Source organism: Hyphomonas sp. UBA4505 (assembly GCF_002388685.1).
GTDB lineage: Bacteria > Pseudomonadota > Alphaproteobacteria > Caulobacterales > Hyphomonadaceae > Hyphomonas.
The window spans coordinates 109,084-166,227 of the sequence record NZ_DGMZ01000011.1; the positions used below are offsets into that span (position 1 = coordinate 109,084).

The 57,144-nt window shown below is 59.4% G+C and carries 51 protein-coding genes and 2 riboswitches (2 of these 53 cut by a window edge); of the genes, 34 read left to right on the plus strand and 17 right to left on the minus strand.

Going from position 1 to position 57,144, the window contains the following annotated elements:
• A protein-coding gene (locus B3527_RS07780) for a DUF2165 family protein (protein WP_290479042.1) crosses the window boundary here: on the plus strand, window positions 1–129 show its final stretch. 354 nt of this gene lie to the left of the window's left edge; 129 of the gene's 483 nt are visible here — the last part of the coding sequence; its start codon lies off the left edge, out of view; its stop codon occupies window positions 127–129.
• Between the two features lie 6 nt (window positions 130–135).
• On the opposite strand, the gene ttcA is transcribed toward B3527_RS07780, so the two are convergent.
• The 6 genes from ttcA to rnhB all read right to left on the minus strand — a co-directional run bounded on the left by ttcA (window position 136) and on the right by rnhB (window position 4,603).
• Window positions 136–1,029 (minus strand): tRNA 2-thiocytidine(32) synthetase TtcA, encoded by an 894-nt coding sequence (gene ttcA / locus B3527_RS07785; protein WP_290479041.1) that lies wholly within the window; start codon window positions 1,027–1,029, stop codon window positions 136–138.
• A gap of 7 nt (window positions 1,030–1,036) precedes the next feature.
• A complete protein-coding gene (locus B3527_RS07790) occupies window positions 1,037–2,179 on the minus strand; it encodes an energy transducer TonB family protein (protein WP_290479040.1) in 1,143 nt (380 codons plus the stop codon).
• A gap of 72 nt (window positions 2,180–2,251) precedes the next feature.
• Window positions 2,252–2,713, minus strand: coding sequence for a helix-turn-helix domain-containing protein (locus tag B3527_RS07795; protein ID WP_206992577.1), 462 nt, complete (start codon window positions 2,711–2,713; stop codon window positions 2,252–2,254).
• Between the two features lie 143 nt (window positions 2,714–2,856).
• Window positions 2,857–3,345 (minus strand): YybH family protein, encoded by a 489-nt coding sequence (locus B3527_RS07800; RefSeq protein WP_290479039.1) that lies wholly within the window; start codon window positions 3,343–3,345, stop codon window positions 2,857–2,859.
• 73 nt (window positions 3,346–3,418) lie between these two features.
• Window positions 3,419–3,844 carry a GIY-YIG nuclease family protein gene (locus tag B3527_RS07805; protein WP_206992579.1) on the minus strand — a complete coding sequence of 142 codons (426 nt, stop codon included), beginning with the start codon at window positions 3,842–3,844 and terminating at the stop codon, window positions 3,419–3,421.
• Between the two features lie 171 nt (window positions 3,845–4,015).
• Window positions 4,016–4,603: a ribonuclease HII gene (gene rnhB / locus B3527_RS07810; protein ID WP_290479038.1), complete on the minus strand. Its 588-nt coding sequence runs from the start codon at window positions 4,601–4,603 to the stop codon at window positions 4,016–4,018.
• 61 nt (window positions 4,604–4,664) lie between these two features.
• Between rnhB and B3527_RS07815 the strand changes: the two genes are divergently transcribed.
• Complete coding sequence (locus B3527_RS07815) at window positions 4,665–5,636, plus strand: quinone oxidoreductase family protein (protein ID WP_290479037.1); 972 nt, start codon at window positions 4,665–4,667, stop codon at window positions 5,634–5,636.
• 8 nt (window positions 5,637–5,644) lie between these two features.
• Here B3527_RS07815 and B3527_RS16865 read toward each other — a convergent pair whose 3' ends face one another.
• A complete protein-coding gene (locus B3527_RS16865) occupies window positions 5,645–6,508 on the minus strand; it encodes a DNA adenine methylase (RefSeq protein ID WP_290940057.1) in 864 nt (287 codons plus the stop codon).
• Between the two features lie 20 nt (window positions 6,509–6,528).
• Window positions 6,529–7,827, minus strand: a complete 1,299-nt coding sequence (locus B3527_RS07820; protein WP_290479036.1) for a hypothetical protein — start codon at window positions 7,825–7,827, stop codon at window positions 6,529–6,531.
• Between the two features lie 136 nt (window positions 7,828–7,963).
• On the opposite strand from B3527_RS07820, the gene B3527_RS07825 reads away from it, so the two are divergent.
• Window positions 7,964–8,725 (plus strand): hypothetical protein, encoded by a 762-nt coding sequence (locus B3527_RS07825; protein ID WP_290481896.1) that lies wholly within the window; start codon window positions 7,964–7,966, stop codon window positions 8,723–8,725.
• A 317-nt stretch (window positions 8,726–9,042) separates the two neighbouring features.
• Here the strand turns inward: B3527_RS07825 and B3527_RS07830 are convergent, their stop codons facing one another.
• Together B3527_RS07830 and B3527_RS07835 are read right to left on the minus strand one after the other, a co-directional pair.
• Complete coding sequence (locus B3527_RS07830) at window positions 9,043–10,008, minus strand: M23 family metallopeptidase (RefSeq protein WP_290479034.1); 966 nt, start codon at window positions 10,006–10,008, stop codon at window positions 9,043–9,045.
• The gene (locus tag B3527_RS07835; RefSeq protein WP_206992585.1) at window positions 10,008–10,220 is read right to left on the minus strand and encodes a DUF2093 domain-containing protein; all 213 of its coding nucleotides are present in this window, start codon (window positions 10,218–10,220) and stop codon (window positions 10,008–10,010) included. The genes B3527_RS07830 and B3527_RS07835 overlap by 1 nt, the downstream gene beginning before the upstream one ends.
• A 157-nt stretch (window positions 10,221–10,377) precedes the next feature.
• Between B3527_RS07835 and recA the strand changes: the two genes are divergently transcribed.
• The 3 genes from recA (at window position 10,378) to metA (ending at window position 15,420) form a co-directional block, all read left to right on the plus strand.
• The gene (gene recA, locus B3527_RS07840) at window positions 10,378–11,472 is read left to right on the plus strand and encodes a recombinase RecA (RefSeq protein ID WP_206992586.1); all 1,095 of its coding nucleotides are present in this window, start codon (window positions 10,378–10,380) and stop codon (window positions 11,470–11,472) included.
• A gap of 187 nt (window positions 11,473–11,659) precedes the next feature.
• Complete coding sequence (gene alaS, locus B3527_RS07845; RefSeq protein WP_290479033.1) at window positions 11,660–14,299, plus strand: alanine--tRNA ligase; 2,640 nt, start codon at window positions 11,660–11,662, stop codon at window positions 14,297–14,299.
• 44 nt (window positions 14,300–14,343) lie between these two features.
• A riboswitch (SAM riboswitch) is annotated at window positions 14,344–14,421 on the plus strand.
• 54 nt (window positions 14,422–14,475) lie between these two features.
• Entirely contained in the window at window positions 14,476–15,420 is a 945-nt protein-coding gene (metA, locus tag B3527_RS07850; RefSeq protein WP_206992588.1) for a homoserine O-acetyltransferase MetA, read from the plus strand.
• Window positions 15,421–15,455: 35 nt separating this feature from the next.
• Here the strand turns inward: metA and B3527_RS07855 are convergent, their stop codons facing one another.
• Genes B3527_RS07855 through ispH form a run of 3 tightly spaced genes read right to left on the minus strand, consistent with a single transcriptional unit; the run spans window position 15,456 to window position 18,064 of the window.
• Entirely contained in the window at window positions 15,456–16,115 is a 660-nt protein-coding gene (locus B3527_RS07855; RefSeq protein WP_290479032.1) for a glutathione S-transferase, read from the minus strand.
• Window positions 16,112–17,053, minus strand: a complete 942-nt coding sequence (locus tag B3527_RS07860; protein WP_290479031.1) for a rhodanese-related sulfurtransferase — start codon at window positions 17,051–17,053, stop codon at window positions 16,112–16,114. Before B3527_RS07860 ends, B3527_RS07855 begins: the two co-directional genes overlap by 4 nt.
• A 57-nt stretch (window positions 17,054–17,110) precedes the next feature.
• A complete protein-coding gene (gene ispH, locus B3527_RS07865; RefSeq protein WP_290479030.1) occupies window positions 17,111–18,064 on the minus strand; it encodes a 4-hydroxy-3-methylbut-2-enyl diphosphate reductase in 954 nt (317 codons plus the stop codon).
• A 112-nt stretch (window positions 18,065–18,176) separates the two neighbouring features.
• On the opposite strand from ispH, the gene B3527_RS07870 reads away from it, so the two are divergent.
• The 8 genes from B3527_RS07870 (at window position 18,177) to gcvPB (ending at window position 26,878) form a co-directional block, all read left to right on the plus strand.
• Window positions 18,177–18,734 carry a hypothetical protein gene (locus B3527_RS07870; protein ID WP_242517498.1) on the plus strand — a complete coding sequence of 186 codons (558 nt, stop codon included), beginning with the start codon at window positions 18,177–18,179 and terminating at the stop codon, window positions 18,732–18,734.
• A gap of 3 nt (window positions 18,735–18,737) precedes the next feature.
• A complete protein-coding gene (gene argS / locus B3527_RS07875) occupies window positions 18,738–20,510 on the plus strand; it encodes an arginine--tRNA ligase (RefSeq protein ID WP_290479029.1) in 1,773 nt (590 codons plus the stop codon).
• 70 nt (window positions 20,511–20,580) lie between these two features.
• Window positions 20,581–21,711 (plus strand): DUF697 domain-containing protein, encoded by a 1,131-nt coding sequence (locus tag B3527_RS07880; RefSeq protein ID WP_290479028.1) that lies wholly within the window; start codon window positions 20,581–20,583, stop codon window positions 21,709–21,711.
• A gap of 124 nt (window positions 21,712–21,835) precedes the next feature.
• Window positions 21,836–21,927: riboswitch (glycine riboswitch) on the plus strand.
• Between the two features lie 144 nt (window positions 21,928–22,071).
• Entirely contained in the window at window positions 22,072–23,229 is a 1,158-nt protein-coding gene (gene gcvT, locus B3527_RS07885) for a glycine cleavage system aminomethyltransferase GcvT (RefSeq protein WP_290479027.1), read from the plus strand.
• 13 nt (window positions 23,230–23,242) lie between these two features.
• Window positions 23,243–23,614 (plus strand): glycine cleavage system protein GcvH, encoded by a 372-nt coding sequence (gene gcvH, locus B3527_RS07890; protein WP_290479026.1) that lies wholly within the window; start codon window positions 23,243–23,245, stop codon window positions 23,612–23,614.
• Window positions 23,615–23,634: 20 nt separating this feature from the next.
• Window positions 23,635–24,978: an aminomethyl-transferring glycine dehydrogenase subunit GcvPA gene (gcvPA, locus tag B3527_RS07895; RefSeq protein WP_290479025.1), complete on the plus strand. Its 1,344-nt coding sequence runs from the start codon at window positions 23,635–23,637 to the stop codon at window positions 24,976–24,978.
• Complete coding sequence (locus B3527_RS07900; RefSeq protein ID WP_290479024.1) at window positions 24,978–25,310, plus strand: DUF6968 family protein; 333 nt, start codon at window positions 24,978–24,980, stop codon at window positions 25,308–25,310. The genes gcvPA and B3527_RS07900 overlap by 1 nt, the downstream gene beginning before the upstream one ends.
• Complete coding sequence (gene gcvPB / locus B3527_RS07905; RefSeq protein WP_290479023.1) at window positions 25,307–26,878, plus strand: aminomethyl-transferring glycine dehydrogenase subunit GcvPB; 1,572 nt, start codon at window positions 25,307–25,309, stop codon at window positions 26,876–26,878. The genes B3527_RS07900 and gcvPB overlap by 4 nt, the downstream gene beginning before the upstream one ends.
• A 3-nt stretch (window positions 26,879–26,881) precedes the next feature.
• Here gcvPB and B3527_RS07910 read toward each other — a convergent pair whose 3' ends face one another.
• Window positions 26,882–28,231 (minus strand): acyltransferase family protein, encoded by a 1,350-nt coding sequence (locus B3527_RS07910; RefSeq protein WP_290479022.1) that lies wholly within the window; start codon window positions 28,229–28,231, stop codon window positions 26,882–26,884.
• 166 nt (window positions 28,232–28,397) lie between these two features.
• On the opposite strand from B3527_RS07910, the gene B3527_RS07915 reads away from it, so the two are divergent.
• The 3 genes from B3527_RS07915 (at window position 28,398) to B3527_RS07925 (ending at window position 31,535) form a co-directional block, all read left to right on the plus strand.
• Window positions 28,398–28,727, plus strand: coding sequence for a hypothetical protein (locus B3527_RS07915; protein ID WP_290481242.1), 330 nt, complete (start codon window positions 28,398–28,400; stop codon window positions 28,725–28,727).
• A gap of 127 nt (window positions 28,728–28,854) precedes the next feature.
• Complete coding sequence (locus B3527_RS07920; RefSeq protein WP_206992600.1) at window positions 28,855–30,267, plus strand: amidohydrolase; 1,413 nt, start codon at window positions 28,855–28,857, stop codon at window positions 30,265–30,267.
• Window positions 30,264–31,535 (plus strand): amidohydrolase family protein, encoded by a 1,272-nt coding sequence (locus tag B3527_RS07925; protein ID WP_206992601.1) that lies wholly within the window; start codon window positions 30,264–30,266, stop codon window positions 31,533–31,535. Before B3527_RS07920 ends, B3527_RS07925 begins: the two co-directional genes overlap by 4 nt.
• Before the next feature lie 2 nt (window positions 31,536–31,537).
• On the opposite strand, the gene B3527_RS07930 is transcribed toward B3527_RS07925, so the two are convergent.
• A complete protein-coding gene (locus B3527_RS07930) occupies window positions 31,538–34,915 on the minus strand; it encodes a peptidoglycan-binding protein (RefSeq protein ID WP_290479020.1) in 3,378 nt (1,125 codons plus the stop codon).
• Window positions 34,916–35,135: 220 nt separating this feature from the next.
• Between B3527_RS07930 and B3527_RS07935 the strand changes: the two genes are divergently transcribed.
• The 7 genes from B3527_RS07935 (at window position 35,136) to B3527_RS07965 (ending at window position 43,512) form a co-directional block, all read left to right on the plus strand.
• Complete coding sequence (locus B3527_RS07935) at window positions 35,136–35,618, plus strand: MerR family transcriptional regulator (RefSeq protein ID WP_290479019.1); 483 nt, start codon at window positions 35,136–35,138, stop codon at window positions 35,616–35,618.
• Window positions 35,619–35,733: 115 nt separating this feature from the next.
• A complete protein-coding gene (locus B3527_RS07940; protein WP_206992603.1) occupies window positions 35,734–37,518 on the plus strand; it encodes an acyl-CoA dehydrogenase C-terminal domain-containing protein in 1,785 nt (594 codons plus the stop codon).
• 186 nt (window positions 37,519–37,704) lie between these two features.
• Window positions 37,705–38,871: an acyl-CoA dehydrogenase family protein gene (locus tag B3527_RS07945; RefSeq protein WP_290479018.1), complete on the plus strand. Its 1,167-nt coding sequence runs from the start codon at window positions 37,705–37,707 to the stop codon at window positions 38,869–38,871.
• 6 nt (window positions 38,872–38,877) lie between these two features.
• Entirely contained in the window at window positions 38,878–39,306 is a 429-nt protein-coding gene (locus B3527_RS07950) for a PaaI family thioesterase (RefSeq protein ID WP_290479017.1), read from the plus strand.
• Window positions 39,307–39,332: 26 nt separating this feature from the next.
• Window positions 39,333–40,538, plus strand: coding sequence for an acetyl-CoA C-acetyltransferase (locus B3527_RS07955; RefSeq protein WP_290479016.1), 1,206 nt, complete (start codon window positions 39,333–39,335; stop codon window positions 40,536–40,538).
• A gap of 29 nt (window positions 40,539–40,567) precedes the next feature.
• Window positions 40,568–42,802 (plus strand): 3-hydroxyacyl-CoA dehydrogenase NAD-binding domain-containing protein, encoded by a 2,235-nt coding sequence (locus B3527_RS07960; protein ID WP_290479015.1) that lies wholly within the window; start codon window positions 40,568–40,570, stop codon window positions 42,800–42,802.
• Window positions 42,803–42,960: 158 nt separating this feature from the next.
• Window positions 42,961–43,512 (plus strand): hypothetical protein, encoded by a 552-nt coding sequence (locus B3527_RS07965; protein WP_206992608.1) that lies wholly within the window; start codon window positions 42,961–42,963, stop codon window positions 43,510–43,512.
• 92 nt (window positions 43,513–43,604) lie between these two features.
• On the opposite strand, the gene B3527_RS07970 is transcribed toward B3527_RS07965, so the two are convergent.
• Window positions 43,605–46,166, minus strand: a complete 2,562-nt coding sequence (locus B3527_RS07970; protein ID WP_290479014.1) for an Rne/Rng family ribonuclease — start codon at window positions 46,164–46,166, stop codon at window positions 43,605–43,607.
• 412 nt (window positions 46,167–46,578) lie between these two features.
• Here B3527_RS07970 and B3527_RS07975 point away from each other — a divergent pair, with 412 nt between their 5' ends.
• The 4 genes from B3527_RS07975 (at window position 46,579) to B3527_RS07990 (ending at window position 51,542) form a co-directional block, all read left to right on the plus strand.
• Window positions 46,579–47,784 (plus strand): N-acetylmuramoyl-L-alanine amidase family protein, encoded by a 1,206-nt coding sequence (locus B3527_RS07975; protein ID WP_206992610.1) that lies wholly within the window; start codon window positions 46,579–46,581, stop codon window positions 47,782–47,784.
• Between the two features lie 129 nt (window positions 47,785–47,913).
• Complete coding sequence (locus B3527_RS07980) at window positions 47,914–49,593, plus strand: tetratricopeptide repeat protein (RefSeq protein ID WP_290479013.1); 1,680 nt, start codon at window positions 47,914–47,916, stop codon at window positions 49,591–49,593.
• A gap of 18 nt (window positions 49,594–49,611) precedes the next feature.
• A complete protein-coding gene (locus tag B3527_RS07985) occupies window positions 49,612–50,484 on the plus strand; it encodes a 4-(cytidine 5'-diphospho)-2-C-methyl-D-erythritol kinase (RefSeq protein ID WP_290479012.1) in 873 nt (290 codons plus the stop codon).
• Window positions 50,481–51,542, plus strand: a complete 1,062-nt coding sequence (locus B3527_RS07990; protein ID WP_206992613.1) for a glycosyltransferase family 4 protein — start codon at window positions 50,481–50,483, stop codon at window positions 51,540–51,542. The genes B3527_RS07985 and B3527_RS07990 overlap by 4 nt, the downstream gene beginning before the upstream one ends.
• Here the strand turns inward: B3527_RS07990 and B3527_RS07995 are convergent.
• A complete protein-coding gene (locus tag B3527_RS07995; RefSeq protein WP_034814020.1) occupies window positions 51,536–52,567 on the minus strand; it encodes a polyprenyl synthetase family protein in 1,032 nt (343 codons plus the stop codon). The genes B3527_RS07990 and B3527_RS07995 overlap by 7 nt on opposite strands.
• Before the next feature lie 167 nt (window positions 52,568–52,734).
• On the opposite strand from B3527_RS07995, the gene B3527_RS08000 reads away from it, so the two are divergent.
• From B3527_RS08000 to B3527_RS08025, 6 genes are all read left to right on the plus strand, one after another.
• Window positions 52,735–53,223, plus strand: coding sequence for a CC0125/CC1285 family lipoprotein (locus B3527_RS08000; protein WP_034814019.1), 489 nt, complete (start codon window positions 52,735–52,737; stop codon window positions 53,221–53,223).
• A complete protein-coding gene (locus B3527_RS08005; protein WP_290479011.1) occupies window positions 53,220–53,426 on the plus strand; it encodes a DUF2007 domain-containing protein in 207 nt (68 codons plus the stop codon). Before B3527_RS08000 ends, B3527_RS08005 begins: the two co-directional genes overlap by 4 nt.
• A complete protein-coding gene (locus B3527_RS08010; RefSeq protein WP_290481267.1) occupies window positions 53,426–54,154 on the plus strand; it encodes a tRNA1(Val) (adenine(37)-N6)-methyltransferase in 729 nt (242 codons plus the stop codon). The genes B3527_RS08005 and B3527_RS08010 overlap by 1 nt, the downstream gene beginning before the upstream one ends.
• A gap of 77 nt (window positions 54,155–54,231) precedes the next feature.
• Window positions 54,232–54,369 (plus strand): hypothetical protein, encoded by a 138-nt coding sequence (locus B3527_RS08015; protein WP_156947859.1) that lies wholly within the window; start codon window positions 54,232–54,234, stop codon window positions 54,367–54,369.
• A gap of 72 nt (window positions 54,370–54,441) precedes the next feature.
• Window positions 54,442–55,338, plus strand: coding sequence for a glycine--tRNA ligase subunit alpha (locus B3527_RS08020; RefSeq protein ID WP_206992616.1), 897 nt, complete (start codon window positions 54,442–54,444; stop codon window positions 55,336–55,338).
• A 70-nt stretch (window positions 55,339–55,408) separates the two neighbouring features.
• Window positions 55,409–57,144: the 5' portion of a caspase family protein gene (locus tag B3527_RS08025; protein ID WP_290479010.1), read on the plus strand. Its footprint extends 130 nt past the window's final position; only the first 1,736 of its 1,866 coding nucleotides appear in the window; it begins with the start codon at window positions 55,409–55,411; the stop codon falls past the right edge of the window.

Sequence of the window (57,144 nt, forward strand, 5' to 3'; positions counted from 1 at the left end):
TTCATGGTGATCGGAGGCGCCTACTTCCAGATGTGGCAGACTCCGCTGGGCGCTGCTGCGCAAGGCGGCGCGTTCCAGTACGCAATATCGAGCGGCATTGTCCTGTTGTTCGTGAACGCGCCGGACTGACGTCGCCTAGAACGGAACGTTCGGATCGTCTTCGCCGGCGCCGCCGATCTCCAGCCCGGCAAAGTCGAACACGCGCGGGTCGTGCAAATGGCTCGGCCGCACTGTGGCCAGCGCATGCGCCATCACCTGCCGCACGCCGGGCTTCTTGCGTTCCCATTCGTCCAGCATCTGCTTCATCGCCACGCGCTGCAGCCCGTCTTGGCTGCCACATAGATTGCAAGGAATAATCGGAAATTCCATTGCGGTGGCAAACTTGGCCAGATCATCCTCGGCGGCGGTGATCAGTGGGCGCAGCACGAAGACATCGCCCTCATCATTCAGCAGTTTTGGCGGCATTGCGGCCATGCGTCCGCCATGCACGAAATTCATCATGAAGGTTTCCAGCGCATCATCGCGGTGATGACCCAGCACGATCGCCTCACAGCCTTCTTCCCGGGCAATGCGATAGAGAATGCCCCGGCGCAGGCGCGAGCACATCGAGCAATAGGTCCGCCCCGCCTCGACCTTTTCGGTCACGATGGAATAGGTGTCCTCGGTCTCGATCCTGTATTTGACTCCGACCCGCTCCAGCCAGTCCGGCAAGACGTGCTTCGGAAAGCCCGGCTGGCCCTGGTCAAGGTTGCAGGCCACCAGGTCCACCGGCAGTGCGCCTTGCCATTGCAGGTCCAGCAATACTGCCAGCAAGCCGTAGGAATCCTTGCCACCGGAAAGGCAGACCAGCCATTTCGTGCGCGGGGTCTCGCCCGCATCCACCGCGCGCCGGTCGACCATCTTGTAGTCGTCAATCGCCTTCAGCGCGCCGCGCACCAGCCGCTTGCGCAGCTTCTTGAAGCTGACGCCAGACGGCGCATCCGCAAACAGGGGCGGCGCCGCAGAAAAGGAGGAGGTGTCATCTGCCATACGCGCCCTATCTCACGGGCCGGGTTTCCCGCGCAAGCATTTCACGCCGTTCGGCCGAGTTGCGGCGCGTCACATAGAAAATCATGCCATATTCGAAAGGGGGCACATCCGTCCCTGATACACCCTTCGGCGGAATGAAGCGCCAATGCTTCACGCCGTTTTCAAACGACTCGCCATACTTTTCGTTCGGCTTGCTCGAAAGGATTTCGATATCTTCCACGCGTCCATCTGCTTTTAATGTAATCTTCGCACGGACGCTGGCCCCATCAGCCAAGCGGGTTTCCTTGCCCGCGCGCGGTGAACGAACCTCCCGCTTGCGCTCAATGGTCAGGACGATCTCTTCGCCATCCTTGCCAGTGACGGTGAACGTGTCGTCCTCGCTGTCATCCATCTCGGACTGAGTGATCTGATAGCGATTGCGGGCGTTTTCGTACACGCCCTCAGAAGCATTCGGCAAGTTCGGGTAAAGTTCGAGAAAGGCTTTGTAAGACGCGGCGGCCGCCTCGTAATCTTGCATGTCTTCCTGAGCTTCGCCTCCGAGCATCAAGGCGGAGGCGTAGTGTTCGCTTGTTGCCTGCCCAATCGCCTCAAGTGCGCGCATTGTCTTGTTGGTGTAGGCTATGGTCTTTTCACGCTTGCTGCGCGCGCCTTCCAAACGGTGAAACTTCGGCGGCAGCGTCGCCTGTGCCAATGCCATATAGACCCCGACGGCAAAGCCGGACTGGTCCTGACCTATGTCTTCGAGCTCTCGCGCCACATCCTGCAGCTTGTCGAGGCCATTGCCCGGTTTCCCGGCCGACTGAAGCGAGGTTGCGGCCCGCAGCGCGCATTGCAGCGACTGCGCCGCCGCACTGATCGCGCGATACTGGTCTTCACACTGTTCATACGCTCTGGCCGCGTCTTCATGCGCGTTCTGCGCCGTCAGGATCTCAGCCCGCGAATAGGCCGCTGCGCCCGCGCCTGCCGCATCATTTTCCGCACGTGCCGTGTTATACAGATGGTCGGCAAGGTCCAGCGCCGCGTCGAGATCGTTCCCGGTCAGCGCGGCCTGTAGCTCCGCGCGCAGCGATTCCTGTGACTGGGCGGAGGCGGGCAGCGCAAAAAACGAAACGGCGCCTATCAGCGCCGCCGCCATCAGTGTCTTCTTCATGGGAATCCTCGAAAGCCCTCTGGACCATCAACTTAACGGCGTATGGTGCCGGTTTCAATCCGCGCGATCGGATCAGTCCGCCGCGCCGACCTGTTGCTGGTAGCGGGCCGTAAGTTCGACCAGGGCCAGCGCCAGGGCGTGCCCGGCCAGTCCGACCGTCCACCATATGGTGGGCGTCAGCATGGCATAGCGATCACCTCCAACGGTCAGGCTGATCCCGGCGAACACGATCATGCCGAACAGATAGCTGGCCAGATGGATGAAGAAACCGAGCCGCATGGCGGCGGTCGCCTTGGCGTTCTTCTCCCGGATCATCGTTTCGGCTTCGGTCTTTGCGTCCACCGTCAGCGCCATGACATCGACATTGAATGCCGCCGCCAGCGCCTTCAGGGAGTCGCCAGACGCCTTGTCCCCCGTCTCGATCCGCTGAACGGTGCGCACGCCAATTCCGGCGAGTTCGGCCAGATGTTCCTGCGACCAGTGGCGCTCTTCCCGCCAGCGTTTGATCTTCGCGGCATCTGCATCATACTGCATCTCGTTCCCCTTTCTCCGGGTTGTTTGTAACCTCCATGAAAGTGCGGAAAAACCCCTTGGCCGACCACGTCTTGACGCCGCCACGGCGCCGCCAGAAGCCCGCCAGAGCCCCGTCACAGGGGCGCCAGAGGGCTGTCGAACGCCTATTCTTCCAAGGCAACCGGGTCGCAAGTGGCATCGGAGACGTGTGACGAGACGGGGTGCCAGCCATCATCTGTTCTTCGCAGCGTGTTGGAAGACATGTAACTGTGTCGGCAAGGTGTGCCGTCCTCAGCCATGCGCGTGCTCAGGCCGCGTCCGTAGACCAATGCAGAGTCTGGCGTGAGGAAAATGACGTCATCCACTTCAAACACGAAATCCGCCGGCCCGTCCCAGCTGTTTTCGCGCATCCAGTTCACTTCATCGGTCCGGGTGCGGACACCGCCGCCAATCAAGACGAAGTCATCGGCCAGGAATGCCGCCAGTCCATCGGCATCGTTTGCCGCATAGAGGCCGGGCCAGGTGTCTGATTTAAGGGCCCGCAATACGGCCTCTTCCTGTTCGAGATCGGCCTGCGTTGCGCTCGGCACGCTGGTGCAAGCGCCCAACGCGACAAGCAAGCCCGCGAGCGCAAGTCGGGAAACTTCGAACATGGTTCAGTCCTTTCAGGTCCAGCCCCGGCGTCACCCTAGCAAAAGGGGCGCATGGGCCAAGCTGAAAGTCGGCCTAGCGCGCCAGGAAGGGAATGCGGAAGAAGCGCTTGATGCTCCACCAGAAGCGCAGGCGCTTGTTGTTGGGCGCATCATTGCTGCCGCGAGGCACGAGGATGTTGTTCATGCGCGGCTGGTAGCGGCGGATCAGGTCTTCCTCCACGCGCGCCCGGTCCGATTCCTTCTTCAGGACCAGAACGTGCCGCTCGGTCGCGCCGCGCTTCCACCAGGCTTCCCACCAGCGTTCATGGCCGATCAGGCGGCTTTTGAAGTTTGCGGCCTTGCCGATGTAGAGCGGGAACAGGAAGAAGACGAAGCGGCGCTGCACGAAGACATAGATGCCGCCATCATTCGGCAGGCCCTTCGGCGTCAGCGTGATCTTGAAGCGATAGGGCCGGCCAGACTCGCCCCACCAAGTATGCCACCCGAACAATATCCACATATGCGGAGCCCTCCCATTTCGCGCGAAGCTCTCTTGCTACGGTTAATCAGCCGTTAAAATGTGGCGGTTTCGGGGGCCTGAGGGGGAGAATTCCTTCCCGATTTGCCCAATTGGTTAAGCTCCGGGCCCCAGAGCAAGGGGGGAGCGCCGGGCAGGGCGGTCCGGGGCGAATCAGGCGCTCGCGGCCAGTGCCCGCTTGACCGGGGCGAAGCTCATCCGGTGGTGGGCGCAGGGCCCGTGCGCCATCAGCGCCTCGGCATGGGCGGCGGTGCCATAGCCCTTGTGCCGGGCAAAGCCATAGGCCGGAAACGCCAGATCCATCTCCTTCATCAGCGCGTCGCGCACCGTCTTGGCGAGGATCGAGGCAGCGGAAATGGCGGGCTCGGTCAGGTCGCCCTTCACAATCGCTGTCGCCGCGCACGGAAAGCCGGCGGGCAGGGCGTTGCCATCCACCAATATATGCCCCGGCGCCAGGCCCAGCCCCGTCACGGCCCGCTCCATGGCGAGGAACGTCGCCTGGCGAATGTTCAGCCGGTCAATCTCGTCCGGGGTCGCATGCGCCACGCTCCACGCCGCGGCCCGGTCGCGGATCATCGGCGCCAGCGCATCCCGCTTTGCCTCGGTCAGCTTCTTGGAATCGGTCAGGCCGTCGATGGGCCGCGCCGGGTCGAGGATCACCGCGCCTGCCGTCACCGGCCCCGCCCAGGGCCCGCGCCCGGCCTCGTCCACGCCCGCAATAAGGATCTGTGCTGTCGCCATCGCCCAACCAAAACGCGAGTCGCTCTTGCGCTCCAGCGCGCTCCGGGTTTCTACTGCACACATGACACAGCCATACCGCATCCAGATGCATGAGACCGGCGGGCCAGACGTGCTCAAGGTCGAGGATTTCATCCCCCGCAAGCCCGGCCCCGGCGAAGTGACCGTGCGCCAGAGCGCGGCGGGCCTCAATTTCATCGACACGTATCACCGCACCGGCCTCTATCCCGTGCGCTTTCCCTTCACGCCCGGCCAGGAGGGCGCCGGCGCGGTTCAGGAAGTCGGCGAGGGCGTCACCCATCTGAAGCCCGGCGACAAGGTCGCCTATCTGGGCAGCGGCACCTATGCCAGCCATTTCACCGGCCCGGCCGACCGCATGTTGCTCCTGCCGGATGACATCCGCCCGCAGGATGCCGCCGCCGTCCTGTTGAAAGGCCTCACCGCCTGGGCGCTGTTGTTCGAGGTCCGCCCGCTTCAGGCCGGGGAGACGATTCTCGTCTGGGCGCCCGTCGGCGGTGTCGGCAGCCTGCTCGTGCCATGGGCCGCCAGCCTTGGCGCGCGCGTCATCGCCGTCACCTCCACTGAGGCCAAGGCCGAAAAGGCAAAGGCGCTCGGCGCGTCAGACGTGATCATTGGCTATGAGGGCGTCGCGGACAGGGTGAAGGAATTGACCGGCGGGCGCGGCGTCGATGTTGCCTATGACAGTGTTGGCCGCATCAGCGCCGAGGAAAGCCTGAACAGCCTGCGGCCTGCGGGCTGGTTCGTCACGTATGGCAACGCCTCCGGCCCGGTTGAGCCGATCCCGCCCGGCCGTCTGGCCCAGGGCGGCTCACTGGTCATGACCCGGCCCACCCTGTTCCATTTCATTCCGGATGCGGACAGCCTCGCCCGCGGCGCCAGCCTCCTCTTCAGCGCCCTGAAGTCCGGCACGATCCATGCCGACATCGGCCAGCGCTTCCCGCTCTCAGAGGCGGCCAAAGCGCATGAGGCGATTGAGAGCGGCACGACGACCGGCGCGACGGTCTTGGTGCCTTAAGGAAAAGTTTAGGCGATCTGCTTCTCTCTAACGCCGACGGGGGTTCTTAGTCCTTTAGATACCACCATCAGTTCCGTACCAACTCGTTTTGTCTGAACCGAGTACTTTATATCAAAAAGGTACTTTCGTCGCATTTTGTACAACGTCCTGATTTCGGGACAGTCGTCATAAGTCACAACCCAAGGGTGCTCTAGGCAGGCTATAGCTCGTGCTACTTCCGCATGGTCATCCTCAGTATAGAAGCTAGTGTAAAGGTACTTCCCTTTGGAAAAGTAAGGTGGGTCGATGCAGAAGAAGGTTCGTTCCGGCAAGCTAAGTGAAGTAGTTTTTAGAAAATCGATTGCATCGTGTTTCGTAAGATGAATCCTACTTGCGTAACGACCGATTCTCCTAATGCGAGCGATAAGGTTATCTTTGTTGAACCGGCAATCTATCTTATAGTTTCCTTTTTGATCGAAGCCGCCAATGACTCCGGATCCCTTTATTATTCCTGACCGGCTCGTTCTGTTCAGAAAAAAGGTAGCGAATCCAAGTTCCAACGAATTTTCAGACGCGGTGCTTCTGGCCGCGATATCTCGTTGCCTGTGCCATTCTTCTACCGATACGTTTGAGTTCCTTATTAAGTCTACGAACTCATCAGTATGATGAAGGATTGAATCCCAGAAAGACCAGATGCCGTCATCAATGTCATTGATATGGATTTCTGCGACATATCCACCATATAGTAGGGATAGTGCTAATCCGCACCCGCCCGCGTATGGTTCAGCATAATCATAGTGTTGAAGGCGATTTTCTCGCAAGAATTCCACTATCAACGGAGTAAGGCAACTCTTGCCACCAGGATAGCGCAAGGGAGAGGTCGTGTGTGCCATAAACGGAGCAGTTTTCGAGCTTACGTTTTATTTTGTTCTGCTTCTTCAAGGCATTTGATGACCAAGTCCTTAAGCGTAGCCATATCGTTGTTAATCTGTTCACCGTTGAAGGCAGCCGAAATTGGATGATGTTTCGTATGGTTCCCAAATTCTTGGATTCTCCCTAGAGCACTTCGGATAGGCTTGGCTTGGCCACTTAGACCATAGGACTGAAGCTTGGTTTTGCTGAAAAAGGCTACGAAGTCCGTGGAATTCTTTCGTCCTGCAACGGCCGACATGGTTTCAAAGAATGACCACACTCCGACCGCGATTAACGGGCAATGACCTTTGAGTTCGATGTCTGTGATTGAGTGGTAAAGACTTCTGAGCTTGTAGTTATCCAGTCTCTCTAGACTTTCGCTGATTTCAATTTCATGAGCGATATATTTATTTTCAGGTGGTGGTGGTACTTTCTTTCGCTTTGAGCGCTTGGAGGCATCTGATTTTTTGCCGCCCAAACTGCGTGGAGGATGGCGCTCTCCAGACAGCTCAGTTTCGCTGACTATCTCTCGCGAATACTCAACGATTTGAGGTTTGTTTTTTCTAGAGTTTACTTTTTCCCCGTTAAGTAAGTCACCAAAGAAGATCGAGAGTAATTTATCAACCTCATCCGCTGGACGGGTTATCTTGATGTTGCTTAAGTCGGATGCGTCGATGCCGATCGCTTCTCGTAACAATTGGTTTGACATGAATCGCTGAACTGTCGTGAGTTTGCCTTTACGTTGATCCTTCGTGATTAAACCGCGATCTTCCGCATAGTCTAAGATCGATTGGGCCAGCTGATTACGACCTTCTCCAGCAAACCTTTGTTTCTGTTCAGAGTTCCAACTTTTACGTCCAATTCCACCTAACTCCCCGCCGTGAAGTCGATCCAGCCAGGTTCGGAGTCTTTTTTGATCGTGGAATACTACTCCGGGAACGGAGGAAATAGGCTCCCAGTTTTCGGCCAATTTCTGGAACGGCTTCTTGAATTTCGCGGGGGCGCGATCAGGGTCGTTCAGCAGTTTGATAGCACAAAGTCGCCGATTTCCTTCCGCTACATAGAAGCTGCTTTTGGCTGTAAGCCTCTTGGCCGAATCTACCGGCACCATCGCAAAGTACTCAAGTGGATTAAGGCCTTCTTCGACAATATCAGTGGCCAAAGGGTATACGTTCTCGTCGAGGCAAAGGCGTTCTATCGCCTCATCTTCATTCTCAACCGCTTCGAATCTTGGATTATCAAACTGCAAGAACAATCGAGCTATCGGAATTTCTTGAATGATTTCGTACTTCTTGGTCATGGCTGATGAGTTTTTTCGATTCGTTGATGATCCTAAAAGTTTATTGGGGCACACCCTGTAGGGGAAGGCAAACCTAATCAGACAAACAAAATAAATCTTATCCTACCCCTCTGACCCCTGCCGTATGCTTACAGGCATGTTCGACCGGGACTCTCTCATCAAACGCGCACTGGAAACAGGCTGGCCTTTTGTGGCCGGGCTGATGGCGGAGCTGCGCGGCGCGCTCTCCGCGCCAGGCGAGGGCGCCGTGCCGCGCGCGGTCTATTTTGCATCGCTCCGTACGCTGCGCGCCCTGGAATCTCTGGTCCGTCGCATGCTCTATCTCATGTCGCTGGAGCTGGAGGTCAGCTGGACCCCGCCAGCGCCGCGCGCATCGGCTATGGACTCAACTGGACCAGTTATGGACACTTTACGGACCAGCCAGACCGGCCCCGCACGGCAGGCCCCGGCGCGAAAGCTCGCCATGCTCGACACGCTGAGGCTCTATTTCCCGCCGCTGGAGCCGCTTGAAACGCCCCCGGCAAGATACGGGCCTCGCCCCTCGATCTGGATGCTGGGTATGCCCCGCGCGCCAGAGCCCGAAGGCCCGCCCGAGACGCTGGATCCCGCGCCGCTGCTGGCGCGGCTGGAGCGGCTCACCACAAGTTGCGCAGACCCCGCCGCCGAGGCGCGGCGCATGGCGCTGTGGCAGGCGCGTCGCCGGGCCGAGCTTCAGGCCGGCAAGCGCGGGCGCATGCATCCGCTGCGCATGGGCCGGCCGCCGGGCTATGTGAAAGACCGGCTGAGGCGCGACACGCTGCAGCGAAAACTTTGGGATTTCTGGCAGTTCTGCCATTGGGCCGATACGGCCACGGACCCGCCCGCGCGGCCCGCCGGAGCAGGGCTGGCCCCGGCCTGACCGGGGCGGCCATTCGTTAAAATCTGGACATCGGGGGAGGCTGCAATCTCCGCCCACCCGCGCCTTGGGAGGGGCTAAGGGCGAGCGGAGCCATGGGCGGCTGGGTGCAATTGATGGGTACCGCCCATTCAGGTTCGGTGTGCTGCAGATATTACAGGTTCCGCAGACCCGGGGGGCGCAGCGCGAATCCGGGAGAGGGGTGTGTGTTCGCGCTACGGGTGAATTATGCGCCACAGGTCTGAAGGGCGCGTTTCTGCAAAGGGCGCAATTGCGCAGGCGCGGGCAAGCCTGCGGTAACCTTGATTCATCATTTAGGATTAAGGCGCGGGCTGTAACTCCAGCAACAAGGCCGGGTCGATATAGAAATCGCCGTCCCGGCTGCGCGCTTCGGGATTGCGCCACTTTACCGCCCAATGCAGGTGCGGCCCGGTCGTGCGGCCGGTATTGCCGGTCTTGGCCAACAAGTCGCCCGTGTCGACCTCATCGCCCGCCGCCACATCGACCGCTGACAGATGCATGAACACCGAGACCAAGCCATGGCCATGGTCCAGGAACACGGTGCCGCCTTCATAATAGAGATCCGGATCGGCCAGGATCACGACACCCGGCGCGGGCGCGCGAACCTCGGTGCCCACCGGCGCGGCCATGTCATAGCCGCGATGCACCGATGTGCTCTCGCACGGCTCGCCGGTCACTTTCGAGACGCCGGTATATTTCCGCGTCGGCCCGAAAGGCGACGAGGTTGGCGCATCGGCCGGTTTCACAAAACCTTCCAGCGCGCCGGGGCCGGGATTGAAGCTGGCAAACGAGTCCTGCTTCTTCACCCAGCTGCGCGAGGCATGTGCCTTCTGTTCAGCCGAGCGGGCATCGACCTTGTCGCAGTCAAAGCCCGAAATTTCGCGGTATTCATCCTGGCGCTCGGCAATCTGGAGATCTCCGAATGCGCCGCTGTCATGCGACCAGCCGACAACACTCGGCGCGCGCGTGCTGAGCCCGAACTGCGCCGTGCCCATTTCGCTGACAGTCAGCTTTGTTCCCGCGACCGTGAACGTACTGCCCGGTTCGGCTGAACAAATCACCAGCCCGCCCTGTACCAGAACGCCGTGACATGTCGGCGCGATGACCTGAACAGGTGTCTCTGTCTCAATTTCAGGCTCAGCCACCGGGGCTGGCGCAGCAGGAACAGGTGCCATGTCAGGCGCAGCAGGCGTTGGCGCAGGAGACTCTGCCGCTGCACACGCCACCACAAATGTTGCCAGTCCCGTCAGCAGCGCGCGGCGCATCAGTGACCAGCCTTGACCATGCGCTGGCTCGCCGCCTCGGCATCCCAGTAGGCTTCCTGCAGGTCCACGCTCCAATAGCGCAAGGCCTGGAGCGGAATCTTCCGGCCGGTCACCGCGCAAGTGACATAGTCTCCCGGCGCGATCATTTCGATGTCGGCGTCGAGATAGCGAAGGCGGGCTTCGCCGGCGGGGCGGCTGGATCGGTCAAGCATATGCGCGACCATGCCTGAAACAGCACCAAAAGAAAAGATGTAGCGCGCAGGAAGTTTCCCCTTTGTTCCGCAGAACAAATATGGTACATCCGACTCAGCAACGGCAAACGGGGGCCTTGCCAAATGCGGCCCCATGGTAGACCTAAGGAGACGACTCATGGCCAAAGCGGCGCTACAACTCGTGGACAAGGAATCAGGCGTGGACAAGCAGAAAGCTCTTGAAACAGCTTTGGGCAATATTGAGCGGTCCTTCGGCAAGGGCTCGGTCATGCGCCTTGGCGACAAGAAGGTAATGGATGTCGAAGCGGTGCCCACCGGTTCGCTCGGCCTCGACATTGCGCTCGGCATTGGCGGCCTGCCCAAGGGCCGTATCATCGAAATCTATGGTCCGGAAAGCTCGGGCAAGACGACGCTGGCCCTGCACAGCGTGGCAGAAGCCCAGAAGAATGGCGGCGTCTGTGCCTTCATCGACGCCGAACACGCGCTGGATCCGCTCTATGCGGGCAAGCTCGGTGTGGACCTTGATGACCTTCTGATCTCCCAGCCGGACACGGGTGAACAAGCACTCGAAATCGCTGACACGCTGGTCCGTTCTGGCGCGGTTGATCTACTGGTCATCGACTCGGTGGCGGCCCTCACGCCACGCGCCGAACTCGAAGGCGAGATGGGCGACTCTTTGCCAGGTCTGCAGGCCCGCCTGATGAGTCAGGCGCTGCGCAAGCTGACCGGCTCGATCTCCAAATCCAAATGTATGGTGATCTTCATCAACCAGATCCGCATGAAGATCGGCGTCATGTTCGGCAGCCCGGAGACCACGACCGGCGGGAACGCCCTGAAATTCTACGCCTCGGTCCGGCTCGACATCCGCCGCATTGGCGCGATCAAGGACCGGGACGAAGTGATCGGCAACCAGACACGCGTCAAAGTAGTCAAGAACAAGGTTGCGCCGCCCTTCCGCCAAGTCGAATTTGACATTCTTTATGGCGAAGGCATTTCCAAGACGGGTGAACTCATTGATCTTGGCGTGAAGGCTGAAGTCGTTGAAAAGGCTGGCTCCTGGTACTCCTACAAAGGAGAGCGCATGGGGCAGGGCCGCGAGAAGACCCGTAACTTCCTGAAGGAAAACCCGGCCATCGCCGACGAGATCGAGGATGCGATCCGGCGCAATGCAGGCCTTCTGGCGGATGAATTGCTGAATGCCGGCATGGAATCCGAACAGGATGACGATCTGCCAGACGCCGCAGAAGGCTGATCCACAGGATTTCTGGCCCTGAAATACGCATTTCAGGGCCAGAAATACCCTCTCTCTCTCTCCAGAGAACTGTCCCTTTGTGGCGCACCCCGCTTGGCGTGCCGCAAAGGGACCTTTATATCGCCGGTGTAATAAGCGCGTCGATTGACTCGGCCGCAACACTGATCGCAAGGACACAGAGCTGCCCATGACCGGCGTAAACGAGATTCGCGAGACCTTTCTTTCCTTCTTCGAGAAGCGAGGGCACCTGCGTCAGGCATCTGCGCCGCTCATCCCGCAGAACGATCCCACCCTGCTCTTCGTCAATGCTGGTATGGTGCCGTTCAAGAACATCTTTACCGGTGCCGAGACGCCCCCCGGCCCGCGCGCGACGACATCTCAGAAATGCGTTCGCGCCGGCGGCAAGCACAATGACCTCGACAATGTCGGCTACACGGCCCGCCACCATACCTTTTTCGAAATGCTCGGGAATTTTTCCTTCGGCGACTATTTCAAGGAAGACGCAATCGCATTCGGTTGGGAGCTGTGCACCAAGGAATTCGCGCTCGACCCGAAAAAACTCCTCGTCACGGTCTATGCCGAAGACGATGAAGCCGCAGCGCTCTGGAAAAAGATCGCCGGCCTCGAGGATTCCCGGATCATCCGGATCGGCACATCGGACAATTTCTGGTCCATGGGTGACACCGGTCCGTGCGGCCCGTGTTCCGAAATCTTCTATGATCATGGCGAAAGCGTTCCCGGAGGCCCTCCCGGCAGCCCGGATGAGGATGGCGACCGGTTCATCGAAATCTGGAACCTCGTTTTCATGCAGTTCGACCAGCAGGCCGATGGCTCGCGCAAAAATCTCCCCAAGCCCTCCATTGATACCGGCATGGGTTTGGAGCGGATTTCGGCCGTCCTGCAGGGCGTCCACAACAATTACGACATCGATCTCTTCAAATCGCTGATCGCGGCCGAGGAAGACCTCTATGGTGCGAAGGCCGCAGGCGACCAGCTTGCCTCCTTCCGCGTCATCGCCGACCATTTGCGCACATCGGCCTTCCTGATTGCTGATGGCGTCCTGCCGTCGAATGAGGGCCGGGGATACGTCCTGCGCCGCATCATGCGCCGCGCGATGCGCCACGGACACCTGCTCGGCGCGCGCGAACCGCTGATGTACAAACTTGCCCCGGCGCTGATCTCGGAAATGGGCAAGGCCTATCCGGAGCTTGGCCGCGCCAAGGCCGCCATTGAGTCTGCCCTCGAACAGGAAGAGGCTCGCTTCCAGCGCACTTTGGGCAATGGCTTGTCGCTGCTCGACAAGGAAACGGCGGACATGAAGGCCGGCGATGCGCTGCCGGGCGACGTCGCCTTCAAACTATCCGACACGTATGGTTTCCCACTCGACCTCACGCAGGACATCCTGCGCGGGCGGGAGATGAGCGTCGATGTTGATGGTTTTGAAACCGCGCTCGAGCAACAGCGCCAGGATAGCCGCGCAGCAGGGTTCTCCTCCGGAGATCAGGCAACGGATGATATCTGGTTCCGCGTCCGCGACGATGCTGGCGCCACAAGTTTCACCGGCTATGATGGCACCGAAGGCAAGGGCAAGCTGGTCGCAATCGCTGCTGGCGGCGCACGGGTTGATGCACTGTCTGCCGGCCCGGCTGAACTCGTTTTCGACACAACGCCTTTCTATGCAGAATCCGGCGGTCAGGCCGGCGACCATGGTGAGATAGTGTTCGGTAACGGCGCGCGCTTCATCGTGCGCGATGTCCAGAAGCGAGCAGGTGACCTGCACGTTCACATCGGGGAGCTTGTCTCGGGCGAAGTCAGGCTCGGCGACACGGCCAACCTGCATGTCGATGCCGCGCGTCGCCGCGCCATCATGGCCAACCATTCGGCAACCCACATCATGCATGCTGCCTTGCGCAATGTGCTTGGCGAACATGTCACGCAGAAGGGCTCATTGGTCGAGGCTGATCGCTTTCGTTTTGACTTTTCGCACAATGGTCCGATGACGCCAGCAGAACTCGAAGCGGTCGAGGATGAAGTCAATGCCCAGATTCGCGAAAACCACCCGACGGGCATTCAGGTAACTTCACCTGACAAGGCCATCGAAGCGGGGGCACTTGCATTGTTCGGTGAGAAGTATGGCGACGAAGTCCGTGTGCTGTCCATGGGCACTGGCGATGCACAGCGCTATTCAGTTGAACTGTGCGGCGGTACCCATGTCGAGCGTGCCGGGGATATCGGCGTATTCGTGATCATGTCAGAGAGTGGTGTGTCGGCAGGCGTGCGCCGAATCGAAGCGGCAACAGGCGCCGAGGCGCTGGCCTATCTCAAGGGACGCGCCCAGATTGCGGTAGACCTTGCCGAGAGCTTGAAAGTTCCGCTCAAGGATGTCCCGCGCCGAGTGGCTGCGCTCGGCGAGGAGCGCAGGTCGCTGGAAAAAGAACTGGCCGACGTCAAGCGCAAGCTCGCCATGGGCGGCGGCGGTGGCGCGCCGGCCGGGCCGGAAGAGATCAATGGCGTGAAACTGATGGCGCGCATTGCTGAAGGTGTGGGCGGCAAGGAGTTGCGCACGCTGGTGGATGAGGCCAAGGCCCAGATCGGATCCGGCATCGTGGCCTTTGTCGGCGTCGCCGATGGCAAGGCCGGTGTTGCCGTTGGGGTGACCAAGGACCTGACCGACACCTATTCGGCGGTCGATCTCGTCAAGGCGGCCAGCGAGGCGCTTGGTGGCAAGGGCGGTGGCGGACGGCCTGACATGGCTCAGGCGGGCGGCCCTGATACCGACAAGGCCGACGATGCGCTCGCCGCTGTTCGCGCAGCGATTGCGGGCTGATCCCCTCACGCGAACCGATTGACTCCCGCCACGGGGCGCCTATGTAGAGGCCCCGTGGTGATTTGGTCGGTCGGCTTGCAGCCACGTTAAACAACTTGCTAAAAGGCTGCGCGGGAAATCCGAACACGCTCACAGCAAGATTCCGACTGGCCGAAACTGGTAGCGGAGTAGAGCCTATGCCCATTCGAATTCCTGACGGTTTGCCCGCGCGCGACCTACTCGTGCGTGAAGGCGTGCAGGTGCTCGATGAATCCATCGCAACGCGTCAGGATATTCGCCCGATGCGGATTGCGCTGCTCAATCTGATGCCGAACAAGATCGAGACGGAATCCCAGATCGCCCGCCTTGTCGGCGCGACGCCGCTGCAGGTGGAGTTGACTCTGGTGCGCATCGGCAGCCATGTGGCGCGCAACACGCCGGAGGATCACCTCATCTCCTTCTACCATACCTGGGATGAGGTTAAGGATCGCAAGTTTGACGGCTTCATCATTACCGGTGCGCCGATTGAGACCCTGCCGTTCGAGGACGTCACCTATTGGGACGAACTCACGCAAATTCTCGACTGGACCGAGACTCATGTTCATTCCAGCTTCTTCATCTGTTGGGGGGCCATGGCGGCCGTGCATCATTTCCATGGCGTGCCTAAGCATACTCTCGAAGAGAAGGCGTTTGGTGTCTATCGTCACCATAACCGCAAACCGGAATCTCCGTTCCTCACGGGCTTCTCGGATGATTTCTCGATCTCGGTGTCCCGCTGGACCGAAGTGCGCCGCGAAAATATTCCGTCCGGCAGTGGTCTGAATGTCCTGATGGAGAGTGACGAGACCGGGCTCTGCCTGTTGCATGAGGCGCGCGGCAACCGGCTTTATATCTTCAACCACATCGAATATGACTCAACCTCTCTGGAGAATGAGTATCGCCGAGATGTGGCGTCAGGTAAGCAGATTGCTGTGCCGGCCAATTACTTCCCGGATGACGACCCCAGCCGCAAGCCGAAAAATCGCTGGCGATCCCACGCGTTTCTTCTGTTTGGAAACTGGATCAATCAGATGTACCAGACCACGCCCTATAATCTGGAAGATATCGGGACGGATCGTGCCGGTGATAGCAAGACCAGATAACCGGTTTTTGTGAGTAGGCGGTAAGCTTTGGGTGGTCAGGCGGCAGCGGGCAATAATGGCTCGTCACTGCCCGGTTCCCACTGGGCATATTTCGCCATCACACTCTTGAACAGGGCGCTATGCTTGTGACCGTCCAGCCAGACCTGTAGCGCAGGCAAATCCTGCGCCCGGAACCAGTCCATGTCGGTATGCGCATACTGGCGGACGAAGGGGAATATGGCCATATCGGCCAGGCTGCGCGTTGGCCGCACAAGCTGGCCGCCATGTGCTTCCAGCCTTGAATTAAGGTCCCGAAGTATGTCGAGCCCCGCCTCTCGCGCCGCGCCGGGGACAAGATCTTCGTCGGAGTACCGGTTGGGGTATTTATAGCGATCCAGCGCGTGTTTGAACACGCCATCATTGCGGGAGATCAACATGTCCGTCGTTTCCGGGTCTGCCGCCAGCCAGCCCTCGGGGTCATTCTGCGCCAGCGACCACCGCATGACGTCGAGGCTCTCGTCCACGACCTCACCAGAGGTCGTTACCAGAACCGGCACCGTGCCCTTGGGGCTGGCGGCCAGCATGTCGGCGGGCTTGTCGCGGAGCACCACTTCGCGAACATGGACCGGTAGACCTGCCATAGACAGACCCATTCGTCCACGCATCGCATAGGGACAGCGCCGGAACGTATAGAGGATGTGCCCTGGCGCGCTCACGCGTCTTCGCTCCGCCGCGCCTCCGGGCCCATATGTTCCTGGCCTCGTTTGCGGGCAAGGTCGATTTGCTTCTGCCGTTCGGCGAAACGTGCGCGCTGTTCATCGCTCATTTCGTCAATACAGTGCGGGCAGGAAACGCCAGGCACGTAGGCGGCCTCCGCCTTGTCTTCATCCGTGATCGGCCGTTTGCAGGCATGGCACATATCATAGCTGCCGGGGGTGAGATCATGGCGCACCGACACGCGTTCGTCGAAGACGAAACATTCGCCGCGCCATTTGCTGTCGGTCTCCGGAACGGTCTCGAGATATTTCAGAATGCCGCCTTTCAGGTGGAACACGTCGTCAATGCCTTCGGCCTTTACAAAGCTGGTCGCCTTTTCACAGCGGATGCCGCCGGTGCAGAACATGGCAACTTTGGGCGTGCGTCCTTCGGCTTCCAGCCGCTCACGGAACTTGCGGAACCAGTCCGGAAATTCGCGGAAAGTTTTTGTCTCCGGATCGATCGCGCCTTCGAACGTGCCGATGGAATATTCATAATCATTGCGCGTATCGATCAGCACAGTGTCCGGGTCGCTGATGAGGTCGTTCCACTCGGTTGGCTCGACATAGGTGCCGACCAGCGCATTCGGGTCTGTGCCCTGTATGCCCATGGTCACGATTTCCTTTTTCAGGCGCACTTTGAGGCGCAGGAAAGGCATCTCGTCGGTTTCGGAGAACTTGGCTTCAAGGTCGACCGCGCCCGGCAGGGCACGCAAAGTGGCCAGCGTCGCCTCGACGCCCTCGGCTGTCCCGGCAATCGTGCCATTCACGCCCTCGGAGGCGAGCAGCACCGTGCCTTTTACACCCGCGCCGCACAGCGTCTCCGCCAGCGCAGCCCGGCGGGCTTCAAAGTCCGGAAAGGAAAAGAATTTGTAGAAGGCAGCAACAGTGTAGGTCATGCGCGACCTTATGCCAGAATGTTGCAGCGATTTGAATATCCGGCAGCAGGCAGACGCCTAAGCCGGCTCGGACAATATGCGCGGCAATTTGAAAGTTACCGTTTCACGCGCTGTTTCGACCTTTTCAACCGACACATCGAAGCGCTCGGAACAGGCATTGATCACGCCCTGCACCAGGTCTTCCGGCGCGCTCGCCCCAGCCGTCAGGCCAAGTATGCTCACACCTTCAAACCAGGCCCAGTTTATATTCTCGGCGCTCGCGACCAGTTCTGCCCGTGCGGCGCCCGCACGTTTGGCCACTTCGACCAGGCGAACCGAATTCGAGCTTGTGGTCGCCCCGATCACGAGAACGAGATCTGTGCCGGGCGCGAACGACTTCACCGCTTCCTGACGATTGGTGGTGGCGTAGCAGATATCTTCCTTGTGAGGGCTTGAAATGCCCGGAAAGCGCGTCTGCAGCGCCGTCACGATGTCTGCTGTATCGTCAACAGAGAGGGTTGTCTGGGTCACGAAAGCGACATTGTCCGGATTTTTCGGCGCGAAGCTCGCCACGTCTTCAACGGTCTCGATCAGGGTGATGGTATCACCCGGCAACTGGCCCATCGTGCCAATCACTTCCGGGTGTCCGGCATGGCCGATCAGCACAATTTCACGGCCTTCCCGGTGATGGCGCTCAGCCTCGACATGCACTTTGGAGACGAGTGGGCAGGTAGCGTCGACAAAGATCATGTTGCGGCGCTGGGCTTCGGCCGGCACGGATTTCGGCACGCCATGGGCGGAGAATATCACCGGGCGATCTTCCGGGCATTCGTCCAGTTCTTCGACAAAGATAGCGCCCAGATCCTCGAGTCGGCTCACCACATGGGCATTGTGGACGATTTCGTGGCGCACATAGACCGGCGCGCCCCACTTTTCGAGCGCTTCCTCGACGATCTGGATGGCCCGATCAACGCCAGCGCAGAAGCCGCGCGGCGCCGCAAGTCGGATCACAAGAGGCTGCCTGTCGTTCATTTCATCCTACTTCCTGCCTGCGGGCGTTGCGCCGAGACGTCTGGGCCTTTAACACATCTGCAGCAACAGATGGACAGGCCTTTGCATCAGGCCAAGAAGGACACGCCGACGCATGATCAAATATGCCCCACTTCTCGCCGCGGTCATTCTCACTGGCTGTGGTGCCGGAAAGATCGCGGACAGTTTCGACACGCGCCAGAATGCCGGCCCGTGCCCACCCGTCGGTGCCCTCTATGATTCGTCGCGCTATGTCGAATTTGATGGAGGTGGCGAGCTGTATTCCAATATCGAATTCACGGGTGAAATCATCGATGTACGGCTGTTCTGCCGTTATGTTGAGGACAATCCACTGGAAGCTGAAGTCGAGATCGATTTCGCGTTCGGAAAAGGCCCCGCAGCGGATTCCAGTGCTCACACTTACCCTTACTACGTCGCGGTCACGCGCCGGAACGGCAAGGTGCTGGCAAAGAAATACTTCAACACCGAGGGCAATTTCCGGGGCCAGAACCTGACCGGAAAAACCGAAGTCATAGGCACAATCGAAATTCCGCGTGTGGATGAGTCGATTTCGGGCACGAACTTCGAAGTCGTCGTGGGGTTCGAACTGACCCAGGAGCAATTGGAATTCAACCGCGCGGGCAAGCGTTTCCGCATGGATGCCGGACAGTAACCAATGGCCAGCCTGATCAATGATCTGTCGGTGGCCGCCAGCGCCGCCTTTGAAGCAATGGGGCTGGAGTCGAAATGGGGCGCCGTGCGCCGCTCTGACAAGCCGGAATTCGCGGACTTCCAGTGTAACGGCGCAATGGGGGCGGCCAAGTCGGCCGGCAAGAACCCGCGCGAGATTGCCGGTGAGATCGCGGCGACACTGAAAGATCATCCCATGGTCCTGTCGGCAGAAGTCGCCGGGCCGGGCTTCATCAATATCCGCGTCTCCGACGAGGCGATGTCGGCGCGTGCTGCGGGCATCCTGTCGGACGACATGGCGGGCGGCGAACTGGCGGCTGACCCCAAGGTCACTGTGATCGACTTTGGTGGCCCGAACGTGGCCAAGCCGATGCATGTCGGACATCTGCGCTCCGCCGTGATCGGCGACACATTGGTGCGACTACTCCGTTTTCTCGGCGACAAGGTAACAGGCGACACCCATCTCGGCGACTGGGGGCTCCAGATGGGCCACCTCGTGACAGAACTGTATGACGAGCAGCCCGATCTGATCTATTTCGACGCCGTCTATGAGGGCCCGTATCCGGAACAGCCACCCGTCACGATCGAAGACCTCGCACGCCTCTACCCGGCGGCCAGCAACAAGGCCAAGGCGGATGCGGCGCGCAATGAGCGCAGCCAGAAGGCCGTGGCCGAACTCCAGGCCGGGCGACCAGGTTATCGCGCCCTGCTGCGACATTTCATTGATGTGTCGGTCGCTGCGCTCAAGATCGACTATGAATTCCTGAACGTTCATTTCGACCTGTGGAAGGGCGAGAGTGATGTCGATCACTTGATCCCGGGTCTCGTCGAGAAGTTCAAGGACGCCGGCCTTTCCGAAGAAGACGACGGCGCCGTGATCGTTCGCATCGAGCGTGAGAGCGACAAGAAGGACATGCCGCCGATCATGCTGGTCAACAGCCGCGGCGGCACGGGCTATCATACCACCGACCTCGCGACGATTGAGGACCGGATGGAGCATATGGATCCAGTTCCGGAACTGATGCTCTATGTCGTGGACCAACGTCAGGCGCTGCATTTCGAACAGGTCTTCCGCGCCGCCGAAATGCTGGGCCTGATCGATGAAGGCCATATGGAACACATCGGCTTCGGCACGGTGAACGGTCCCGACGGCAAGCCGTTCAAGACCCGCGAAGGCGGCGTGCTTCGGCTGGCGGACCTCAACGCCATGGCCTTCGAAGAAGCCCAGAAGAAGATTGCGGAAGCCGGAAAGCTGCCGGAAGACATGTCGGAAGACGAGCGCCGGGATGTAGCCGCCAAGGTGGCGCTGGCGGCACTGCGCTTCTCGGACCTGCACAACACCCGGACTAGTAATTACGTCTTTGATCTCGACCGCTTCACGAGCTTTGAGGGCAAGACTGGGCCATATTTGCTCTATGCGGCCGTGCGGATCAAATCGGTCCTGCGCAAGGCAGAAGAGGCTGGCCACAAGGCTGGCGAGATCCGGATCGGCCATGACGCCGAACGCGCGCTTGTGTTGCAACTGGATGGCTTCGCGGCGACGCTGCTGCAGGCGCGTGAAAAGCGTATGCCGCACATCCTCTGCGAGCATGTCTACAATCTCGCGCAGGGGTTCAGCGCCTTCTATGCTGCGCTGCCGATTGCGTCCGAAGAAGACCCTGACCTTCGCGCCAGCCGGCTTGCCCTGTCAGCCGCCGTGCTCAAGCAACTCGAAACTGGCCTCGACCTTCTCGGCATTCGCATTCCGGAGCGCATGTAGCTACGTATTGCCTTGGCCCAACTCCTCGCTGATCCTCTTCGGAGAGATCAGTCAGTAGAGGAGTTCCGATATGGCCAAGACCATGCCAGTCCCGGTGGAGACCAGTTCAGACAGCGCGTACCAATGGGAGTTTGCATCCCAATGGTCGAAAGCCTGGAAAGTCATCAAATGGTCTGGAGCGGCGCTGCTGACGCTCGCCTTCCTGACCGTGATCGGACAGGGATTTCTGTTCTACCGCCTGTTCGACGATGTGCACCCGGTGCTGGGGTACGCGTTCATCCTGCTGCTGGCGGGATTGTTGCTTTTGCTGGTCGGGCGGCCCCTCGCGTCATTCCTGTCCATGCCCGTCGCAGCGAAACCGCCCCATACGCCGTTCGACATTGAAAACCCGGACATATCGCTCCTGTCGCAGCGCCTGAAATACGATTTGAAATATCTCACCATGTTGAAGCGCAATCCGCTCCTGGTCGAGGACGTGGCGTCTATCGAGGAAGGCATGGTGGCCGGGCGCGCTTTGCTGGCCCGGTTCGCGGCGGCGGACATGACAGAGGCCGCCACGATCGCAGCAGACCTTGAAGCTTTCCAGAAGCGCCATATCGAAATCCATCTCAAGAAACTCGACGCCAAGGTCGACAAGCTGATCCATGCCGAAGCGGTCGGCGTCGGCGTGGCCACGGCTTTCTCCATGAACGGCACCGTTGATGCTTTCGTGGTGCTGTGGCGCAATGCGAACTTGATCGCGAAGATTTCCCAGATCTATTTTGGCCGCCCACATCTCGGCGGCACATTACTGATCCTTCGGGACGTGGCGGCCATCGTCGTGGTCAGCCGTGCGTTGGAAGATGTGACCGACATGACGGGGGATGTGATCGGCGGCCTGTTGGGGCGTATGGGCGGATTGATCGCCGGACCGGTCATGGACGGAGCGGTAAACGCCATGCTGACCCTGAAGATGGGGTATCTCGCCAAGCGCCGCTGCCGGGCCTTTGAAGGCTGGTCCGCGCGACAGGCCCGCTCGATTTCTGCCGAAGCACTTGCACGCGTGAAAAAGGAATCCGGCTCGGTCGCGACGGATCTGCTCAAGCGTTGCGGCGGGCTTACTTCGCGCGCGGCCTGGGCGGCAGAGCAGACCATGTCGGGCTCGAAAAATGCGTGGTCGATGGTGCAGGGGTGGTTTGGGCGCAAGGCGACGGAAGTCTGATGCACGCCGGCCTGCCTGTTCGCCGGCCTGCCTGTTCGCCGGGCAGTGTCGGCGTTCGGGCAGGCGATTGCTGACTCTGCGCTTGCTGGCCATCAGAATCCGCGCTAGTTCGACTCGTATAGACGAACTCCTCCCGGGAGAGAGCGGGTACCCAACCCCGCCGCCGAAGGCGCAACCGCCCCGGAAACGCTCAGGCAAAAGGACCGGGAGAGAGACAACACGCTGGAAAGAGACGGGCTGATGGTGCCGTCTCGCCGAAGGAGCAAGCCCGCATGCCGGGCGGAATCTCTCAGGCGCCCAGGACAGCGGGGGCGACGATGCGCAGCTTGAGGTTGCCCCGTCTCCTTATGAAAGGGCGTCATGGACGACACGACGACAGAGAATTTAAAGCGCACGCCGCTCCATGCCTTGCACGAAGAGCTGGGCGCGAAGCTTGTGCCGTTCGCCGGCTATGAAATGCCGGTCCAGTATCCAATGGGCGTCAAGGACGAGCATCTCTGGACGCGCACGCAGGCGGGCCTGTTTGATGTCTCCCATATGGGTCCATGCTTCCTGTCGCTGGCCGATGGCATTGGCGGCGGTGATGACGCGCATGCCGAGATCGCCGCGCTGGTCGAGACGCTGGTGCCGTCAGATATTGCAAGTCTCAAGGAGGGCCAGGCACGCCTGACTGTGCTGCTCAATGAAGAGGGCGGCATTTTGGATGACCTCATCATTACCCGCCCGATCGGGGAAAATGCGCAAGGTTCGCTCTACATTGTCGTGAACGGCGCTGTGAAGGAAGCTGACTGGGCGCTCTTTGAGCGGACATTTGAAGGCAAGGCCGTATTGACGCGCGCCGATGACCGTATCCTGTTCGCCCTGCAAGGCCCGAAGGCCGCTGATGTGATGAGCGACTTCTTCCCCGGCTGCGAAGATCTGAAATTCATGCGTCACATGCCGTTCGAGCTGAATGGATCGCGCTGCATCGTGTCGCGTTGTGGTTATACGGGCGAGGATGGGTTTGAAGTGCTTGTCTCGCCGGAGGCTGGCCTGCCGCTCGTCAAGGAAATGCTGACCGACGACCGGGTGAAGCCGATCGGTCTTGGCGCGCGGGATTCCCTGCGTCTCGAGGCTGGGCTTTGCCTCTATGGCCACGACATGGATACGACCCGCGACCCGGTCGAGGCAGACCTTGCTTGGGTGATCCAGAAGAAACGCCGTGAACGCGCTGACTTTCCGGGGGCGGAACGTATTATGAAGGCTCTCGCCGCCGGCCCGGCTGAAGTTCGTGTTGGTATCCAGCCGCTGGAGCGCGCGCCAGCCCGCGAGGGAACCGTGATCGAAGTTGGTGGCGAAGCAGTTGGCATTGTCACGTCCGGTGGCTTTGGACCTAGTGTCGATGCGCCCATCGCAATGGGTTATGTGCGCACAGACCTGGCTGAGCCTGGCACGAAAATCGACCTGATGGTGAGAGGCAAGGCGCGTCCCGCAGAAGTGTGCGCGCTGCCTTTCGTGGCACACAATTACAAACGCTGAGAGGGAATTGGGCATGACAACTTACTATACTGAAGACCATGAATGGATCACCGTGGATGGCGATGTTGCCACGGTTGGGATCACCAAATACGCCGCCGAGCAGCTCGGCGATGTTGTGTTTGTCGAAGTGCCGGAAGCAGGTGCCAGATTCGCCAAGGGCGACGACATGGCGGTGGTCGAAAGCGTCAAGGCGGCTTCGGATGTATACGCCCCCGTCGGCGGTGAAGTCGTGGAGGGCAATGCCGCCCTCGCTGACGCACCTGAGACGGTCAACGAAGACCCTGAAGGCAAAGGCTGGTTTTGCAAGTTGAAACTGACCGATGCCGGCGAACTTGGATCGCTGATGAATGCGGATGCCTACAAGGCATTTTGTGACGGCCTGTAGGCGTTGATGGAGTAGCACATATGAGATACCTCCCCCTGACCCCGGAAGACCGTGCAGAAATGCTGGCGACCATCGGCGCCAAAACAGTCGATGAATTCTTCACGGACGTACCTGAAGCTGCGCGCCTCGGCAGCACGATTGAAGGCTTGCCGGACCATCAGGGGGAGCTCGCGGTCGAGCGCCACATGTCGAATCTCGCGGCCAAGAACCGGTCGGCCTCGTCCGGTCCGTTCTTTGTCGGGGCGGGCGCCTACAAGCATCATGTTCCGGCTACGGTAGACATGGTGATCCAGCGCTCTGAATTCCTGACGACCTATACGCCCTACCAGCCAGAAATCGCGCAGGGCACGCTGCAAACCTTGTTCGAATTCCAGACCCAGGTTGCGGCGATGACCGCCATGGATGTGGCAAATGCCTCCATGTATGACGGCTCCACAGCCTGTGCCGAGGCCGCCATCATGGCGACGCGGGTGACGCGCCGGAAGAAGGTTATCCTGTCCGGCGGGCTGCACCCGCATTATGCGGCCGCCACCAAAATGGTGTGCGAGGCGCAAGGGTTCGAAGTGGTCCAGTTGCCCGCAACTGTGGATGGCGAGAATGCGCTGGCCGATGCGGTAGACGATCAGACCGCCTGCGTCATCGGCCAGAGCCCGAACATTTTCGGCACGGTGACGGACCTTTCGAAATCTGCCGACGCCGCGCATGAAAAAGGCGCGCTGCTCGTCTCTGTTTTCACCGAAGCGGTCTCTCTGGGCCTCATCACACCTCCGGGTGAGATGGGTGCAGACATTGCCGTGGGCGAGGGCCAGTCCATCGGGAACGGACTCAATTTCGGTGGGCCCTATGTCGGCCTGTTCGCCTGTACCCAAAAACTGGTGCGCCAGATGCCGGGGCGCCTGTGCGGCGAGACCGTTGACGCCAACGGTGATCGCGGGTTCGTGCTGACGCTCTCGACGCGCGAACAGCATATTCGTCGCGACAAGGCGACCTCGAATATCTGCACCAATTCCGGCCTTTGCGCGCTGGCCTTCACCGCGCACATGACGCTACTCGGCGGGAAGGGTCTGGAGCAGCTCGCCCTGCTGAACCATGAGGCGGCCTGTGATCTCGCCGATGCGCTGGAAGCCGTCCCAGGCGTAGAAATCCTGACGCCGCGCTTCTTCAACGAGTTTGCCTTCCGCACGCCGATGGACGCCGAAGCTGTGCTTGCCATGCTGGATGAAGCCGGCGTGGTCGGCGGCGTCCGCGCCAGCCGCCTGTTCCCCGAGGAGCATATGGGGGACGTCATTCTCTGCGCCGCCACCGAATGCACGACGGCGGAAGACATTGCCGCCTATGCCGCGGCGCTGAAGGAAATTGTGTGATGGGCGAGGTATGCGTGGAGCGCAGAATTGAATGCCTCGTCGACGACGAATGGAGAGCGGGCCGTATCGCGGTCATGCAGCCGGAGCTTGATGGCGAGGACTGGCGCTGTGAACTGGATCTTGATTGGCCAGGTTATAAGAAATCATATCCTGTGATGGGCGTGGATGCTTACCAGGCTCTCGAATTGGCGCTGAGAATCGTGCCAGTCGAGATTATGGCCAGTGAGAGTTTTCGGCGCGGTCAGCTGCGCCATTATGCCGAACACGATCTGCTCAACGAAGAGCGCCTCTACAAAGCCTTTCACGCTCACCCTTATGGAAAGCCGTCATGACCATGAATACGCAAGGCCGCCCGACATCTCCCATTCCGTCTGCCAGCCAGTCCGTGGACACTGTGTCCGGCTCGAAAGGCCTGTTGCAGGCCGAGGGCCTGATCTTCGAGATTGGCACCGAAGACACGACCGGCGTTGACCTGCCAAAGCCGAAAAACCGCACCGGTCGCCTCGGCGGCGTTGCGCGCAGCCAGCCGACCGGCCTGCCGGGCCTCTCGGAGCCGCAGACTGTGCGGCACTACATGCGTCTCAGCCAGAAGAACTATGCCATCGACCTTGGCCTGTTCCCGCTGGGCAGCTGTACGATGAAACACAATCCGCGTCTCAACGAGAAGCTCGCGCGCTTGCCCGGCTTTGCGGATATCCACCCGCTGCAGCCGCAGGCAACCGTGCAGGGCGCACTGGAACTGATCGACGAATTGGCCACTTGGCTGAAGACACTAACCGGCATGCCTGCGGTTGCGATGAGCCCCAAAGCCGGGGCGCATGGCGAGTTCTGCGGCATGATGGCAATCCGTCAGGCGCTGGTCGCGCGCGGCGAGGCCGAGACCCGCAAGCGCGTTCTGGTGCCCGCCTCCGCCCACGGAACGAATCCGGCAACCGCGGTTCAGTGCGGCTTCATCGTGGACGAGATCAAGGCCAATGCGCGCGGCCGCGTGGAATTGGACGAGTTGAAAGCGAAGCTTGAAAAGTCTGATGATATCGCTGGCATCATGCTGACCAATCCGAATACGTGCGGCCTCTTCGAGACCGACATCAAGGAGATCGCCGACCTGATCCATGCGGCTGGCGGATACTTCTATTGCGACGGTGCGAACTTCAACGCCATCGTTGGCCGGGTCCGTCCCGGTGACCTTGGCGTCGATGCGATGCACATCAATCTCCACAAGACCTTCTCCACCCCGCATGGTGGCGGCGGACCGGGCTCTGGCCCGACTGTGTTGTCAGATGCACTCGCGCCTTACGCGCCCGTGCCCTTCGTTGTGAAGGATGAAGACGGGGTCTTCCGCCTCGTGGAGGACATGGAAGGTGATGCGAGCGAGAGCTTTGGCCGCATGGTGGCCTTTCATGGCCAGATGGGCATGTTCGTACGGGCGCTGACCTATATGCTCAGCCACGGCGCAGACGGCTTGAAGCAGGCCTCTGAAGATGCCGTGCTGAACGCCAACTATATTCAGGCGCGCCTGAAATCCGTCATGACCCCAGCCTTCGAGGGCTATTGCATGCATGAGGCGCTGTTCTCGGATGCGTTCACCGCAGACGGGATCGAGACCATCGACATTGCCAAGTCGCTGATCGATGAGGGCTACCACCCGATGACCATGTACTTCCCGCTGGTCGTGCATGGGGCGATGCTGATTGAGCCGACCGAGTCAGAATCGAAAGCCGAGCTGGATCGCTTTTGTGACTCGCTGGAGGCGATTGCCCGGCGTGCTGCACAGGGCGATGAAACGATGAAGGGCGCGCCCTATCTCGCCCCGATGCGTCGCCTGGACGAGACGCAGGCAGCGCGCAAGCCTGTGCTCAAGTGGACGCCGCCAGAAACGAGTTCCGTCGCGGCGGAATAAGGATCAGGAAGCGTTCTGCACTGTTGGGCGTGACTTTCGGAAGAGCGCGCCCACTGGCCGTTCAAAATAGGTGTAGCTGAGCAGCGAGGCGATAATCGATCCGGTCACGCAGGCAAGCGCAAACGCGACATTGTCGAGCAGGCCGGGATGGCCGAGCTGGAAAACAGGCGCGAGAACGGGAATGTCTCCGAGGCGTCCGAACAGGACCCGTAGGGCCACGATGACGATCGTGTGCACGAGGTAGAGCGAATAAGAGGCGTCTCCGAGCCGGACCATCGCAGCGAGTATTTTGCGCAAGGCTGGAAACAGGGCGCGCACGCTGCGAGGTTTGGTCTGACCAGCCAGCCAACCTGTCCAAAATGTAGCAAGTGTGCCCAAGCCGCCCACCAGAACTGCAACAATAGTGGCATTGACCCGCACGGATAGAGGGGCTGTTTCTCCCAGTCCGTAGAGCTGGAAAACCGCGATAGTCAGCAAAGCACCGACACCCGCCGGGACAAGCCATGCCAAACGATCTTCAAGTTCCAGCGTGACGAGTCCGTAGATGAGCGCGGCACTCGGCAAGCCGAACATCATGACGCGGCCCCATTGAAGTGTGTAATCGGTTTGGGGCCCCTGCAGGCACAGGGACGCCACCATCCATAGCGTGGCGACCAGCATCACGATCCCACCTCGCCACGCAACTCCGGACGCGACGAGCATTGCTGTGGCGGCGCCGAACAGAAATTCCATGGTCATGGGCGAGAAAAACAGCGACAGGAAATCGGTAACGATCGGGCCGGACAGTCCAGACATCCATCCTGCGATGACTGCAGCTCCCCAGCCAAGCAACGCATAGGGCCACCAGGATCTGCGAAGCAGCAAGACGAGGCTGAACGCGAGATAGAAATAGACTTCATGGATCAGCGTCCACCCCACCACAAGTACCGGCTCCTTTTCCTGTGGAATCAGCAGGAAGGACTTGATGATATAGATCCAGTCTGGCTCCGGACGCGACGTGACTTGCAACGTTTCGACCATATTGCCCAACTGGAAATAGCCGAGCAGACCGACTGTGGTGATACCGGCAAACAGCCACCAGACCGGATAGACCCGGGTCAGCCGACGGAACACGAAGTTCAGAGCTGTCTGGATGCCGGGCTTCAATTCGTAGGTCACGGCGACCATGATGAAGCCGGAGATCACGAAGAACAGGTCGACCCCGGCGAAACCATTCGTCACAATGCCGCCAAGCCAAGCCAACTCGCCGCCACCATTATGGGCGATGCCGCGAGTTTCGTGGGCTCTGGTGTGATAGAGAACGACCAGGAGGGCCGCCACTCCACGCAGGACCTGAACAGACTGCAGTTTCATTCCGGGCCTCACGCAACACTTCATCCCGCCCTGCGCGCGGAACGAACGGGCAATCTGTAGCAATCAGGTAACGCAGACACCAGACTTTGACCACATCATGACGATATCGCTGGCGGCGCCCGCTTCTTTTCCCATATTCAGCTTAATGGCCGATGACGAAACCCACATGAAAACGGAACAGACCGCAGCTTCCTCAAAGCCTGCGGCGGGGCTGCGCAATGGTGTGAACGTAGCGTTCCGCCAGATTTTGGCGCTTACCGGTCTGATCATGATCGTGGTGGCCATTCCAATCGCTTTCGTCACGCCGATCATTCCTGTTGGCTTGCCGATTGCCATTCTTGGTGTCGTGCTGCTGGGGCGGAACGCGATGTGGGGCAGGCGGTGGATGGAGAGCGTGTTGGCAAGGCATCCCCGGGTCGAACGGTTTGCGCCAAACTGGCTGATGCGCTTGGTGTTCGGCCGAGACAAGAAAGACCCGTCTCAACCGGAACAGTAGAAACAAATTGCGGCAAATCCGGCCGGGCAGGCAAGAATTTCACGCGTGTTTCCGGCTCAGGCCTTGAAGCCGGGAGAAATGTCAGCAGTATGCGCCAAACCTTTCTGCGGACACGGGGCGAAATGAAATGCGAATACTTTATGGGCTGGCAGCTGTTTGCGCTGCGGCACTCCTGCTTTCAGCGTGCGGTGGAGGCGACGATGCCGACAAGGCTGCGTCGTCGGAAGACGCGTTCGACCGCAATCCCTATCCCTCCACATATGCGCCCTATCCGAATGCGCCTGTCCTGATCACCAATGCCACAATCCTCGATGGCGAAGGTAACCTGATCGAAGATGGCAGCCTGCTGTTGCAGGATGGCAAGATCGTCGCACTAGGCGCCGATATCGAAGCCCCGGATGGTGCCGAGACCATTGATGCGACAGGTCGCTGGGTGACTCCGGGCATTATCGACAATCACAGCCATCTCGGCGTCTATCCCTCGCCCGGTGTGACCGCGCACGGCGATGGCAACGAAATTTCTGCGCCGGTCACAGCGGAAGTGTGGTCGGAGCACGGTGTCTGGCCGCAAGATCCAGGCTTCACGCGGGCGATAGCCGGAGGCATCACCTCGCTTCAGGTGCTACCGGGCAGCGCAAACTTGTTCGGCGGGCGCGGCGTGATCCTCAAGAACGTGCCGAGCCGGACCGTTCAGGGCATGAAATTTCCGGACGCGCCCTATACGCTGAAGATGGCCTGCGGCGAGAATCCCAAGCGCGTGTATGGCTATGGCGGCGGGCGTTTTCCTGGTGGCGCCCCTTATTCTCGGATGGGCAACGTGGCGGGATACCGGCAAGCTTGGATCAAGGCTGCAGAATACAAGCGCAAATGGGAGAAGTACGAGGACGAAGGCGGTGAACCACCTGCGCGTGATCTCGAACTGGACACGCTCGCGGGTGTGCTGAATGGCGACATCCTCGTGCACATGCATTGCTACCGCGCCGATGAGATGGCGCAAATCATGGATATGTCGAAGGAGTTTGGCTACAAGGTCACCGCCTTTCACCACGCCGTTGAGAGCTACAAGATTGCCGACAAGCTGGCCGAATATGGTGCGTGTTCTTCCATGTGGGCCGATTGGTGGGGCTTCAAGATGGAAGCCTATGATGGCGTCCGTGAGAACATCCCGATGGTCCACAAGGCCGGCGCGTGTGCCATCGTCCATTCGGATAGTGATGTCGGCATTCAACGTCTCAACCAGGAAGCCGCCAAGGCATGGTCTGATGGTTTGAGGGCAGGTATCGATATTCCGAAAGAGGTCGCTTGGACGTGGCTTTCGCTGAACCCGGCCAAGTCATTGGGCATTGACGATCGTACGGGCAGCCTGAAGCCCGGCAAGATGGCGGATGTCGTCGTCTGGTCCGATGACCCGTTCAGCGTCTACGCCAAGGCAGACCAGGTCTTTATTGACGGCGCGCTGATGTTTGACCGCGACCATCCTGAGACCAATCCTGTGATGGATTTTGAAATAGGCCAACCTGGTGAAGGAGATCGCAAATGATCCGTACACTACTTACAAGCGTTGCCGCCTTGGGTCTCGCAGCGGCGCCCGCGTACGCCGATACGTTCGTCATTCGCGGTGAAACGGTCTGGACCGGCACCGCTCAAGGTATGATCGAAAACGGCGTTGTTGTCATCGAGGACGACCGGATTGTCACGGTCGGCGGGGCAGATACTGAAGTGCCAGGTGGCGCCACCGAGATTTCCGCTGAATGGGTCACGCCTGGTCTGATCGCCTCCTTTGCCCGAACAGGCCTGGTTGAAGTTGGCGCGGAAGATTCTACGAATGACACGGCGGCGGCGATGTCTCCGTTTTCAGCCGCGCTGAATGCAGCCGATGGGTTCAATCCCGACGCCACTGCGATTGATGTCACCCGGATCGAAGGTTTTACGCGCCTGGTTGTTGTACCCAACACCGGCAATGCGCTATTTGCCGGGCAGGGTTTCGTAGCTGATACGAGCGGTGATCTCGATACGGAGCTGGATGAGAAGGCATTTACCTTCATCAAGCTCGGTGAAGCAGGCGCGGGCCTTGCTGGCGGCTCGCGGCAGTCTGCCATGACGCTGCTGCGGGCGGCGCTGGATGATGCGCGCAGCTATCCAGCGCGCTACATCACGCAGAATGATGGCGCGGTTCTGAACCGGATTGATGCACAAGCGCTGTCGCCCGCCGCACGGGGCCAGCAGTTAATCTTGATTGAAGCGAGTCGTGCCAGTGACTTGAATGCCGTGATGGATCTGGCCGAGGAGGAGCCGTCACTGAAGATCGTGATTGTCGGCGCGGACGAAGCGTGGCGTGTGGCGCCACGGCTGGCCGAGATGGATATCCCGGTGATCATCAATGCGTTTTCCAATCTTCCGGGCTCGTTTGAGAAACTGGCAGCGACATCTGAAAATGCAGCGCGACTGGCCGCAGCAGGCGTTACATTTGCCATTGCCAATGTCGGGGATAGCAGCCATCAGGCGCGGCTTGCGACACAGCTTGCCGGCAATGCAGTCGCCAACGGACTGAGCTTCGATGATGCTTTGGCGGCGTTGACCACCGCCCCGGCGGACATGTTCGGCCTGACGGGGTATGGTCGCCTCGCGCCCGGCGCACCCGCTGATGTGGTTGGTTGGGACGGGGATCCTTTGGAGGTCGCGTCTGCACCCATCGCTGTCATCATTGCCGGCGAGCAGCAGTCACTCGAGTCCCGCCAAACGCGACTGCGTGACCGTTATCTCAGCCTGGATGAGAGTGAACGGCCGCGCGCTTTTACACGGCCATAACACTAAGACTTGGCGCGAGCGTTCAGACTTTCGATCAGTTCCGGCGTGATGGTTCCTGTCACGTTGAGAGACTGAGCGGTTTGATAGTCGCGAATGGCGGTCGCTGTATCCGGCCCAAGGGCTCCATCGGCGGAGCCAATGTTGTAGCCAAGTACGGTCAGGGCCTGCTGTGTCGCGCGTACTTGAGCCGCATTCCCGATGTTCCATGATTGCGCGCCGAACCGGCCATTGGCTGCTGCGTTGGCGCGGGAGGCGGTCCAGTCTTCAGACTGTACACGGGCATGGTTCACCGCTTCTGGTGAGACGCGCTTGGAAATTTCCATGACTTTTGCCGGTGCGCCTGCGTCGCCATTCTTGGCAGCGACCATGAACCAGTAAAGGGCTTCGGTCAGATTTGGGCTGATGCCGAGGCCTTGCTCGTACAGTACGCCGAGATTGTATTGGCTATCGACAATGCCGAACTCCGCGCCTTTTCGAAACCATCCAACGGCACCGGCATAGGTTTGCTCGCCGCCCTCGCCCTCAGCCATAAAGACGGCAAGGTCATGCATTGCTTTCACGTTGCCACCGTTTGCAGCCCGTTCCGTCCATTCCCGGGCCAGTGTCAGATCCTTCGGTACACCCGTACCTTTTTCGTGCAATTTTGAAAGCGTGTACTGAGCAATTGGCAGGCCCTTCTCTGCGGCCTGCCGCATCAGGACTGCGCCGCCTTTCAAGTTGCCATCGGCAAGCTGCTGTTGCGCTAGTTGGAATTGCGCGATGCCGTTCCCGGATGCTGCGGCATTTGCCAGCGTGTCGACTTTCGGGATCGGCGGGTAGCTCGTGGTCGGCTCAATACGCGCGGTCGCGATCATTGGCGTTGGTTCAATCAGTTCAGCCATCGGGTCGGATGGCTCTTCAGATGGTGCAACCTCGCCGCTCTTGTCTGCGGCCGCAGTCTCCAAGTCAGTTGGCGGCGCGACATCATCTTCGAACAGAAGGGCATCATCGGATGACTCGGCGGCTTCTGCGGGTGGCAATTCTGTTTCAATTAGACTCGCAGCCGCCCCATCGACGGGCGCGGCCAGTTCGGTTACCGAAGTCGGGGCCTGCTTACCGCGCAGATAAAGGTACCCGCCCACAGTGGCGCCCGTGATGATAACGGCTGAGGCCGCAGCATAGAGTGGGAGCTTTCCGTTTCCGAAGCGCAAGCCTTTGTCAGCCTGATCACTTGGAGGTGCAAGCGATGGGGAAGAATCCTTGCGACCCGACGACGCCGCAATCGCAGCGCGGCGAGCCATGTCGATATAGTTCGCAGCCGGCGAGGCGGCCTCAGGCTCGTCTTCTAGCGCCTCTGTAAACTCAGGGTCGGCGAATGCTTCTCCGGCCGGATCGACTTCCGTGTCGAATTCATCGTCTTCGAAAATATCCGATTCACGTGGCTCGGCAGAATTGTCCCCGTAGTCCTCAAGCTCGGCAAGTGCATCAAATCCGACTGGGGAAGGAGCTTCATCAGCATCGGCGAATGCGTCGTAGAAATCGTCTTCTGCATTGTCCGGATCTGCGTCAACTTCGAATTCGTCCTCGACGAGATCGTAGTCTTCTTCATAAGCATTTGACTTGGCGCTCGTCCCAGCTTCTATCTCGACTTCGTCGACTTCCTCTGTTTCGGTCCAGTCTGTGAGGAATGCGTCGCTGGTATCGTCATCTGCAATGTCCTCGGGCAGGCCGGGCTCAAACACTGCATCATATTCATCCGAGAGAAGATCAGACGATGCGTCTTCCTCTTCCTGGAATTCTTCGAGCAGGCGATCAGTCTCGTTCAGCGCATTCATGGTTGCCAAATCAGTTGGCTCGACTGCACCGGACTTGGAAGGCGCAGCGGTGTCTTCGAGCATTTCCAATCGCGTCGCGAGCGACGCCATCGCCTTCTGGATTGGCGAGAGGGATGCGCTGGTCTGGGTTTGCGCCTGCTCGAGTTTATCGGTGACACTTGATATCGCTTCGGAGAGCTTCAGGTCTGCGCGCTTGCGGTTCTCATCAATCTCGGTAGCGAGGGTCTGCAGGGCCTTGTCCTGGCGCGCTTGCAGGCGGTTGGCGACGGTCGCAACCTGATCCCCAATCTGGGAAATTGCCTCGGCGCTACGCTGCTCACTTGCATTGACCCGCTTGTCGAGGTTTGCGCCAAATTCTTCCATCCGTGTGCCGACCAGGTTACCAATCCGCCCGATCTCGGACGAGACCTTGTTCATGTCCTGAGTCTGACGATCTTCGCCTGCGACCAGTTTTTCGCGAACTTCGTTCAGACCGGTCTGAAGTTCGGCAACGGCTTCCTCACTGGCGCCCGAGGCCGCACGAGATATTTCTTCGGCCAGTTCTGCGCGGGCCGTGTCGACGGTACTGCGGACAGTCGTCATGATTTCGTCGAAGCGCGATTCAAACTCTGCCCGAAGGCGGTCTGCCAAATCAGGCTCGACCGTTTTCGACAGGGTCTCGATCTTGGCGTCAAGATTGTTGAATGTGGACTCAAGGCTGAGCAGGGCCGCATCCGTGGTGGTTTCTGCTCGGTTCAACCGGTCCTGTGTTTGAGCCAGTGTGGTTTCGACAGTCGCCAGGGATTTCGTAATCTTCGTCTCGACACTTTCCAGACGTGCATCGCTCTTGTCGACCTCAGACAGACGCAAGTTCACATGCGTTTCCAGATTGGATAGACGATCGGCAAGCTCGCGGGCTGTGCCCTCGGCGCGCAACTCTGCTTGGTCCACGGCGCGCTCGACGCGAGAGGCCGCATCGGACAGGGTCTGTTCGACCTTCACTTCCATGTTTTCAACGCGGTCGGTCAACTCGGTGAAGCCTGTCTCGACCCGGCCCTGAATGGCTTGGGCCTCATTCTGAGCCAGTTCGCTTTCTTCGAAGACATGGCTGGCAAGTTTGCCTAGCGCCTGTTCGAGTGATTTCAGCGCTTCGAGATTTTCGCGGGTCGTGTCGTCGGCTTCAAGCTTCTGCACTTTTGCCTGCAAAGCGGAATGTGTGTCCTTCAGTTCTTCGATCAGGCTATCCACATGGCCCGCTACGGCAGCAGAATTTTGCTCGGCCTCTTCCAGGCGAGCCACCAGGCCGAGGATCGTGTGGTCCATACCCGTTATGGCAAGTGTGGAGCGCGCTTCTGTTGCCTCAATGCGGCGCGTCAACGTGTCGAGCGTGTCGTTCGCCGCGTTTGCCGTTGGTCGGCGATTCTGGAAAGGATACGCAACTTCGTTTGGCCGGGGGGCATCGACCGACATAAGTAGCCGGTTCAGATATTCCCCCAAGGTGATGCCTTCAGCATGCGCTGCCTCGCGAGCGGCGTCGCGCGCGCGCTGGTCAATTCCTTTGACGCTCCAGGGCCCCGTCTGGCTCATCCCCACTCTCCTAAGCACTCATTTTGCCCGCGATTGTTAATGCTTCGGGCAAAATCATTCAGATTCAGCATCGGTGATGACAGGAGCCGGATTAAGGGCAGGTTAAAGGTAAAGAAAACCTCCAAATCCGGTAACTCTACCAAGGGAATCTGCGGGGAAACGAAGAATGCCAAAAAAGTTTACGTTGACGTTCGCGTAAGCCTTGATCTAGATTTGCGGAATGATGAACAATAAGCTCTCCAAGATTTCCGCTGCGGATTCCCGCACCTACACAATTTCCGAGCTTGCTCGCGAGTTTGGCGTTACGCCGAGGGCGCTGCGTTTCTACGAGGACAAGGACATGCTCCATCCCGCTCGGGATGGCATGACCCGGGTCTATTCCAATCGGGATCGCGCGCGGCTCACCATCATCGTCAGGCTAAAGCGTCTCGGCCTGCCGCTTGCCGATATCCGTGAAATCCTGGACCTTTACGTGCTCGATGACGGACAGCGCGCTCAGATGCGAATGTCGCTCGAGAAGTTCCGCAAGCAAGTGAAGGAGCTGGAAATTCAGAGAGGCGACATCGACACCGCCCTGACGGAGTTGCGCAAGGGCATCTCATGGCTGGAAACGCAAATTGCGAATACCGGCCCGTCTGATGAGAACAAGCGACAGCTTGCGGCATATGACGAAATTGCCCGCAGGCAGCTCGACGAAGTCTGATCTGCATCGACCAAATTGTGCCCCACCCAGCAGATGCTACGGTGGGGCAAATTAATTTGTACAAGCGCGCCGCAGATATCTGCGATTTTCGTGCTTTATTGACAGGAAATACAAAATGCCACGTTACGACGCGCCGATCCGCGACATGCAATTCATCCTGCAGGACCTGTTGCAGATCCAGAACTATTCAAACCTGCCGGGTTTCGAAGAGGCCACGCCGGACCTGGTGAATGCCATCCTCGAGGAGGGAGGCAAATTCGCCAAGGAAGTCCTGTTTCCGCTCAACGCTGTGGGCGACCAGCAAGGGTGTGTGCGCGGCGATGACGCCAGTGTAAAAACCCCGGATGGCTTTCCAGAAGCTTATAAACAACTCGTTGAAAACGGCTGGCCTTTGTTGTCGGCCGATCCGTCCATGGGCGGTCAGGGGCTTCCGCACGTTGTAAACATTGCTTGGACTGAAATGGTATCATCGTCGAACATGGCGTTCGGGATGTATCCGGGGCTGACGCACGGTGCCTATCAGGCGCTGATGGCGGGTGGCTCCGATGAACTCAAGGCCAAGTACGGGCCGAAGATGGCGTCGGCCGAATGGGCCGGTACGATGAACCTCACCGAGCCGCATTGCGGCACGGATCTGGGCCTGATGAAAACAAAAGCCGTGCCGCAGGGCGATGGCTCCTACAAGATCACAGGCCAGAAGATCTGGATTTCCGGCGGCGAGCAGGATCTGACGGAGAACATCATCCACCTCGTGCTCGCCCGCATCGAAGGCGCGCCAGAAGGCATCAAAGGCGTTTCCCTGTTCGTTGTGCCGAAATACATGGTGGGCGAAGATGGCTCGCTGGGCGAGCGCAATGCCTGTTCATGCGGTGGCCTCGAAGAAAAAATGGGCATTCACGGGAATGCGACCTGCGTCATGAATTATGACGGCGCGACAGGCTTTCTTGTTGGCGAAGAGCATAAAGGCATGCGCACGATGTTCGTCATGATGAATGAGGCGCGCCTCGGCGTGGGCCTGCAGGGTCTGTCCCAAGCCGTCGTCGCCTATCAGAATGCAGTCGATTTTGCGAAGGACCGTCTTCAGGGGCGTTCCCTGACCGGGCCAAAGGCACCTGAAAAGCCTGCCGATCCGATCATCGTTCATCCGGACGTGCGCCGCATGTTGATGGACCAGAAGGCATTCCTCGAAGGCGCGCGCGCGCTGACTTACTGGACGGCCTTCCAGGGTGACCTTCAGCACAAATCTCCAGATGAAAAAGTGCGGGAAAAGGCGGGCGACTATATGGCCCTTCTGACGCCGGTCATCAAAGCATACCTGACCCATATGGGCTTTGAGAAAGCCAATCAGGCGCTGCAACTTCACGGCGGCTCTGGCTTTACGCGTGAATGGGGTCTGGAGCAGATCGTCCGCGATTGCCGTATCACTCTTATTTACGAAGGCACCAATGGCGTGCAGGCGCTCGACCTCGTTGGCCGCAAGCTGGCGTCCAATGGTGGCCGGGCTGTCTTCAGCTTCTTTGGTGAAGTTGACGAATTCATCAATTCAGCCGATGGCGATGCCGATATGGCCCCGTTTATCGAGGGCCTGACGACACTGAAGGCCCAGTTGCAGGAGGCCACAACCTGGCTGATGCAAAATGGCATGACCGATTTCAACAATGCGGGCGCTTCCAGCCACGATTACCTGCACCTGTTTGGCCTCACAGGCTTGGCATTCATGTGGGCGAAAATGGCCAAGATTGCGCTGGAGAAGAAGGCGGCGGGCGATCCCTTCTATGAAGAGAAGCTCACAACCGGCTATTATTTTGTGGACCGGATGGTGCCGGATGGTGCTGCACACCTGGCCAAGGTGAAGACCGGCGCGAAGTCGATGATGGCCTTGCCAGCGGAGGCGTTTTAGCGCGCCAGTCCGATTTTGATGGCGCGTGGCCCAAATAAGTGGGTTTCACGCGCTATCACACAAAAAAATTATGCGATTCCGCTCGTTCTGACGTTGGGAGAGGGCTGGGAATTCCTCGGAGCGACGCTTACATGTTTACGTGAACGTAAGCGGCAAGCAAAAGCCGCCCAAAGCGGAGGAAGACGAATGCAGGCCAGCCCACTAGATGTCCCGAAGGCCAATTGGCGCCAGGACGAAGAGCTCGAGATTTTCTCTGACGCTGTTGGCCAGTTCTTCGAAAAGGAATGCGTGCCGCATGTGCCCCAGTGGCGCAAGGACGGTATTGTTCCGATGGAAATCTGGAAAAAGGCTGGCGAAATGGGCCTGCTCGGCGCATCCGTGCCCGAAGAATATGGCGGCGCGGGTGGTGATTTCCGTCATGAAGCCATCATCATCGAACAACAGCAGTGGAAGGGTGTCGACGGATTCGGCATAACCCTGCACAATGCGATTATTGCACCCTATATTGTCGCCTATGGCACCGAAGAACAAAAGCGGCGTTGGCTGCCCGGCATTTGTTCGGGCGAACTCGTAACCGCCATTGCGATGACGGAGCCCGGTGCAGGCTCTGACCTGCAGGGCATGAAAACGACCGCCAAGCGCGATGGCGGCGAATACGTCATCAATGGCTCGAAGACCTTCATCTCGAATGGCCAGACCGCAAACCTGATCCTCGTTTGCGTGAAGACGGACCCGACCCAGGGCGCCAAGGGCATTTCGATTGCCGTTGTCGAGACAGACAAGGTGGAAGGCTTCCGCCGCGGCCGGAACCTTGAAAAGGTTGGCCAGCATGCTGCGGATACATCGGAGCTGTTCTTTGATGAAGTGCGTGTGCCAGCTTCCAACCTTCTTGGCGAAGTCGAGGGCAAGGGCTTCATCCAACTGATGCAGAAACTGCCGCAGGAGCGCCACATAATCGGCCTTCAGGGCGTCGGCATGATTGAGCGTGCAATTCACGAGACCGTCGAATATGTGAAGGGCCGCAAGGCGTTCGGCGGTACGATTTTCGATTTCCAGAACACCCAGTTCAAACTGGCCGAATGCAAGACCGAAGCGACCGTCGCCAAAGTGTTTGCCGATCATTGTACGGAGCGCCTGCTCAAGGGAGAGCTCGACGCCGCCACCGCGTCCATGTCGAAATACTGGATCTCTGATCTCCAGTGCAAGATCGTCGACGAGTGTCTCCAGCTGCATGGTGGGTTCGGCTACATGGACGAATATCCGATCGCCCAGATGTATGCAGATGCGCGCGTTCAGCGTATCTATGGCGGCGCCAATGAAGTCATGAAAATGCTGATCGCGAGGACGCTCTAGTTTCCCATGCCTGACAGTCATCTCATTCGTGATGTCTTTCCGAAGCCGAGCCCGTCCTCGACATCGCTTGGCTTTGAACTCCTGGCGCTCGACATGAAAGCGCTGACAACCCGGGTGCGCTTTGAAGGCCGCCCGGAGTTCTGCAATCCGGCAGGCGTTATCCAGGGCGGCTATCTTGTCGCCATGATGGATGATACGATTGGCATGCTCGCCGGAATGAAGGCGGGCAAGACGAAGCTCCCTTCGACGGTTGATTTGCATACCCATTTTCTACGACCTGTCCGCAAGGGCGTCATCGAAGTTACAGCGCGTCTAAGGAATGTCGGCCGCACCATGTTGTTCGCGGAAGCCGAACTGTTTGATTCTCGCGGCAAGGAAGCTGCCCGTTCCACCGCGAGCCTGACCCTCAATCCGGTGTTGAAACCGGCAACCTGATTTTATGTTTAGAAGGAGCCTCTCCAATGACTGAAGCCTATATCTACGACGCGGTGCGCACGCCCCGCGGTAAAGGCAAGAAAAGCGGATCGCTGCATGAGATCACTGCGCTGAGCCTTGCGACCCAGGTTTTGCAAGCCATCCGTGACCGGAACGAACTCAATACATCGAATGTCGATGACGTGGTTCTTGGTTGTGTCAGCCCGGTTGGCGAGCAGGGCGCAGACATCGCGCGCGTTGCTGTACTGAACGCCGACTACGCCGAAACGACTGCAGGCGTTCAGGTTGATCGCTTCTGCGCCTCTGGCCTCGAAGCCTGTAATATGGCCGCGTCGAAGGTCATGACCGGCGAGGCCGATATGGCCATCGGCGGCGGCGTTGAAAGCATGAGCCGCGTGCCGATGGGCGCGTCCGGTGGTGCGTGGTCGTCTGATCCGCAAGTTGCCTTGAAAACATATTTTGCGCCACAGGGCATCGGCGCTGACACGATCGCCACCAAGTATGGTTTCTCGCGTGATGACGTTGATGCGTTTGCCGTCGAAAGCCAGAAGCGTGCAGCAGCTGCCTGGAAAGAGGGCCGCTTTGCCAAGTCCATTGTTCCGGTAAAAGATCAGATGGGCGGCATCCAGCTGGCACATGACGAGCACATGCGCCCGGACGCTGACATGCAGTCGCTCGCCGCACTGAACCCGTCTTTCGCTGGCATGGGCGCGATGGGCTTCGATGAAGTCATCAAGCAGCGCTATCCTGAATTGGAAGCGATCAATCATGTGCACCATGCCGGTAACTCGTCCGGTATCGTGGATGGTGCTTCAGCGGTCCTGTTCGGCTCGAAGGAAATGGGCGAGAAGTTCGGCCTCAAGCCGCGCGCGCGCATCCGCGCCATGGCGTCCATCGGTTCCGAGCCGGGCATCATGCTGACCGGCCCGACCTATGTGTCCCAGAAGGTCCTTAAGAAGGCCGGCATGGAAGCCAGTGACATCGACCTGTACGAACTGAATGAAGCCTTTGCATCGGTCGTCCTGCTGATGATGCAGAACCTCAACATCCCGCATGAAAAGATGAACGTGAATGGCGGCGCCATCGCTATGGGCCACCCGCTCGGCGCGACCGGCGGCATGATCCTGGGCACGATGGTCGACGAATTGGAGCGCTCCGGCAAGGAAACCGCCCTTGTCACCCTCTGCGTCGGCGCCGGCATGGGCACCGCCACGATCATCGAACGCGTTTAATCAAGATACAGACGAACGGAATACACGATATGGAACTCGAAACATTCGGTTGGGACGTCGATGGTGACGGCATTGCGCACGCAGTCTTTGATGTGCCAGGCCGCAGCATGAACACGCTGACGGCAAAAGCTGTCGCTGATATCATCGCAATCTCCAAGGAAGTCGCGTCCAATGACGCCATCAAGGGCCTGGTGATCTCGTCGGGCAAGCCGAGCGGCTTTTGCGCCGGGGCGGATCTTGGTGAAATGAACCAGAGCGCTGGCGCCGGAAAGTCGCCTGCGGACATGTCCGAAGCAGAGCTGAAAAAGGCGCAATTCGATCGCGGCTTTTCGCTCAACAAGACGCTGCGCGAACTGGAAACCTGCGGCAAGCCGGTGGCCGTTGCGCTGAATGGCCTCGCCCTCGGCGGCGGTCTCGAAGTGGCGCTGGCCTGTCATTATCGCGTTGCGGCGAATGACAATCCGAAGCTGCAATTCGGCCTGCCGGAAGCCAAGATCGGCCTCCTGCCAGGCGCTGGCGGCACCCAGCGCCTGCCACGCCTGATCGGCGTTCAGGCCGCTCTGCCACTGATCCTGCAAGGTGAAAGCTTCAATGCCGAGAAGGCGCTCGCCATGGGTGTCGTTCAGGAACTCGCCCCATCGTCCGAAACGGTCGACAAGGCGAAGGCCTGGGTCAAGGCCAATCCGAAGGCGCAGGCGCCGTGGGATGAAAAGGGCTTCAAGGTTCCGGGCGGCGTCGTGCATCGTAGCCCCGGTGCGGGCCAGGTCGCGACCATGTCCAATGCCATGCTGATGGCCAAGACCTATGGCAACTATCCGGCCCAGAAGAACATCCTGTCCTGCATCTATGAAGGCATTCAGGTGCCGATCGATGCGGGTCTCCGGATCGAGACCCGATACTTCATCAACACCCAGCAGCGCCCGGAAGCGAAAGCCATGATCCGGTCCCTGTTCCTGTCGATGCAGGAACTGTCCAAGGGCGGCAACCGCCCGGCCGGTCATCCGAAGACCGAGTTCAAGAAGATCGCTGTCGTCGGTGCGGGCCTGATGGGCGCGGGCATTGCCTATGTGCAGGCCAAGGCTGGTATCCCGACTGTTCTCGTCGATGTCTCGAAAGAGAATGCCGAGAAGGGTAAGGACTATTCCCGCCGTCTCGTCGAAAAGGCCGTCTCGCGTGGCAAGTCCACACAGGAGAAGGGCGACGCACTGCTCGACCTGATCACGACGACCGACAATTATGATGATGTCAAAGGCGCTGACCTGGTCATCGAGGCCGTGTTCGAGAATGTCGAACTGAAAGCCAAGATCACCAAGATGGCTGAAGCTGTTCTCGACAAGGATGCTGTCTTCGGATCAAACACATCCACATTGCCGATTACAGGCTTGGCTGAAGCATCGGAACGCCCTGAGAACTTTATCGGCATCCACTTCTTCTCGCCGGTCGAGCGCATGGGGCTTGTCGAAATCATCAGCGGTGAAAAGACCAGCGAAGCGACCCTCGCCAAGGCGGTCGATTATGTGCTCGCCATCCGCAAGACGCCGATTGCTGTCAATGATAGCCGCGGCTTCTACACGTCCCGCTGCTTCGGCACTTATACGCGCGAGGGCATGGAAATGCTGGCAGAAGGCATCAAGCCAGCGATCATCGAGAATGTCGGCCGACAGTCCGGCATGCCGATGGGCCCGCTGGAAGTTTCCGACTCGGTCGGTCTCGACACCGCGCTGAAAGTGACGCGGGCAACCGCTGAGGCAGCTGGTATCGATCTGCAGACGGATGACCGGACGCAGTTCCTTGCATGGCTCGTCGAAGACCAGGAGCGTGTGGGCCGCAAGGCCGGAAAGGGCTTCTACGACTACAACGAAAAAGGCAAGCCGGAACGCCTCTGGCCAGACCTGAACACGCAGCTGGAAGTGAAGGTGGACGAATGCCCACCAGACCTGAAGAAAGAGCTGACCAACCGCTTCCTGATCCGTCAGGCTGTGGAGGTTGCCCGTTGCTTTGAAGAGGGTGTTATCACCGATGCGCGCGATGCCGACATTGGCTCCATCCTCGCTTGGGGCTTTGCACCGTATACGGGCGGTTGCTGTTCCTATATCGACCTGATGTGGGGCATCAAGGAATTCGTCGCCGAGGCCGACAAGCTTGCGGACAAGTATGGTGACCGGTTCCGGCCGGGCGACCTGCTCCGCGACATGGCATCCAAGGGCGAAGGCTTCTACGATCGCTTCCCGCCAGCCGGTAAAGCTGAGAAAGCTGCGGCGTAAATACTCGAATGTGAATATTTTTTCGCTTTAATCGAACAGTTGGAGGCCGGTCGCGATTATTTCAAGACCGGCCTTTTTTGTTGTTGACCCAAGCAACCAATGCGGGAAATGTGGTTCTGTGATCAACTTGGGTCACGGGGAAATTTGGGGAGAATTCTATGCTGAAATATGTAGCGGTTGTTGTGGCCGCTCTAACGTTGGGCGCTTGCGAAACAACGTCCAGCCGTCCGTATACGCCGTCGACTGCGAACATCATGGCGTTTCAATCCGCATTTGAGGACGATGAGCAAAAGGTCCAGTTGGCGGCGTTTACTACCGCAGAGGGCGTTGAAGGCGATATGACTTGCCGAGCGCTCGGCGCTTTGGAAGTAGCTCCAGGAAAAGCGCCGGTTGCCTTTATTGAGGGCGCGATGCGAGACGAACTCTTTGCCGCCGGGGTTTACGATCAGACCAACGGAACAACAATCGATGGTGAAATCACGCAGTTGGATTTCAACTCATTTGGGACTGGATCCTGGAAGATTGGGCTCAAGCTTTCGTCTGAAGCTGCGCCCGATGGCTATGAAGTATCTACGGACTATAGCTTCAAAACGAGCTACTCGGCGCTCAAAGCTTGCCAGAACGTGATTGATGCTTTTACGCCGGCCGTGCAAGAGCTGATAGGTAAGGCAGTAGCTGACCCCCAGTTCGCAGGGTTGGTCGCGGAATAGAGTTCCGGTTCGTCTACTTTGTATGAGCTTGAAACGTAGAGGGCCGGAGCATCGTTGCTCCGGCCTTCTTATTTAGTCAGTAATCTAATCGCCTAGCGCTTGGCGCGGGACCACCAGCCGGCGCGTTTTGGCTCGGCCTTTTTGGAGGGCTTTGCGGCAGGCTCAGGAATGGGGTCTGGCGCAGCCTGTTCGACCATGGCGGGCGCCACTTCAGGCTGAGGCTCCGGGGCTGGCGTTTCTGCAACAGGCTCTGGCTCTGAAGCAGGCTTGGATGCTGGAGTGGGTTCAGCTTCAACAGGATCGTTGGTCTCTGGTGCATCGCCGGTGTCGGCTGCCACAGGGGCTTCCTTCTTCTTGCTGCGGGATCGGCGGGGGCGCTTCGTCTTGGCCGGCTTTTCCTCACTGTCACCAGAAGTCTCTTCCGTCTTCGGTTCGTCCGGAGCAGTTTCAGCTTCTGCGGTTACCGGCTCCTCTACTTTGGCCTCGGACGGCGGAACATCGTCCAGCATTTCCGGAGCGCTCGCAGCGAGGCCGTCCAGATAGGCGCCGCCATCTGTTGGCGCTCCATCGGCTGCCTCGTTGCGGGTGTCTGAAGACCGGCGCCGCCGACGACCTCCGCGACGGCCTCGGCGGCGGCGCTTGCGAGGGGCGCCATCCTCTGAATCGTCGTCACTGTCTGACGCGGCCTCGGCGGTGTCATCGCCGTCATCCTCGGCGTCCTCGCCGTCGAGCCGGGATTCATCGTCTTGCGACTCAGCTGCCTCTTGTTTGCGGCCACGACCGCCTCGGCGCCGACGGCGCTTGCGGCGGGTGCTTGTGGATTCGTCATCTTGATCAGCAGAGGCTTCGGACGTGTCGTCTTCGCTCTCGTCATCTTCATCCTCGTCATCACTGACGATTTGCTTGCTCGGCTTGGCGAGCGAGCGTGGTGGCTTGCGCTTCTTCGGCTTTCCATTCGGGTCGCGCTCTGCATCGATCACGAAATCGCCTGGCAGCATGTCTTCTGACGAGTGAATCGAGACAGCAAAGCCGGCCACCTGTTCGACTTCGACCAGCGCTTCGCGCTTGTTGTTTAGCAGGTAGAGCGCGACATCGGTCGGAGCCTTCACGGAAATGGCTTTCAGGCCGCCCATGGAGGCGCGGGCCTCGATGGCCCGGATCAGCTGAAGTGCCGCCGACGGGATAGAGCGGCGACGGCCAGTGCCGTTACACGCTTCGCACGGATCGGAGGTTGCCTGCAGCACGCCCTGACGGCGACGCTGGCGTGAGATTTCCATCAGGCCGAATTGAGAGATGCGACCATGCTGGACGCGGGCCCGGTCCACCTTGAGGTGGTCCTTCAGCTTTTTCTCGACGGCGCGATTGTTCTTGTTCTCGTCCATGTCGATGAAATCGATCACGATGAGACCAGCCAGGTCGCGCAGGCGCATCTGGCGGCAGGCTTCCTCAGCTGCCTCGAGGTTCGTCCGCACAGCCGTCTGCTCAATGTTGCGCTCACGTGTCGACTTGCCGGAGTTCACATCGATCGCAACCAGGGCTTCGGTCTGGTTGATGACGAGATAGCCGCCGGATTTCAGTTGGACGGTCGGGGAGTAGATGGAATCGAGCTGCTGCTCGACCGCTTCGGCCACGAAAAGCGGGTCTTCCTCTTTCCATTGCTGAACCTTCTTGGACTGGCTCGGCATGATGAGCTTGGCGAGATCCTTCGCTTCGCGATAGGCCTCTTCACCATGAACAAGGACCTCCTCGATATCCTTGTCGAACATGTCGCGCATTGCCCGGTGGACGAGACCGCCCTCGGCATTGATCAGCATCGGAGCTTCGGATGTCAGTGTCTTCTCGACAATGTTTTCCCAAAGCTTGGAAAGATATTCATAGTCACGCTTGATCTCGGCCTTGGTGCGCTTGGCGCCTGCGGTCCGCACGATCAGGCCCATGCCGTCCGGCACATCCAGCTCGGAGACGATGGATTTCAGGCGCTTGCGGTCTGCGCCATTGACGATCTTGCGGGAAATGCCGCCTCCGCGCGGCGTGTTCGGCATCAGGACCGAGTAGCGACCGGCGAGGGAGAGATAGGTGGTCAGGGCTGCGCCCTTGTTGCCACGTTCTTCCTTGACGACCTGGACAAGCATCACCTGACGGCGACGAATGACTTCCTGGATCTTGTAGCGCTTGGAGATCGAAGCCCGGCTGGACTTCTTCCGGCGGGGTGCGGCGGCAGCCTTGGCTTCACCGCTTTCATTATCGGTGGAGTCTTCCGACTCGTCAGAGTCATCGTCGCTTGCATCGTTGTCGACGTCGTCTTCATCGTCGATGTCGACTGCATCGCCATCTTCATCATCGTCGTCTTCGATCTGGGCAGCGGCCTCTTCGGCTGCTTCCTTCAGCAGGGCTTCGCGGTCTTCCGCGGGCAGCTGGTAATAGTCGGGGTGGATTTCGCTGAAGGCCAGGAAACCGTGGCGATTGCCGCCATACTCAACGAATGCCGCCTGAAGCGACGGCTCTACACGCGTTACTTTTGCGAGGTAGATGTTTCCGCGGAGTTGTTCGTTGCCAGTTGTTTCAAAGTCAAAGTCGTCGACCTGACCATTGTTGACGATCGCAACACGGGTCTCTTCCGTGTGCGAGGCGTCGATTAGCATGAGTTTGCTCATGTAAAGGAACCTTATGAGCCGGCGCAGCAGCTTTGGATGCGTCAACGCACCTCAAGCCAGCCGCAGGGCCGGTCTGTAAATTTAGGGGGAGGATACGGTCACGCCGACCCGACTGCCCCATGGGCAGTACAGGAAAATCGGTTTTGACTACTGCACCCGCGTACATCTTCTCTGCTTTCCGGAGCGCGGCGCCCGCTTGCCTTTTCGGTGAAGCCGGGATCGCTGTCGCGACGTTGGGAAACTTGCTTGGTAGGCCTGATTGGCGGCTACCGGATGATACTGCCCAATTTTGACCGTCAAGAAAAGACCAAAAAGGGCGCTGAGGCTGTGTAATACGTAACCTGTGGTCAATGCTGGGTTAATAATCGGTCTGGTAGGGAAAACCTTCGAATCTGGAATACATGCGATCCTGATGACTATTTTACGCTTTGTTTGCCTTGTGATTGCCTGTCTGGGTGCGGGTTTTGCCGCATCCGCCGATGTCAGCCGGGTGCAGGTTGTTGGCAATGGAGAGCCGACTCGAATCACCGTGTGGGCAGATTCCGAGCAGGAAGGTCGCGCCTTCCTTGCCGAATCGGGAAACGCTCGCAGCCTCGTGCTGCCAGTTGATGGGCCAGTGACCCCTGCTGTGGGTGATGGGGGTGGTGGTGTTGCCACCTGGGCGCTCTCCGAGGGAACGCTCAGCTTCGCGCTTGAGCGCCCGTTGATGGTCGCGCGGACCTTGTCCCTGCCACCTGCGGGCAACGAGCCATCCTACCGGGTAATCGTTGACCTTCAGACCGTGTCGGCCGCGCGCTTCAGCAGCGTGGCGAAGAAAGATATGCGCAAGCTTGCCTCCTATCAGGCCAAAAAGCGCAAGGAAGAACTCGCAATTGAACTCGCATCAATGAGACCTGATGCTCCGTTGCCAGCGTCCCAGCGCGTCGCAAACCAATCCTACACGGTTGTTATCGATGCGGGGCATGGTGGTAAGGACCCGGGTGCCATGGCGATTACAGGCGGTGTGGAAAAGGACATCACCTTGCGGGCGGCACTCGCACTCAAGAATATCCTTCAGGCGGACCCCCGCTATACGGTGCGGCTGACGCGCGACACGGATGTCTATGTCGACCATGAGGTGCGCGTCAGCATGGCGCGCGATTGGGGCGCTGACCTGTTCATTTCCTTACATGCGGACGCTGCGGCCAGTCGCGACGTTGCCGGCGCATCCGTCTATACGATCAGCGCGAGTGGTGAGCGCCGGATCGACAAGGAAGCCAATCGCAACAATTGGCGCATTCCGCTCGAGGACGGCGCCCCGCAACGTGTCAGTGGCATCCTCGAAGATCTCGTAAAGCGTGAAACCAAGACGCACTCGTCTGAATTTGCGGAAATGCTTCTGCCGGAACTGGAGAAGTCCGGCCCTGTGCTGCGCAATACACACCGCGAGGCAGGCTTCTATGTTTTGCTGGCGCCGGATGTTCCGGCGGTGCTTCTGGAAATGGGCTTCGTGACGAACCGGGCCGACGCAAAGCGCCTGCAGTCCGACCGCGACCTGCGCAATGCCATGTCGGCGGTCAAGCGCGGCATCGACCGCTTTTTTGACAAGCAGGACATTCTGTTGGCGGGACAGGGCTAGAGCGGGGGAAATCCCTTGCAGCGGCGCACCGTTACTGAGAAGTTGGCTCCTATGATATTGTTGCGTTTTCTTGTGGCGTCGTCGCTTCTGGCGCTGTCAGCGTCGTGTTCAAGTGGTGGATTGAGCCATTTGGATTCTTCGCTCGTCCACAATGGTCGTCCGACTGAGGCCGAGGCGTACAGCGATTTTCTGATCGCGCGCTTTGCGGCGATGACCAATGATCCCCAAAAGGCGGCCGAGCATTACGCTCTGGCGATTGATTCTGCACCGGAGAAATCTGGTATTGCTGATCGCGCCTTGTTTGCGTCGCTTCTGTCTGGCGATTATCGCGAAGGCGTGCGGGTGGCGAAGCGGGCAAACACCCTCGGCAGCGAGGCCGCTCTCGTTAGATTGACCCTGGCTGTGGAAGCTCTTCGGGTCGGTCGGGAAGATGACGCGAAGCAAATGCTGGAGCAGTCTCGTTTCGGGCCGTTCAACCGCATGATTGCGCGCGGACTGTCGGCTTGGCGCGTAGTTGATACACAAGGGACGGATGCTGCCGTCCGGTATCTCGAAGATGGCCTGTCTGGCGATCCACGGCTGGACAGCGCAACGCTCTACATGATGGGGCTGATCGAGATGTCGGCCGGTAATGATGATGCCGCGCTGTCGGTTTTTGACACGCTGTGGGATTCGAGCGCCCGCCTTGCCGTTGGTGTGGAAGCACACGCCCAGTTGTTGGCCTCCCGTGGCCAACGTGACAGGGCGTTGGAAATTCTGAATACGTTTGACGAACAAGTTGGCCATAACGCCTCTATTGCGCGCCTGAGCCAGGCGATTGCATCGGGCGACAAGATCAAGGTTCGGAGGCTGACCCCGGATGAGGGGGCCGCGCTGGCCATCTATGTTCCGGCGGCCGCTTTGATGAGCCAGACAAGCGATGATGTCTCAGCCGTATACTTCGTGCTGGCGCTGGCACTTGATCCGGAGCTTCACGTTGCGCGATCCCTCTGGGCACAATCTCTCTCGAATGCGGAACGCTGGGACGAAGCCATTGGCGTGCTGGCGCGTGTGCCTGAAACGTCAGCTTTCTATGCTACTTCGCGGGGGCAGATCGCCTGGGCCCTGCAGCGCAGTGGACGCAGTCAGTCTGCCCTCGCCGTTGCCGCCGAGGCCCTGGACCATTCTCCGGACAGGGGCTTGCAGATCCAGATTGCAGACCTCTATCGCGCTGTTGGGAGACAGGAACAGGCAGAGGCCTTGCTGACAGAGATCATCCGCGATGATGCAAGCCACAAGCGTGAGGACTGGCGATTGTTCTATGCGCGCGGTGTATCACGTGGAGAGCTCGGCGACTGGCCCGAAGGTGAGCGCGACTTGCTGAAGGCTTTGGCTCTGCAGCCGGACGACGCATCACTGCTGAATTATGTCGGCTATTCCTATGTTGATCGGGGTGAGCACCTCGACTTCGCCATGGATATGATCCGACGGGCTGCGGAGATGGAGCCAAATGAAGGCTATATCATCGACAGCCTTGGCTGGGCGCACTACCGGCTGGGGGATTACGAGACTGCTACGCAGCATCTGGAACGCGCAGTCGAGCTTGAGCCTGGCGATCCTGTTCTGAACGATCATTTGGGTGACGCCTATTGGCAGACCGGCCGCAAGCTTGAGGCGCGATTCCAGTGGCGGCGTTCGTTGACGCTCGATCCTGCGGATGGCGAGCGCGACCGAATTGAGGCCAAGCTGGTCGCCGGTCCGAACGTGCCATTGGTCAAACAGGCTGAATCTGGTGCAGGCGCGCAACTTCCCAAGCCTGTTCGTCCCTAGTCGCTGTGGCAGTCTGACATGCCGACATCTCTCGCGCCCGCCAAGGTAAACCTGTTCCTGCATGTCGGAACCGTACAAAAAAACGGCCGTCATCCGCTCGATTCGCTCGTCATGTTCGCAGGGCCGGAAGCGGCCGACCGGGTATCTGCTGAGTCCGCAGATACTCTGACCCTCAGTGTCACGGGGCCACGATCCAGCGGCCTGGAAGTCGGTGGTGACAATCTCGTCCTGCGCGCAGCGCAAGCTCTGTGCGTGGCCGAGGGCAGATCGCACGGTGCTGCGCTGACGCTTGACAAGCATCTTCCCGTGGCAGCGGGAATTGGCGGCGGTTCGGCGGATGCCGGCGCGACGTTGCGCGTTCTTCAGAAATTGTGGTCATTGGAGCGCGATCTTGTCCGACAGGTCGCGGTGCCGCTGGGCGGCGATGTGCCTGTTGCGCTGGAAGGGCGGACGGCGTTGATGCAGGGCGAAGGCGAACAAGTTCGCCCGCAAAAGAACCTCCCTCGATTGCCAGCTGTTCTGGTGAATCCAGCGGTCGACTGCCCGACCGGGCCGGTTTTCCGGGCCTTTGACGCAGAAGGGGGCAAAAGTGCTTTCAGCGCCCTCGAAGCCGTGCCTGAAATGCGTTCGCCGGAAGAGTTGATCGCATGGCTGGCGCACCAACGTAACGATCTTCAATCCCCAGCGGTGCGCCTTGTACCAGCTATCGGGGAGGTGCTTGACGTCCTCAATGTGGTGCCGGGAAGTCGTCTCGTAAGAATGAGTGGATCGGGCGGAACCTGTTTCGCGCTGTTTGCAACCGATGAAGACGCGCAGTCTGCGGCAAGGGATCTTGAGTGCGCCCATCCCAAGTGGTGGATTCGTGCAACAAGCTTGGGGGACGCGCGATGACGATTTTCTACCTCGTTGCCGGAGCGGCGTTGATTTCTTTCGTCCTGTGCACCCTGGCGCGTCATTTGCCGCTGCTCGATGCTCCGGATGGTGGCCGTAAACAGCAGGCAGCGCCTGTGCCTCGCACGGGCGGGATCGGTATCTTCGGCGCGATCCTGATTACGCTGGGTGCGTTCGCGGTCATGGCAGAACCCTCGTCATTGGCTCAGATGCCCGCGGGCAGGATTTTGTTTGCAGTTGCGCTAGCCGTCACGCCTTGGGCAATCGGCTTCCTCGATGACTGGCTCGGCCTGTCAGCCTTGTTGAAGCTCGCGCTGCTGTGCGGTTGGGCTGTCATTGCGGCCATACCATTCTTCATGTCGGGCGGGACAGGTGGATGGCTCCTTGGTATTGCGGTCATTGTCTGGCTGATCGTGATTACGAATGCGGTCAATTTCATGGACGGCGCCAACGGCCTCGCGCTGGGATCGATTGCGATCATGCATGTGGCTTTGTTCCCGCTCTTTGCCGTGCTGATGCTGTGCTTTGGTAGCTGTGTACCCGACCCGATCGGGGAATTTGCCATGATCGCCCAGTTCGCCATGTTCGGAGCTGTGCTAGGCTTTCTTGTGTGGAACTTGCGAGGCGGCCTCTATGCCGGAGACTGCGGATCTCTAGGCGCCGGCGGACTGTTTGGCTTGATGGCCGTCTACCACCTTGGCGACGGCATGGACGGCGTTCGCGCCGCGCTTCTGGCGCTCACGCTTGCCCTGCCGTTTCTGATTGACGTCTTGCTGACGCTAGCGTGGCGCACATTCAAGGGGCGCAATCTTCTTCAGGCGCACACCGATCACGCCTATCAGCGGCTGATTGCCCGCGGTTGGGGCCACCTCAGTGTCGCGACCTTCTGGTGGAGTATGACACTGATTTGCGCGGTGATGGGTGTGGTCACCATGTTTGGCGCAGCAGAGTCCACTGACCAGGCCGATGATTTCCCGGTTCTACAATTGACGGCACTGGTTGCCCTTGCCGCTATCGGATCAGTCTTTTGGTGGCTCGAACGCTCGCGGACTCAGTAGGCCCGGCTAACGCAGAAATCGGCCAGATCTTCGAGTGCGCTGCGATAGGGGGACTCTTCGAGCGTTCTCAGCGCGCCCTTGGCCAGCGCAGCATAGGCCTCGGCCTCCTGAACGGTGGCGTCTGCAGCCCCAGTGGCCCGGATCAGATGAACAGCGTGAGCCAGATCGGCGTCCTGTTGCGTTTCGGAATTCATGGCTCGGTCCCAGAACAGACGGTCTTCATCTGAGCCGCGTCGCTTCGCGACGATGACGGGCAGTGTAATTTTGCATTCGCGGAAGTCATCGCCAACTGATTTGCCAATTACCGACGTGGTGCCACCATAGTCCAGCACGTCATCGATGATCTGGAAGGCGAGACCCAGATTCTTGCCGTATGTGGCAAGCGCATGAGCGTGATCATCACTACCGACCGACATGGCGCCGGTCTCGGCAGCGGCCTCGAACAGCGCGCCAGTCTTCGCTTCAATAATTGCCAGATAGTCTTCGGTTGGCAGATCCCGGGCCTGCATCGCGGCCAACTGGCGAACTTCGCCTTCGGCAATCACCGTGGATGCTGTGGCGAGCCGGTTCAGGATTTCGAGACTGTTGGTTTCAACCAGCAGGTTGAATGCGCGCGCAAACAGGAAGTCCCCCACCAGGATGGAGGCCTTGTTGCCCCAAATTGCCTTGGCAGCAGGTTTCCCGCGTCGCAGATCGCTTTCGTCCACCACGTCATCGTGCAGCAGCGTGGCGGTGTGGATGAACTCCACGGCCGCTGCAAGAGCATGTGTTGCCTTGTTCGGCGTGCCCACGGCATGTGCAGAAATGAGGGTTATCAAGGGTCGCAGGCGCTTGCCGCCCGCCGACACAATGTAACCGGACAGATCCGGAATGACCGATATCGGGCTTGCTGCGCGGGTCGCCAGCAAGGTCTCGACCTCACCGAGGTCCTTGGCCACGAGCGTTTGCATCCGATCCACAATGGAACCGACTGCCTCTTTGCCTCTTGGTTTTGGCGCAAGGGTCACGTTTTCACTGGCTCCCATCATTTCTCTGACGAAATGGGAAATAGTCGTAGGATGGGTTCGCATCAAGCGCGACGTGGCACCCCGACGCATCTCACAGCGAAGTGTTGTGGCGAATCCTCGCCGTGTGTGCGAAACATTCAGGCAATTGGGCCGTTGAGAATATTCCAACAAGGAAGGGTTCCCACATGAAGCCATATGCAATTCTGCTCGCCGCTGGCCTGCTCGCTGCATGTACGTCGAACGCGGCCTACGGGCCCGCATCCAAGTCCGGAGCGATGGGCTATTCCAGCCAACAGATCGAAACGGGCCGATACCAGGTCTCCTATACCGACTCCAGTCCGTCGAAGGCGCGTGACCGGGCCTTGCTGCGTGCAGCTGAACTGACGCTTCTGGAGGGCTCTGACTGGTTTGAGATAACCAGCAGCTTTGCCGAACGCAGTGAAGACAGCCGTAGCGGTGGTTCCAGCGTCTCCATTGGCGGTTCATCGGGCTCTCGCGGCCACAGCAGCGTCGGGGTCGGCGTAGGGATCGGCATTCCGCTAGGGGGTGGCAATAGCGGGTCGGTTACCGAAGTCCTCGAAATCGTCACCGGCAAAGGCGACAAACCTGATCGGCCGAGTGTCTATGATGCCCGCTCAGTGGATATCAATCTGCGCGGTTCGGCGACCGAATGAAGGAAGTCTTTCGCACCAATGATGTCGTCAAGCTGAGCTATGTTGAGCACCTGCTGCAGGAGGCGGGCATCGAATATTTCATCGCTGATCAGCATATCTCCGCTGTCGAGGGCAATATCGGCGCGTTTCCGAGGCGCGTCATGGTGCCGGAGGAATTGTTGCCTGCTGCCGACGCAGCCTTGGCCGAAGTCGAACGCGGCTAGTGGGGCAGATCACAGAAGATACCCTTTACCAGGGGCGGGTCACCCTGTTCCAACCTGAAAAGGGCTTCAGAGCCAGCACAGACTCGCTGATGCTGGCCGCGGCCCTTCCCGAAAAGTCCGGCGGCGCGGCCCTTGAAATAGGCTGTGGATGCGGTGGGGCGCTGATGACGGCCGCATTTCGATTGTCGCAGATGCAGGTGACAGGCGTGGATATTGATGCGGTCATGACTGACCTCGCACGGCAATCTGTCTCGTCAAACAATTTCAAAGACCGAGTGAGTGTCGAGACTGGCAATGCCGCCGAATGGGTACGCGACAAGGAAAATCGGTTCGATCTGGTTTTTGCAAACCCGCCATATTTCGAGCCAGGAAGGATCTCCGCGCCGGGAGCGGAGAAAGCTGGAGCATATCTCGAATCCCTCAGCCTCGATGGTTGGATCAAGGCGATGGCGTTTGCGGCCAAGCCGCGTGCGCCCATTGTGATAATTCATCGCGCTGCCGAACTCGCCCGAATTCTCGCTGTGCTGGATCGCCTGACGGGAGAGATTACCGTTCTGCCCATCGCGCCGAAACATGGCGAAGATGCGCGCCGGGTTTTGGTGCGGGGACGCAAGGGATTGAGACGGGGAGAGGTACGTTTGCTCGCGCCCCTCGTCACTCACACCGCCGACGGTGAGGCCAGCGAAGCGCTGGATGCGATCCGTCATGGCAGGGCGATCGACTGGTAATCCAGATTTTCTGGGAATTGCCACATTTGCAGGCTAGGGTCTGAATTGAGGTAAGGGCATAGAAAAAGGAGTTGGCCATGTTCGGCCTGTTGTTCTTCGGCTTTCTGTTCATTGGTCTGGTCCTGGCCTTGCTGGGGCATGGCGGGTTTTACCGCATGGTCACCGGGCGCGGGGCAGGGTCAAATGATCATGATGAATCTCGTGGGTCATTCTGATCGCATTCCCGTGCTTGCTTCGCCCTGCGCACGGCTGTAACCCGACACCCAATCGATATTCGGATCTGCCCCATGACCGCACCCAAAGCGCACGCCAAACCGAAATCCTTTCAGGACCTCATCCTGACACTTCAGGCCTATTGGGCCGATAAGGGCTGCGCGATCCTGCAGCCCTATGACATGGAAGTCGGCGCCGGCACCTTGCACCCGGCGACTGTGCTGCGGGCATTGGGGCCAAAGAACTGGCGTGCTGCCTATGTCCAGCCCTCGCGGCGGCCGAAGGATGCGCGTTATGGGGAAAATCCCAACCGGCTCGGCCATTATTACCAGTTCCAGGTCATCCTGAAGCCTAATCCCGACGATTTGCAGGACCTCTATCTGGAAAGTCTCTACGCCATTGGCATCGACCCGACTGTTCACGATATTCGCTTCGTCGAAGACGACTGGGAGAACCCGACTGTCGGCGCCTGGGGCCTTGGCTGGGAAGTCTGGTGCGACGGGATGGAAGTCAGCCAGTACACCTACTTCCAGCAGGTTGGCGGACTGGATGTGTTCCCGGTCTCTGGCGAATTGACCTACGGGCTCGAACGCCTCGCCATGTATGTGTTCGGCGTCGACAATGTCTATGATCTGCCCTTTAACGATCCGGACAGCGCAGTGCCGCTCTCCTATGGCGACGTGTTCCTCGAAAACGAGAAACAACAATCAGCGTTCAATTTCGAGCATTCCGATGTCGAGATGTTGAAGCGCTGGTTTGCCGATTGCGAGAACCAGTCGAATGCCCTGCGCGATGCAGGCAAGCCGTTGCCAGCTTATGATTACGCCCTCAAAGCCTCGCACACGTTCAACCTGATCGACGCACGCGGCGCCATCAGCCCGACCGAGCGTCAGGCCTATATCGCCCGCGTCCGAGACCTCGCCCGCGGCGCCGCTGCGCAATGGGCCAAGCAGGAAGACGTTTCCGCCTAGATTTAACCTCTGACTGATTTGGTCATTCGGCTTCATGGGGATAGTCTCTTCCGGTGTGGGAGGACGCGTCATGTTACGTTGGATACTTGTTTGCCTTGTCGGTCTGTGTCTCGTGCTTGGCGCGGACGCGAAGACCAAACGTGCCCTGATCGTCGGTGTCGGCGACTATGAGCAATTGCCAGACCTGCAAAAGACGACCGGAGACGCCACGGGCTATTCCGAAGCGTTTGGGGGCGAGCTGGGCTTTGAAGTCACGCGCCTGATAGACCCTGGCACGATCGACTTTCTCGAGGCACTGGACGCTTTTCTTCAATCCATTGAGCCCGGCGACGAGGTCGCTTTCATCTTTTCCGGACACGGCTGGTCGGATGGCGCCGACAATTTTCTGGCCATGACCGATGCGCCGCTGGAATCTTCTGAATTCGCGCTGCGCCGCCAGACTGTGTCGCTATCGACTGACGTGCTGGCAGAGATCAAGGCGCGCAAGCCGGGCCTGTTGTTTGCCATCGTGGATGCTTGCCGGGACAATCCCTTCGATACAGGAACCCGCAGCGTGACGCGCGGACTGTCGCGGCTGGAGATCGTGCCGGGCACACTCGTGGTCTATGCGGCAGGCACCCGCCAGAAGGCGCTCGACCGGCTGGGGCCGGAGGATGAGTCCCCGTATTCGGTCTTCACGCGCAGCCTGTTGCCGCGCCTCAGCGATCCGGCCAATCCCTTGTTGCGCAGCGTGGACGAAACTCGCAGCGAGGTCGCGATGCTCGCCTCCTCCATAAATCATGAGCAGCGCCCCGCAATCTATTCCGACGTTTCGCTCGACTATTGTTTTTCCGGGGAGTGCCGCCTGAAGACGGTGCTGGACCAGGAGACGATGGATTGGGTCGAAATCTCCAGCGTGGGCTATACGACCGTCGATCCTTGCACCAAATACGCCCGCCATCTGGAGCAATATCCCGACGGGAAGTTCGCCGAGGTGGCGCGCCGGAACCTCGCTAATCCGCCCTGTGCCCGAACGCGGTTGCAGCTGAAATCTGTATCCTGGTTCGGAGACTTGGACGGCCACACGGACGAAGTCTATGGCGTAGACTACAGCCTGAGCGGACGCTACGTGGCAAGTGCATCAGCCGATCACACGGCGCGTCTCTGGATCGTCGGCATGACTCCAAGCCTTTATGGCCAGTCGACCGAACTGAAAGGCCATACCGCGCCGGTCCTGACTGTGCGGTTCAGCCCAAATGAAGAGCGCCTCATCACGGCGTCCGAAGACGGCACGGCGCGCATCTGGAGCGCGCTGGGCGAGGAGGCGCGGCTGGTGCTTGATGGACATCTGGGCGTTGTTTCCTATGCTGAATACAGCCCCTTCGGGGACCGGGTGGTTACGGCCTCATATGACGAAACCGCACGTATCTGGGACGCCCGAACGGGCGAGGAGGTGTCGCGCCTGACAGGGCACTCCGGCGCAGTCCGTTCCGCGCGGTTCAATTTTGATGCAAGCCGGATCGTCACAGCGTCGAATGATGGTACGGTCCGCGTCTGGGATGCGGAGACGGGCGAGCAGCTCCGCATGGTCGAATCCGGTGAGGTTCCGGCTACTTACGCCACCTTCAGCCAGGATGGAGACCGCATTCTTGTCGCCTCAGCGGACAAGGCGGCCCGTATTTGGAGCGCGGACGGTGAAGTTCTCGAACTGACCGGCCATGATGCTCCACTGTGGAATGCCGCTTTCAGTGCAGACGGGGAATTCGTGGCGACCAGTGCGATGGATTTGTCCGGCAAGATCTGGGATGCCGAGACCGGAGCCCTGCT

Bases quoted from the DNA above. Each gene is read 5' to 3' on its own strand.
- B3527_RS07925 (WP_206992601.1), top strand. From the start codon at position 30,264: ATGATCCGTACACTACTTACAAGCGTTGCCGCCTTGGGTCTCGCAGCG.
- B3527_RS07900 (WP_290479024.1), top strand. From the start codon at position 24,978: ATGGGCGAGGTATGCGTGGAGCGCAGAATTGAATGCCTCGTCGACGAC.
- argS (WP_290479029.1), top strand. From the start codon at position 18,738: ATGGCCAGCCTGATCAATGATCTGTCGGTGGCCGCCAGCGCCGCCTTT.
- B3527_RS07800 (WP_290479039.1), bottom strand. From the start codon at position 3,345: ATGTTCGAAGTTTCCCGACTTGCGCTCGCGGGCTTGCTTGTCGCGTTG.
- B3527_RS07945 (WP_290479018.1), top strand. From the start codon at position 37,705: ATGCAGGCCAGCCCACTAGATGTCCCGAAGGCCAATTGGCGCCAGGAC.
- B3527_RS07955 (WP_290479016.1), top strand. From the start codon at position 39,333: ATGACTGAAGCCTATATCTACGACGCGGTGCGCACGCCCCGCGGTAAA.
- B3527_RS08020 (WP_206992616.1), top strand. From the start codon at position 54,442: ATGACCGCACCCAAAGCGCACGCCAAACCGAAATCCTTTCAGGACCTC.
- gcvT (WP_290479027.1), top strand. From the start codon at position 22,072: ATGGACGACACGACGACAGAGAATTTAAAGCGCACGCCGCTCCATGCC.
- B3527_RS07820 (WP_290479036.1), bottom strand. From the start codon at position 7,827: ATGACCAAGAAGTACGAAATCATTCAAGAAATTCCGATAGCTCGATTG.
- B3527_RS07915 (WP_290481242.1), top strand. From the start codon at position 28,398: ATGAAAACGGAACAGACCGCAGCTTCCTCAAAGCCTGCGGCGGGGCTG.
- B3527_RS07990 (WP_206992613.1), top strand. From the start codon at position 50,481: ATGACGATTTTCTACCTCGTTGCCGGAGCGGCGTTGATTTCTTTCGTC.
- ttcA (WP_290479041.1), bottom strand. From the start codon at position 1,029: ATGGCAGATGACACCTCCTCCTTTTCTGCGGCGCCGCCCCTGTTTGCG.
- B3527_RS07880 (WP_290479028.1), top strand. From the start codon at position 20,581: ATGGCCAAGACCATGCCAGTCCCGGTGGAGACCAGTTCAGACAGCGCG.
- B3527_RS07805 (WP_206992579.1), bottom strand. From the start codon at position 3,844: ATGTGGATATTGTTCGGGTGGCATACTTGGTGGGGCGAGTCTGGCCGG.
- gcvPB (WP_290479023.1), top strand. From the start codon at position 25,307: ATGACCATGAATACGCAAGGCCGCCCGACATCTCCCATTCCGTCTGCC.
- B3527_RS07975 (WP_206992610.1), top strand. From the start codon at position 46,579: ATGACTATTTTACGCTTTGTTTGCCTTGTGATTGCCTGTCTGGGTGCG.
- B3527_RS07870 (WP_242517498.1), top strand. From the start codon at position 18,177: ATGATCAAATATGCCCCACTTCTCGCCGCGGTCATTCTCACTGGCTGT.
- B3527_RS07830 (WP_290479034.1), bottom strand. From the start codon at position 10,008: ATGCGCCGCGCGCTGCTGACGGGACTGGCAACATTTGTGGTGGCGTGT.
- B3527_RS08000 (WP_034814019.1), top strand. From the start codon at position 52,735: ATGAAGCCATATGCAATTCTGCTCGCCGCTGGCCTGCTCGCTGCATGT.
- gcvH (WP_290479026.1), top strand. From the start codon at position 23,243: ATGACAACTTACTATACTGAAGACCATGAATGGATCACCGTGGATGGC.
- gcvPA (WP_290479025.1), top strand. From the start codon at position 23,635: ATGAGATACCTCCCCCTGACCCCGGAAGACCGTGCAGAAATGCTGGCG.
- B3527_RS07815 (WP_290479037.1), top strand. From the start codon at position 4,665: ATGACACAGCCATACCGCATCCAGATGCATGAGACCGGCGGGCCAGAC.
- B3527_RS07995 (WP_034814020.1), bottom strand. From the start codon at position 52,567: ATGGGAGCCAGTGAAAACGTGACCCTTGCGCCAAAACCAAGAGGCAAA.
- rnhB (WP_290479038.1), bottom strand. From the start codon at position 4,603: ATGGCGACAGCACAGATCCTTATTGCGGGCGTGGACGAGGCCGGGCGC.
- metA (WP_206992588.1), top strand. From the start codon at position 14,476: ATGCCCATTCGAATTCCTGACGGTTTGCCCGCGCGCGACCTACTCGTG.
- B3527_RS07970 (WP_290479014.1), bottom strand. From the start codon at position 46,166: ATGAGCAAACTCATGCTAATCGACGCCTCGCACACGGAAGAGACCCGT.
- B3527_RS07965 (WP_206992608.1), top strand. From the start codon at position 42,961: ATGCTGAAATATGTAGCGGTTGTTGTGGCCGCTCTAACGTTGGGCGCT.
- B3527_RS07825 (WP_290481896.1), top strand. From the start codon at position 7,964: ATGTTCGACCGGGACTCTCTCATCAAACGCGCACTGGAAACAGGCTGG.
- alaS (WP_290479033.1), top strand. From the start codon at position 11,660: ATGACCGGCGTAAACGAGATTCGCGAGACCTTTCTTTCCTTCTTCGAG.
- B3527_RS07790 (WP_290479040.1), bottom strand. From the start codon at position 2,179: ATGAAGAAGACACTGATGGCGGCGGCGCTGATAGGCGCCGTTTCGTTT.
- B3527_RS08005 (WP_290479011.1), top strand. From the start codon at position 53,220: ATGAAGGAAGTCTTTCGCACCAATGATGTCGTCAAGCTGAGCTATGTT.
- ispH (WP_290479030.1), bottom strand. From the start codon at position 18,064: ATGAACGACAGGCAGCCTCTTGTGATCCGACTTGCGGCGCCGCGCGGC.
- B3527_RS07910 (WP_290479022.1), bottom strand. From the start codon at position 28,231: ATGAAACTGCAGTCTGTTCAGGTCCTGCGTGGAGTGGCGGCCCTCCTG.
- recA (WP_206992586.1), top strand. From the start codon at position 10,378: ATGGCCAAAGCGGCGCTACAACTCGTGGACAAGGAATCAGGCGTGGAC.
- B3527_RS07935 (WP_290479019.1), top strand. From the start codon at position 35,136: ATGATGAACAATAAGCTCTCCAAGATTTCCGCTGCGGATTCCCGCACC.
- B3527_RS08015 (WP_156947859.1), top strand. From the start codon at position 54,232: ATGTTCGGCCTGTTGTTCTTCGGCTTTCTGTTCATTGGTCTGGTCCTG.
- B3527_RS07835 (WP_206992585.1), bottom strand. From the start codon at position 10,220: ATGCTTGACCGATCCAGCCGCCCCGCCGGCGAAGCCCGCCTTCGCTAT.
- B3527_RS16865 (WP_290940057.1), bottom strand. From the start codon at position 6,508: ATGGCACACACGACCTCTCCCTTGCGCTATCCTGGTGGCAAGAGTTGC.
- B3527_RS07950 (WP_290479017.1), top strand. From the start codon at position 38,878: ATGCCTGACAGTCATCTCATTCGTGATGTCTTTCCGAAGCCGAGCCCG.
- B3527_RS07985 (WP_290479012.1), top strand. From the start codon at position 49,612: ATGCCGACATCTCTCGCGCCCGCCAAGGTAAACCTGTTCCTGCATGTC.
- B3527_RS07920 (WP_206992600.1), top strand. From the start codon at position 28,855: ATGCGAATACTTTATGGGCTGGCAGCTGTTTGCGCTGCGGCACTCCTG.
- B3527_RS07860 (WP_290479031.1), bottom strand. From the start codon at position 17,053: ATGACCTACACTGTTGCTGCCTTCTACAAATTCTTTTCCTTTCCGGAC.
- B3527_RS07795 (WP_206992577.1), bottom strand. From the start codon at position 2,713: ATGCAGTATGATGCAGATGCCGCGAAGATCAAACGCTGGCGGGAAGAG.
- B3527_RS07930 (WP_290479020.1), bottom strand. From the start codon at position 34,915: ATGAGCCAGACGGGGCCCTGGAGCGTCAAAGGAATTGACCAGCGCGCG.
- B3527_RS07960 (WP_290479015.1), top strand. From the start codon at position 40,568: ATGGAACTCGAAACATTCGGTTGGGACGTCGATGGTGACGGCATTGCG.
- B3527_RS07940 (WP_206992603.1), top strand. From the start codon at position 35,734: ATGCCACGTTACGACGCGCCGATCCGCGACATGCAATTCATCCTGCAG.